Raw genomic sequence first — 57671 nt, forward strand, 5'->3', positions numbered from 1 at the left:
CCGCCAGGCCGGCCAGCCGGTACGGCTCACGGAGGAGGGCACCCCGGCGCAATCGGCCGGCAGCGCCGAGTTCGTCACCTATAGGGTCGTCCAGGAAGCCCTGACGAACGCCCTGAAACACGCCCACGGCAGCGCCACCGTCGTCCGGGTCCGCTACGGGGAGAAGGAGATCACCGTGGAGGTCGGCAACGACGGCTCCGGCTCCCGCGGCGCCGCCCCGGCCGGAAGCGGGCGAGGGCTGGCGGGCCTCCGCGAGCGCGTGGCCGCCCTGGGGGGCGAGTTCAGCGCGGACCCACAGGCGGGCGGCGGCTTCGTCGTCCGAGCCCGGATCCCGGCGGGCAACCCGTCGTGACCGCCCCTCGGGCCCGCGGAGAGCTTGCCGTGACCATCCTTGCAGGAGAGCCTGCCGTGACCACCTTTCAGGAGAACCTGCCGTGACCACCCAGACTCGCGTACTCCGTGTCCTGGTCTGCGACGACCAGGCGCTGATCCGCACGGGCTTCGCCACGATCATCGACGCGCAGCCCGACCTGGAGGTGGTCGGCGAGTGCGGCGACGGCCGCGCCGCGGTCGACCTTGCCCGCCGCCTGAACCCCGACATCGTCGTCATGGACGTCCGGATGCCGGTGCTCGACGGCATCGCGGCCACCCGCCTGCTGGCGGGCGCCGGGGTGGAGCACCCCGTCAAGGTGCTGGTGGTCACCACGTTCAACCTGGACGAGTACGTCTACGAGGCCCTGCGCGCCGGCGCGAGCGGCTTCCTGCTCAAGGACGCCCCACCGGCACAGCTCCTGCACGGCATCCGCACCGTCGCGACCGGCGCCGCGCTCCTGGCCCCCGAGGTGACGCGGCAGCTCGTCGGCCGGTACGCCTCCCGCATCCGCCCCACCCAGGCGACACCGGACGACGTCGCCCTGACCCCGCGCGAGCTGGAGGTCCTGCGGCTCATCGCCGACGGACGATCCAACAGCGAGATCGCCGCGACGCTGGTGATCAGCCAGGAGACCGTCAAGACGTACGTGTCGCGGATCCTGACCAAGCTCGACCTGCGTGATCGCGTGCAGGCGGTGGTCTACGCCTACCGCAGCGGCCTGGTCACCTGAGCCCCGGCCCTCCTTGCAGGTCAGGTGTGCAACGATCGCTGCACGGCAGCATCGATCAGCTCATGGATCTCCTGCTCGCCGAAGATGTCGGGCAGCGTCAGCCGTTCCACGATCAGCCAGTTCAGCGCGAGATAGAGCAGCACCACCGAGGTCGAGTCGCCGGGCAGCCCCGAGGCGGCGTGATAGCCGATGTTGGCGTCGATGTCCTCGCGGATGCGCCGGGTGAGCACGGCGCGCAGCTCAGGCCGCCGGGTGGACTCCAGCCGCAGCTCGAGCAGGGCCAGGTAGCCGGAGTTGAAGGCGGAGACCCGATCCACCAGCTCGTGCATCAGCTCGGCATAACGCGTCGCGTCCTGCACCCCCTCCCGGCCGCGGGCCATCGTGGCCTCGTCGGGCAGCAGCCGCTCGTAGATCCGCCCGCCGACCTGGGTGAACAGATCGTCGCGGCTGGCGAAGTAGTTGGAGGCCGTGCCGGGCGGCACAGCCGCCTCCGCGTCGACGGCCCGGAACGTCAGCCCCCGCGCTCCTTCCCTGGCCAGCACCTCGATGGCCGCGTCGATCAGCGCCTGCCGCCGTTCGGGATTTCTCCGCACTTGACACCACTCCACATGTAGTACTACGTTCAAACCACTTCACCCATAGTACTACATCAGGAGTTGGTCGTTGATGCGAAAGCTCGTCTACTACATCGGTGTCTCCCTCGACGGCTACATCGCCGGCCCCGACGCCGAGTTCGACTTCTACCCCTTGTCGGACCAGATGGCCGCCTGGATCAACGAGCGTTACCCGGAGACGCTCCCCACCCACATCCGCAAGCTTGTCGGCCTCGAAGGCGTGCCCAACAAGGTCTTCGACACCCTGGTGATGGGCCGCGGCACCTACGAGCCGGCTCTGGACGTCCCCACCACCAGCCCGTACGCCCACCTGCGCCAGTACGTCGTGTCCAGCACGCTGCAGATCGACGACCCCACGGTCCAGGTGGAGACCGGCGACCCGATCGACCTCGTCCGGCGCCTCAAGGCGGAGGACACCGGCAAGGACATCTACCTCTGCGGCGGCGGCAAGCTGGCCGCCTCCCTGCTCCCGGAGATCGACGAGATCATCCTCAAGAGCTACCCCGTGGTGGCGGGCGCGGGCATCCCCATGCTCGCCGGCCACTTCCGCCCCACCCTGTTCACCCCCACCCGGCGCGAGTCCTTCGACAACGGCGCCCAGGTCACCTGGCTCACCAGGGCCTAGAACCGCACAGGAGACAGCATGCACATCAAACTCCCACCCCTGACCACCCAGCCCGGCCCCAGCCGCCCCACCCCGTCCCCGCACCGGCACGAACCTCCGGCGCGCGACCTCAAACCCACGGGCCGCACCAACCTCTCCCGCCGCCCCACCGCGGCTCCCCGCCGCAGTGGATACTGATCCCCTTCCCGAAGATCCCGTCCGGTCATTCAAGATCGGACGGGATCCCCAGCGGAACCGCACGAGCGGTCGAGGCCTCAGCCGAACCACGCTCTGGTGCCGGGGCGCAGCGACAACCCGAACGTCAGCAGCGCGTAGGGCACCCCGCACACGAGCGCGAGCGCCCAGTAACCGACCCTGATCCTGGCACTCTTCGTCCGCGACCGGTGGAGGGCGATGGCTTGAGAACGGCGCGGTTGACCTCAATCGTGCTTGAGCTCCTAGCGTGGTCCGCAACCCCGATCCGGACACTTAGGACAATCATGACGCGGATCAGCACCACCTTGCCCATGACCCAAGCCGGCGTACCCGACCTCACGATGACGCAGCACCTTGAAAACCTCGGCTACGACGCCATCAGCATGCCCGATCTCATCGTCGGAGACGGGACACCGGGCTTCGACCCCACACTCGTCCTGGCAGCCGCCGCAACCGTGACCGACAGGATCGGACTGGAGTTCGGCGTGCTCAGCCTCCCCCTGCGCCCGGCCGCCTGGGTCGCCACACAGGTGCAGACCCTCCAGCACCTGTCAGGCAACCGCGTCACCCTCGGCGTCGGGATCGGAGGTTTCCCCGGCTCGCCGTTCTGGCGTGCGGTCGGGGCACCGCTCCAGGGAAGGGGACGCCGGACCGATGAAGCGTTGCAGGCCCTGCCCGGCCTCATCCGTGGTGAGGCGACGAAGCTGGGCGAGGCGGAGGTCACCCTGGGCCCTGCCGCTCCGGTCCCGCCCATCCTCATCGGCGGCAACTCCGAGGCGGCGATGCGCCGCGCCGTCCTCCATGGTGACGGCTGGGCGCCCTCCTTGCTCAGCCCCGCGGCTCTGGGCAGGAAGGCGGTACGGCTACGTGAGATCGCGCACGAGCTCGGACGCCCGGTCCCGTCGATCTCCGTGGGCGGTCACGCGATCCTCGTCGACAACCCGGCCGCCCTCGAACAATTCACCCGCACACTGGTGGACGTGCATCGCCTGCCGCAGGAAGAAGCCGACAACGTCCCGGTCACCGGCGGCCCGGAGCAGGTCGCGGAACGCCTGCACGCCTACGCGGAGGCCGGAGCCGACATGGTCGGGCTCAGCCTTGACGGCGGAGACTGGATCCGGCAGGCGGAAACCCTCGCGGAGGCCCGAGCACGGCTGAGCCGTAGCCGGACGACGCAGGCGGACCAAGGGTGATGGGTCGCTCAAGCGCCCCACGCACGCACCGGCACGGCGAGAGTGTGCCAACAATCGGCGTGTTCCGGTAGGTTCGTCACCTGCCGCCCAGAAGATCACGAAGGAGGCCCTCCAACAGGTGACCGATGAAACGCTGGTCCCGCCGACGGAGGGTTGCGCGATGGGACTGCGAGTCAAGATCTTGGGCCCGTTGGAGCTGACGGCGGACGGCGAGGTGCTGCCGCTGACCGGCACCCGGCGGATCGGCCTGCTGACCCGGCTGGCACTGAGCGCCGGCCGGGTGGTCACCGCTGAGCAGCTCCTCACCGATGTGTGGGGCGAGAGCCGGGCGGCGACGGCGCCGAAGCAGCTGCACATCGTGGTGTCGAAGCTGCGCGAGCTGCTCGCGCCCCGGGCGCTCGACGAGCTCATCGTGACCGCGCCGGGCGGATACTGCCTGGACGTGCCACCTGATCACGTCGATGCGCACCTGTTCATGAGACTGGTACGCGAAGCGCGTACCGTCCACGCCAGGGGAGAGATCACCACGGCCGACAGGTCGTTCCGGCAGGCTCTGGCCCTGTGGCGGGGAGAGGCCCTGGCAGGTATGTCGGCGGAGTGGGCCCAGATCGAGGCCACCCGGCTGACGGAGGAGCGGCTCACCGCGCTGGAGGATCACGTCGACCTGCGGATGGCGGCGGGCGATCACCATGCGGTGATAGCGGATCTGACCGTCCACATCGAGGCGCACCCGCTGCGGGAGCGGCCGCACGCACAGCTGATGCTGGCGCTGTATCGCGCTGGGCGGTCGTCGGAAGCGCTCGCGCTCTACCAGGAGACCCGCCACGTCATGATCCGGGAGCTCGGCATCGAGCCGAGTGCCGAGCTGCGCCGCCTCCAGCAGGCGGTGCTCGCTCGCGACCCCGTCCTCGATCTGACAGCCCCGGCGCAGGACGCCGCGCTCGGCGACACCGTCGCCCCGGCCGAGCTGCCCGCCGACACCCGCGCCTTCACGGCCCGCGAGGTCGAGCTCGCCTGGCTCGACAAGGCGCTCACCACCTCGGAACCAGGCACGCCGGCGATCGTCGCCATCGGCGGTGCCGGCGGGATCGGCAAATCCGCGCTGGCCGTACACCTGGCGCACGCCGTCGCCGACCGCTACGCCGACGGCGTTCTCTACCTCGACCTGCACGGCGCCACCGACGGCCTGCGGCCGCTGTCGCCGCTGGAGGCGCTCGGCCGGCTCTTACGCTCGCTCGGCCTGGACGGCTCCGCCGTACCGACCACGGTGGACGAGGCGGCGGCCCGCTACCGATCCCTCACCTCGGCGCGGCACGTGCTGCTCATCCTCGACAACGCCCTCGACACCCGCCAGGTCCGCCCGCTCATCCCCGCCGGATCGGGGTGCGCGGTCGTCATCACGAGCCGGCAGATGCTCACCTCGCTCGACGGCGCGAGCCACCTGAACCTGCCCGGCCTCGACCCGTCCGAGTCCACCGCGCTGCTGGCCCGGATCGCCGGCCCCGGCCGGGTCCACGCCGAGCCGGAGGCCGCCGGACGGATCGTCCGGCTCTGCGGGGGCCTGCCCCTCGCCCTCCGCATCGCGGCGGCGCGGCTGGCCGCCCGCCCCGACTGGACGCTGTCCTACCTCGCCGACAGGCTCGCCGACGCCACCCGCCGCCTGGACACGCTGGAGCACGCCGACCTGGCCGTCCGCGCCGGCATCGCCGTCAGCCTCCAACACCTCCAGGAGGAGCCCGCCGGTCAGGACGCCGCCCACCTGTTCGCCCTGCTCGGCCTCCTCGACACGCCCACCCACACCCCGGCCGCCACCGCCGCGCTCGCCGACCGGCCCGAGTACACGGTGGCGGACGCGCTGGACCGCCTGCTGGACGCCCGGCTGCTCGAATCGGCGGGGCCCGGCCGCTACCGGATGCACGACCTCGTCCGCCTCTACGCCCGCGAGCAAGCGGACGACATCGTCCAGGAGCACGATCGGACGGCCGCCACCCACCGCGCGCTGCACCACTACCTCGCCACAGCCAGAGCGGCCAGCCTTCTGCTCGACCCCACCTCCCCCATCGTCCGGGATCTGCGCGCCGACCAGCCGGGCCTTCGCCTGGACACACCGCAGGAGGCGATCGACTGGATCGAGCTGGAGCGCGACAACCTGATCGCCGTCGCCCGGCAGGCCACCGGCCGCCTCGACGATCCCGGCACGGTCGAAGGCCTCGCCGCCGCCCTCAACAGGCCCTTCAGCCACAGAGGCTGGCTCGCCGAGCTCACCGAGATCCATCACCACGCCCTGCACGTGGCCGCCCGGACCGGTGACTGGGCGGCCCAAGCCCGCGGACACAACCACCTGGGCCTCATCCACAAGAACCAGGGCCGCTTCGAGCCCGCGGTCGAGCACTTCGAACGTGCCCTCACGTGCTGGGATCGAGCGAACCTGCCCCTGCGTAAGGCAGGCACCCTCCACAATCTCGGCACGACCTACGGCAAGCTCGGACGCTTCGACGACGCCCTCGCCACCCAGGACGAGGCGACCGCCGCGGCGACCGCCAGTGGCCTGCGCGACTACCAGGCGATGATCCTCAACGGCCGGGCCGCGGTGCTGATCAGCATGGGCCGGCTGGACGAAGCGATCGACGCCAGCCGGCGAAGCCTGGAGATCTGGGCGGAGTTCGACAATCCCTACGGCGAGGGAACGGCGACCGACACGCTGGCCGACGCCTGCCGACGCGCCGGCAGGCTCGTCGAGGCCGAGGCCGGCTACAGGCGGGCGGTCCACCTCCACCACCAGGCCGGTGCCCGCGCGATGGAGGCCGCTACTCTGTGGGGGCTCGGCGACACCCTGCGCGATCTCGGACGGCGGGACGAGGCCCGGCAGTGCTGGCACCGGTCGGCCCAGATCCTGTGCGATGTCCATCTCCTCACCGAGGAGGAGCTGGAGGTCCTGCTCGCTCAGGACCTCCCGCAAGCTCCCGACCCCGTCAGGCACTTGAGCGCGGGAGCGCGTTGACGGCGCGAGTCAGGAGTTCGGGCCGAGGTGGCTGCGGCGTTCTTCCGCGGTCAGCTCGCGGGTGCGGCGTGATCTGGCCAGTTCGAGCACCGTTCCGGACGGGCCGCACACCTCGCAGGGGCGGCTCTGGACGAGGCTGCCGCCCAGACCGGTGATCAGGGAACGACCGAGCCAGATCTGCGGGCTCAGCCCCCGGACGATCCGCGTACCGTCGGGGCTGAACGCCACGAGACCGCCGCTCGCGCCCCAGCCGGTCAGCTCCAGCGGTTCGCCGCCGCCCGCCGCCCGCCAGAGCCGCAGGTGACCCGCGGGTTCGTTGGTGACCAGCCAGGTGCCGTCGGGGCTGAAATGCACTCTGCGTACGGTGTTCTCGGCGCCGTACAGCACGCCGGCGGGCTCGCCCCGGCCGTCGAGGTCCCAGAGCCGGATCGCGCCGTCCGCGGCGGCGGCGGCCAGGCGCAGTCCGTCCGGGCTGAAGGCGAGGCCCGTGATGTCCTCCGCATGGCCGCGCAGGATCTTCGGCTCGCTCTCGCCGGTCAGGTCCCAGACGACGACGGTGTGGTCGTCCCGGGCGTCGGCCAGTCTCGTACCGTCCGAGCTGAGTGCCACGTCGCCGTCGGCGCGGCCGGTGGGCGGGGTCTGCCAGCCGGTGAGCGCTGTCAACCCGCCGGACGGGGAGACCTGCCACGCCTGCGGCTCTGTGCCGTGGGCGCCCGCGACGATCCGCTTCCCGTCGGCGCTGAACACCAGGCTGATCGGGATGCCACGCAAGGGCGCGGGCGTGGTGACCGGCGGACCGGCGGTGGTGAGGTCCCACAGGCTGAGGGTGCCGGCCCGGCCGACGCCCGCCATCCGCCGGCCGTCAGGGCTCAGCGCGACGAGGTAGCCGGCGTCGCGCGGGCCGCTCACCTCGGCCTGGGTCGCGCCGCGCCAGGTCTTGATCCGGACGTCCCCTGGGGTGAGGAGTGAAGTCGCCCCCGCGCTGACCGCCACCGTGCTCGTGTCGGCGCTGAGCGCCAGGGGCCTGCCCCGGCTCGGCGCCGGGTCGCCCGCCGTGACGTCCCACGTCCGCAGGGAGCCGTCAACATCGACGCTGACCAGCGATTTCCCGTCCGGGGTGAACGCCGCCCCGCGCGGATTCCCCTTCGGGCTGCGCAACACCAGGGGGTCGGCGTCGCTGCCCGTCGTCCAGACGCGGATCACACCGTCGGCGCCGAACGTCGCCAGCCGGTCCCCGTCCGCGGCGAACACCACGCCGTTCAGCTCCGGGTCGTGGCCGGCCAGCTCGACCTGCGGGATCCAGTCGCCGGCCGGCTCCTCCGTCGCGTCCCAGACCTGGGGAACGTCGCCTTCGACGGTCGCGACCCACGGTCCACCAGGGCTGATGACCGTCTGCTCCGGCTGGCCTCGGGTGGCCGCGCGCTGCAGAACGGGCCGGTCGCGGGTCATGTCCCACAGTCGCAGCGGCGATCCGTTGCCCCCGGTGGCGAGCAGCCGGCCGCTGGGGCTGAACGCGACGCTCCTGACTGCGCCGCCGGGGACGCTGAGCTTGACGGGCTCGGCGCGTCCCGGCTTCCAGATGCGCACGCCGTCGCTGTGCGCGCTCGCCACCGTACCGTCGCGCCTGATGCTGACGCCTTGGACGCTGCCGTCAACGGTCCCCAGAACCACGGGCGGACCGCTGGACGCCAGGTCCCACAGCACCAGCTCGCCTCCGGCGTCTCCGGTGACGAGCTGCCGGCCGTCCGCGCTGAACGCGGCGCTCAGGATGCCGTCCGTCCGATCCGGCTGGAGCGGATGGCCGGCCCGGCGCGGTGCGGCACCGTCCAGGCTCCAGATCTCCAGGCTGGACGGGCCCGCGCCGGCGCCCCAGATCGCGATCTTCCGGCCGTCCGGGGTGGCCGTCGTCCCTGTGACCCTGCGCAGGCCGACGGGGGTGGAGCCGCGCAGCCGGGAGTCCGCGGTGGCCTGGCGGAGCACCAGGTCGGCCTCCGAGGTGGGCTCCACCTCGTACGCCTCGATCGCCAGCAGCAACGCCAGCTCCGGATCCTGCTGGAGCTGGCGGCGCGCTTCGGCGGCCAGCCGTACGGAGGTGGCGCGGTCGCGTTCCACGTCCCTGTCGTTGACCTGGACCAGGACGAGCGCGGCCAGCACGATGACCACGACGGCGGCGACCGGCAGCCCGCCGAAGGCGAGCCGGGTCCGGCGGCGGGCCCGGTCGCGCTCGGCGGCGCTCGAACGGCAGGCCGCCAGGAAGGTGCGCTCCAGCTCGTTCAGCGGCACGAAGCTCGCCTCGCCGTCCCACTGGGCGAGGCGGGTGCCGCGGTACAGGTAGTCCTCGCCGCGCCCGTTGCGGTCCCACTCGGCCGCGTCGGACGTGAGCCGCTGGTGCCGCAGCAGGGTCTCACGGTCGGCGGTGAGCCATTCCCGCAGCCGGGGCCAGCCGGTGAGCAGCGCTTCGTGCGCGATGTCCACCAGGTCCTGGTCCACGACGACGAGCCTGGCGGCGGCGAGCCGGTCGAGGACCGCGTCCAGCTCGCCGGCGGGCCCGATGCCGGCGAGCTCGTCCCGGTCGAGCCCGCGACGGGTGTCGGAGCTGCCCGAGCCCGAGGCGACGAGCCGCAGCAGCACGGCGCGGAGCAACTGCTGCTGGTCGGCCTCCAGATCGGCGTACAGGTGCTCGGCCGTCCGCGCGATCGCGCCGGACACGCCGCCCACGGCCCGGTAGTCCGCCAGCGTCAGCGTGTCTCCCCGCTGCCTGCTCCACGTTTCGCGCAGCGCGTGCGCGACCATCGGGAGCGCGCCCTTCTGCTCGGCGGCCTCGGCCACCACGGTGACCACCAGATCCGGGTCCACGCTCAGCCCTGCCCTGGCGGCGGGTTCGGTGATGATGGCGCGCAGGTCCTGCTCGGACATGGGGCCGACCGGTAGGTGCAGGCTGTCGAGGAGGGCTGCGGCCAGGCCGGGGTGTGAGGCGCAGCGGTCGTAGAAGTCGGTGCGGATTCCGATCACCAGGACTGGGCCGTCCTGACGGCTGACGAGGTCGCTCAGCGCGTCGAGGAAGGCTGCGCGTTCCCGCTCGTCGGTGCAGAGTGTGAACGTCTCCTCGAACTGGTCGATGATCACCACCTCGGCGCCGTTCGCGTCGGCGCGGTCCGCGGTGGAGGTCTTCGCGGTGGAGGTCTTCGCGGTGGAGGTCTTCGCGGTGGAGGTCTTCGCGGTGGAGGCGTCCGCGGTGGAGGCGTCCGCGTCAGAGGCGTTTGTGCCGTCCGCGGCGGTGCCGTCCGCGTCGGAGGCACCGGCGTCGGCGCTGTCCGTGCCTGAGGCGTATAACCGGGACAGCGGGTGCGCGCCCGGAGTGAGCAGCGTGACGGTGGTTCCTTCTGCGGTCAGCCGCGCGGCCAGCCCGGCCCGCAGCAACGAGGACTTGCCACTGCCGGTGGCCCCGCGAACCACCGTCAGCGGCCCCTGCTGCACGGCCTTCAGCAGCACCTCAAGCAGATCGTCCCGGCCGAAGAACAGGTCGGCGGCATCGACATCCAGCGGAAGCAGACCGGGATAGGGACAACGGCGCTGCGATCGTTCCAGCTCGGCCGCGGCCAGCTGCCACTTCCGCTCCCATTCGGCGGGATCGCCACCGCAGGCGACGGCGTACGCCAGTGTCGCCTCAAGCGTCGGCAGCCGCGTCCCGGTGGCCGCCTCGGCGAGGGTGCTCCGCGAGAAATGCGCGCGTTCCGCCAGTACGCGGTAGCTCGGCCGCCCGGCCTCATCCCTGAGCCGACGCAATTCCCAGGCAAGCCTTTCGACCGGACCGGCCAACGGATCCACCGGCTGCTCAGGCCGACCCAATGGTCACTCACCTCTTGTTGTCCGGAGTCCTTGCCGCGTTGTCCTGAACCCACGGAGGGCCATTTCGGACATCCCTGGGCCGCCTTAGACCTTAGATCTCCAGCACGACAAGAGGGGGCAAATCATGAGATTCGACGTACCGGGTCCCTTGGAGATCCACACGGGGGATGAAGCCGCCGAGGCCGCCCTGCCTACCGCGATCACAGCCACATCGAGACCGGCCGAGGCGGGAGCGTGCCGCGGTGAGACGGACGACCAGGACGGAGACCTGGACGCCCCGGTCCACCAGTTCTTCGACGTCCACGCGGACGTTGCCGCGGCCGCAGGCTCCCTCCGAGGAGGGCGGAGGCCCGCCGGGCGGCCTGATCGTAGTCGTTGCGCCCCGGTCAAGCGTCCGAGGCGCCGGTCGAGGACAGCACGTCCGAAGGAGACGCGCGACTCATCCGGGCCGACGGTGACGACCGGGGTGTAGCCGACGATGGCCTGTTCGCGGTCGCGGAACTGCGCCCGGACAGGGGCCTGACGCACAAGCACCCAGCGTCCACGGAGATGGCCAGAAAACACGAGATCCCGTCCGGTTCAGATGATCGGGCGGGATCCCGTCATCCTCGGTCCAGCCGTCCCAGGAACGGCCCCTTGTGAGGTGTTCACGAGAAGTCCTGGCCTGCGGCATATCGGGCGTGTTGGAAGTCGCTTCCCAGGTTGCAGACCTTGCTTCAGGTGTTCACCGAGAGCTGGGGTCGGCGGCTGTCTTGAAGCGCCAGTCGGAGCAGAAGCCGGAGCGGCAGGCACCTGCGTTCACGATCTCGGCCTTGAGCGTCGGAGGAGCGTGGGGGTGATGCGCGATGACCTCGCAGGTGACGGTGCACTTCGTGCCATACCGGTCGGTTTCGGCGTCCGCGAGGCGCCTGAGCGCGGATGCTGGAGTGTTCGGGTTCAGGGCGACGTTCCAGCGGATCGTGTCGTCTTCGTCCTGGGCGAGATGGTCGAAGGCGGGCGTGATCGGATCGGCCTGGACTGCTTGTTCATGCTCTAGCCATGCTCGACGCCTGTGGCCTGGTTCGTCCGGTTTCGCGACGAAAGTCGTCCAGGAGCAGGAAGAACTCCGCAATGGGGGTGGATCCGGCGGGTGTCTCGCGTTCCGTCTCGATCGCCCCACCGAGGGAGCTTGATCGTCCGATGCGCCGCCAGAGCCAGGCGGTGAACGAGCCATCGTTACCGAAGGCGAACGGTTCGTCGATGGAGTGCACTCCCAGCGCGATCTGGTAGCCGAGCAGGAGGGATTCGAGATGTCGCAGGGAGCCGTCTCGCAGCCACATGCGCGGCCGGAGGCGGACCTGGTCCAAGAACTCAGATACATCCGTGCAGGTCGCCCAGTGCTTCCGAGTGCTCGGGGCCTGCTCGTCGGGCCACATGGTGCGAGCATACGGTCCAGCCGGCTGGACTCTGACTCGATGCGCACGCAGAGTCCGTCGAGGCGCCGGCGAACAGACCTTCGGGATCCCTGCAGAGACGGCATCGGCCACCCTGCTGCATCCAGCCCGCCACGATCGGCGCGCCCGTCTGTCCCAGCACCAGGCCGACGTGCCGGCCACCGCGTGGGAGCATGACGACCCAGCACACGCGCGCAAGCGGAACTGCTGCAGGACATCGTCACCGCGCCGGCGCTCACCCCGGTGCGCTGGGCCAAGGCCGGGGCTACCTCCGTCACTTCCGCGGCGACGTCGGCATCGACACCACCGCCGCCCCGGCTTCGCCGCCCGGGGAACTGATCGCCTCCACCGAGATCACCGCGGGCTGGCACCACTCGGCCGGCAACGGCCCACCCGAGTACGGCTACCGCGCCCCCTCACCGTCACCGCCCCGCACCCGCACAGCACTCGGCTCCTGGCCGCAGCTGGCACTCGGCCCGGTCCTCGACACCCCGCACAACGCATCGGCGCCAACGCCATCGCCCCCTCAAACCCTGGCCACCTCGGTTTCCCAGCCTGCCCGCTGCTGCCGGACAGGCTTGCTCGGGCGGCCACCGGCCTTGACGCCGCCGCCATCGGTGCACCATCGCAAGAGCTCACCCCGTTGATCGCCGCGCGAGAGCCGTACTTGCCACGCCTTGGACAGAGCGCGAACTCAGACGACGCCGTCCGCTACCAGTGCCCGGCAGCAGGCCCCTCCCCATCGGCCACCTGTCCCGAACCGGTCCGGGTTTCTTGGAAGCCCTGGTCAGCTGGCAGGCGCGTCGAGAACGATCACAGGACATCCTGCGCCGTCCAACCGGTCGCTTGCGACGCCAACTCCCGTGACCGTCTCGATGAATGCGAACGCGGCACTGCGCCTGCCGTCGAAGTCCCGGCGGTCGAGGTCGTCGAGCATGACCTGGAAGTCCGTGAAGACGTCCGACACGGTCTCTTCGTCGATCCGGTCGCCGAGGACGTAGTTCCGGATCCGTGCCTGAACCCTGCCGCCTCCTGCGTAGGAGATCGTCGATGTGCCGTTGAACTGCCATGACGTGGTCCACACGCGGCCGCTCTCGCTGAGTGCAGACAGGAGTTCGTCGGAGAGGGGGTAGCCATACCTGCCTTCCAGGAATCCGTAGGCGCCGTCGCTCTCGAAGACGTAGAGCAGGAGGAGGTCCTCGTCCATGGCCACCTCCATGGGGTGGTCCAAGATGCGTTCTTCCGGATCATGCCCGCTGTTCAGCCGCCACAGCAGATCATCCCGTGTGATCCCCTCGTCGAGGGGCTGCACCACGGTCCAGCAGAGAGCGTCCTTGAGCCACTGATGCCGCTCGAAGAGAGCGCGGTAGTGATCCATCACATGATCATCATGTCGTGGCCGCGGATGGGGCAGCGCGTCCAGCCTGCATCCGATCATGGCGATCAACGGTGGCCTGCGACAGGCTGGCGGAAATCGGGATGTAAGAAAGCCTTCCTTCGGACCACTTGCTCTATGAACGTTCATCCCCAACCGAAGGAACCGGCTTGCCCAACCCCCATGAGCGCTTCACCGCGCTCTACAGCACCTACCAAGCGCGGGTGTACGGCTATGCGGCAAGTCGCGCCGGACATCAACTCGCGGAGGAAGTGGTCAGCGAGACTTTCCTGGTGGCCTGGCGTCGTCTGGACAGCATCCCCGACCACGCGCCGTTGCCATGGCTGCTCCGCGTCGCTCGCAACATCCTGCGCGACAACTTCCGGCAGGCCACACGGCGCGAATCTCTGGAAGCCGAACTGCGAACGTGGATCGAAGAAGCGGCCACCGACGTGGGCGAACACGCCACCGAGCGCGTCGCCGTGCTCCGCGCCCTGGCCGGCCTATCGGAGGCCGACAAAGAGATCCTGACTCTGACCACCTGGCATGGCCTCTCCACCACGGAAGCGGCCGAGGTGCTCGGCTGCACCAAGGCCGCCTTCTTCGTCCGCTTGCATCGAGCGCGCCGCCGACTGCAGTCGGCGCTCGAAGCCCCTTCTACCACCACATCCCGAACGCCCGTGACCGTTCCAGGAAGGAAACTCCGATGAGCCGCAAGCCCGACGCGGTGGACCTGCTGGCCATGGCCCGGCCGGCTTCACTGGATCGCGGATCACGCATCTCCGCTGACGCCATCCTGTCGATGGCCACCGCAGGATCACCAGGAGAACCCGCGCGCAGGCCGTTGCCCCCGGGACGGCCCCGCCTGTGGGCCTTGTGGGCGCCGCTGTCCACGGTCGCGATCGTGGCGCTGATCTTCGCGCTGGTGACGAACCTGGCATCGGCCCCTGCCGTGCTCAGTCCGCCGAAGACCAACCAGGAACTGTTCGACCTGGCCGACAGGATCGAGAACCTCCCCGCACAGAGCGGCGGCTACTGGCGCGATGTGAGGATCGACGGTAACCACCTGTCCACCGGTGGCTACAGGGTCGTGGTGGTTGGCCGCCGCGAGACCTGGCAGCCGCGCGATCCCGCCAACCTGGTGCTCACGCAGGTGTGGCGGCAGGACAGCGCCCGCCCGGCCACGGCCGACGACGAGCGCGCCTGGCGGGCGGCGGGAGCTCCCGCCCGGGTCAAGGGACACTGCGAGACCAGCGGGCCGTGCGATTCGATCCCGATCGCCGACGAGCCCAAGGACTGCAGGTACACCTTGAGGGTGGACTCCACAGGAGCCTATCCCGACACAACGGTCGGCGACTTCACCATGGCCGACCTGGCGGCGATCGCCACCGATCCGGCCACGCTGATGAAACAGCTTCACGCGTACCACGAGATCTGGAACCGCCGAGGCTTCACGCAGCCCTTCGAGAAGTTCCTACCGACCACCGCGAACCTCCTCGGCATGCCCCTCAGCCCGGCCCAGCGCGCCGCCATCATCCGCGTCCTGGCGGATCTGCCCACCACCAAAGTCGTGGGCACAGTGACGGATCCGCTGGGCAGAAAGGGCATTTCCGTTGACTTCGGCGGGGCGGGAGGCTCCCTGGTGTACTCCAGCAAGCCGCGCAAGGAGTTGCCGCTCTACTCCAGGCAGATCCTCGACCCGGGGACGGGGGAGACGCTTTCGCGCGTTTCCTATGCGGCCCGCACCGCTGCGGGGGTGACCAAGGGGGAGGTCATGAGCTACCAGGCCCGCGGCCTGGAGTCGGGCTGGACCACCCCGCCGGCTTCTCCCCCGGCGGGGTGCCAGAAGGGAGAATGAAAGGGTGCCGACCCGGCGGCGATGAGCGCGCGGCCGGGCTCTGGGACGTTCATGAGTGTGGTTGAGCAGCGACGATGTCGTCCTGGCGAAGATCGCTTCCCGAGGCGTGTGTGACGGTGATCGCTTCCCGCCCCCATACCAATCCGACCGCACAGCGATCGTCCGGAGCGTGGGATGGGTATTCCGTCCGGCCGCGGTCTCCAACCTTGGCGAGAGCCTCATGACGCGGCGCTGCCTGCCGCACGAGGAGCCCGGTCGGAGTGCGTCGGACGTCCACGCACCCCAACCGACTCATGGGTCAGTTTCCAGCCATCTCCTTCACCATGGCTTCGTCGGATTGCGCGTCCACGAGGGTGCAAGGTGCGACCGGGCTACCGGCCTTGGCCAGATGGGTGCCGAGCTGCCAGGCCATTCCCGGGTGTTTGCCTGGCCGGAACTCCAGCACCAGCGTCTCCCCCTGCCGGATGTAGCTCGGGGAGATCACGAAGGTGTTCCGGTTCATCGGACTGGCGGCGTCCCGGGAGCGCCAGTTCTCCGGCTGGTCGAACTCCTTGCGCGCCTGTTCGGTCATGTTCTTGGTGCTCGGCGGATCGTAGGCCAGGTCCGCGCCGGTGAAGCGGCCACGGGCACACTGTTTGTCCGCTTCGGTGAAGGTCACGTCCGCCTTGATTCCCTCGGCCTTGAGCTTGGCCTCCAGCCCGTCAGGGTCGCGGAACTCCCCGACCGTCACCTGGACGGTGCCCGTCATCCTTCTTCACCACGGCGTACGCCGCGCTCTGTGCCCCAAAGGTCAGCGGCACTCCGCCCCAGCCACCGCACGAGCCAGAAGCAGCCCATCCGGCAGCCTCGAAGACCTCGGAAAACGCGAAATCCCGTCCGATCGAGACGATCGGACGGGATCCCGTCAACCTCAGTCCAGCCGTTTCAAGAACGGCCCCTTGTGGAGATGAGGGGATTCGAACCCCTGACCCCTTCGATGCGAACGAAGTGCGCTACCGGACTGCGCTACATCCCCAAGGACTCGACCAGATTAGCAAACTTCAGAGAGTCCTCGCGCCACCCATTCAGTCCCCCACCGCCCGCCTGGGCGGCTCGGCGTACTGATCGAACAGAACGTCCGTGTGCATCGTCGTGAGATCGATGACCTCAGCCTCCGCCTCGGCGGCGGCCCGCCGCTGCTCACGCAGGCGCCGCAGGCGCTCAGCACGCGCCTGGAGGGCGCGTTCGCGGCGTTCCCTGTCCACCTGTACGGCGATGCGAAGAAACGTCATGTACGCCAGCATGACGACCACGGACGGCGCCACCCCCCACCACGGGATCACCTTCACCGCGGCCGTCACGACGGAGGCCAGCACCAGCAGGGCGGTGAAGAAGAGCAGGCGCCGGCGGCGGGCGACGATGATGGCGCGGCGCCGGAGGCGGAACTGGCGGACGTCGACCTTCTCGACCTCCACCGGAGGCGTCTCGTCGTCCTCGTCCGCATCGGGCGGGGCGAGGTTGTCGAGGTCGGGGAGCTGGTGCTCGCCGGTGTAATACTCTTCGAGCTCGGCCAGCTCGGCGAGGTTCTGCTTGTCCTTGCGCAGCCACATCGGGATGAGGACGCACAGCCACATCACCACGATGGCCAAGTAGAGGAGGACGCTGCTCACGACCACCTCCGGACAGCATGAAGACGCGGATGTGCTCGTCGCGCCTTCAATATGCTCACGTCACGCACCGTAAGACCGCGTGTCACTGATTGACGAGCATTCGGTGCGGTGTGTCGCGAGATCGTCAAACCTCTTCGACGGGAGACCCCCCGTGAGCGGCTGACTCACGCGCGCGACGCCACTGCACGAGCAGCCCGCCAGGAACATCCTCAACGGTCAGCGCATAGCAAATGTGATCGCGCCAGGCTCCGTCGATGTGAAGTTGGCGACGCCGAATGCCTTCTTCCCTGAATCCCAGCTTCTCAACCACTCTACGGCTGGCTTGGTTCTCCGGGCGGATGTTCGCTTCGAGCCGATGCAAACCGGTGGTGAAAAAGCAGTGGTCAACGGCCATGGCGAGCGCGGTGGGGATGATCCCCTTGCCGGCCAGCGCCCCATCGACCCAGTAACCGACCTGGGCAGAACGGGCAGAGCCCCACACAATCGCCCCCACGGTCAGCTGCCCCGCGAACCGGCCGTCGTACGTCACCACCCACGGCAACGCCAGCCCCTGCCTCGCCTCACGACGCAGGGTGCCGACCATCGAGATGTACGGCCCCAGCCCCGTCCTGAACAGCGGCGTCTCAGGGTTGCTCGGCTCCCACGGACGTAGCCAGTCGGCGTTGCGCAGCCGAGTCTCGCGCCACACGCGTACGTCGCTCAGCCGCAGCGGCCGGAGGCATACCGGGCCCTCGTTCAGCGTCACCGGCCAGCCACGAAGTCGATCCACATCTCTCATCATCCCCCTATCGGGCGCGATGTCGCCACGGATCAACGAGGGCGATCGGTTACACCGTCAGCGCGGGTGATCGCCGCCTCTGATCTGATCAACGGCGTGCCGCAGAATCGGCGCCAGTACGGCGACGCCGTCCCGTACGCCACCGGACGAGCCGGGCAAATTAACGATCAAGGTGTTGCCCGCCTGGCCGGCCAGTCCCCGAGATAGTACGGAGGTCGGCACTTTTTCCCGATTCGCCAACCGGATGGCTTCCGCAATACCAGGAATTTCCCGAGAAATTACTCGGGACGTCACCTCCGGCGTCAAATCCATGGGCGTCAGCCCGGTCCCCCCGGTGGTCACGATGACGTCGTAATCGCCCGCCACCCCGTCACGGAGCGCACTCTCCACCGGCTCCCCGTCGGGCACCACCACGGGACCGTCGACGACCTCACACCCAGCCTCCTGCCGGAGGAGATCGGCGAGCAGCGGCCCCGATTTATCCTCATAAATCCCCGCCGACGCCCGGTTCGACACCGTAATCACCAACGCCCGCATCCGCCCGCCTCCCGTCAACCGATCCCACCGACCCAACCGCCGCGACCACCGCGACCACCGCGACCGCCCAGCAGCCCCCTACGCGCCCCTCAGCCCTGCTCCCGCACCCACCGCCCAGTCTTCCCCCCGAGCTTCTCCTCCACCCGGACATCCGTGATCACGGCCCCCGGATCCACCGCCTTCACCATGTCGATCAAGGCCAACGCCGCCACGGACACCGCGGTCAGCGCCTCCATCTCCACCCCGGTACGATCGGCCGTCTTCGCCCGGCAACTGATCGCCACCCCCCAGTCCTCGACATCGAGGCTCACCTTCACCCCATGCAACGCGATGGGATGACAGAGCGGAATCAGATCAGGCGTCCGCTTCGCCCCCATGATCCCCGCGATCCGCGCCACCCCCAGCGCGTCCCCCTTGGGCACCTCACCCGACCGCAGCAACGCCACGGTCTCCGCCGACAGCAGCACCCGCCCGGTGGCCGTGGCGCTGCGGGCCGACACGTCCTTGGCCGACACGTCGACCATGCGCGCGGCCCCGGTCTCGTCGATATGCGTGAGCTCGCTCACAGCCGCACCACCTCCACAGCAGCCCCGGCCTCCATCTCGGTCACGTCCTCCGGCACCACGATGAGCGCGTTCGCCGAGGCCAGCGCGGCGAGCTGATGCGACCCCTGACCGTGCGCCGGCGACACCGTGCCGTCGGCCGCCAGCACCCCGCGCAGGTACGACCGCCGCCCGAACGGCGACCGCAGCGGCCCGGTGGTCCGCGCGGTGACCGTCTCCGGCATCCCGCCGGGCAGGCCGCGCATCTTGTCGAGCGCGGGCCGGACGAACAGCATGAACGACACGAACGACGACACCGGGTTCCCGGGCAGCGCGAAGATCGGCACCTGGTCGTCCCCCAGCACGCCGAACCCCTGCGGCATCCCCGGCTGCATCGCCACCTTCTCGAAGCGAACCGTGCCCAGGGGCGACAGAGCCTCCTTGACCGGCTCGTACGCCCCCATCGACACCCCGCCGCTGGTGATGATCGCGTCGGCGCGCACCAGGTGCGTGTCGAGGCGATCGAGCAGTACGCCCGGATCGTCGCCGACGGACCCGGCGCGGAACCCGTCGGCGCCCACCTCCCGCACGGCCGCCGTCAGGGTGTAGCTGTTGGAGTCCCAGATCTGGCCGGGCTGGAGCGGGCTGCCCGGCTCGACCAGCTCGGCGCCGGTGGAGATCACGACCACCCGGGGCCGCGGCCGCACCCAGATCCGCCGCCGCCCGACCCCGGCGATGATCCCGAGCTGCGCGGGCCCGATCACGGTGCCGGCCTTGAGCACGACCTCGCCGGCCTGCACGTCCTCCCCGGCCCGCCGGATGGCGTTGCCGGTCTCGGCCCGGCGATCGATGCGTACGGAGACGGTGCCGCCGTCGGTCCACTCCACCGGCACCACGGCATCGGCCCCGGCAGGCAGGGGAGCACCGGTCATGATGCGTACGGTGTGCCCCGGCCCCACGGCGCGCAGCTCCAGCGACCCGGCCGCCACGTCGTCGATCACCGGCAACGTGGCCGGGATCTCCGACAGGTCCTCGGCTCGAACCGCGTACCCGTCCATGGCCGAGTTGTCGAACGGCGGCAACGGCACCGGCGAGGACACGTCCTCGGCCAGCGTCGTCCCCAGAGCCTGCTCCAACTCCAGCTCAAGGGGGGCCAGCGGACGAACAGTGGCCAGGATCTCGGCCAGATGCGCGTCAACTGATTTCATCAAGGAACTCCCGCAGCCACGGCACGAACTCCGGCGCCAGATCCGGCCGATCCGCCGCGAACTTCACCACAGTCCGCAAATAGTCCAGCTTGTCGCCCGTGTCGTAGCGCCGCCCGCGGAACAGGACGCCGTGCACCGGCCCGCCCTCCTCGGAGCCGCGCGAGGCGAGCGTGCGCAGCGCGTCGGTGAGCTGGATCTCCCCGCCACGCCCCGGCGGAGTGTTCTCCAGCACCTCGAACACCGCCGGGTCGATCACATACCGCCCGATGATCGCCCAGTTGGACGGCGCCTCGTCGGCCGGCGGCTTCTCCACCAGGTCCGTCACCCGTACGACGTCCTCCTCGGCGGTCGCCTCGATGGTCGCCACGCCGTACAGCGAGACCTGCTCCTTGGGCACCTCCATCAGCGCGATCACGCTCCCCCCGAACGTGTCGCGCACCTCGATCATGCGACGCAGCAGGTGGTCGCGGTGGTCGATGAGGTCGTCGCCGAGCAGGCAGGCGAACGGGTGGTCGCCGACGTGGTGCTTGGCGCAGAGCACCGCGTGGCCGAGCCCCTTCGGCTCACCCTGACGTACATAATGCAGGGTCGCCAGTGAGGCGGGCTCGCGGACCTGGGACAGCCGGTGCTCGTCGCCCTTGGCCTCAAGGGCCTCCTCCAGCTCGAACGCGCGGTCGAAATGGTCCTCGATCGAGCGTTTGTTCTTGCCGGTGACCATCAGGACGTCGAGGAGCCCAGCGGAGGCGGCCTCCTCGACGACATACTGGATCGCGGGCTTGTCGACGATGGGCAACATCTCCTTGGGTGTCGCCTTGGTCGCCGGAAGGAACCGGGTGCCCAGACCCGCGGCGGGCACGACGGCTTTCGTCACAGGGTCGAAGTCAGCCATGAGTAGACCCTAGTGGAGGTATCTGTGGACAAGCTGAACCTGCGCCGCGAGCTGGTCTCGGCGCGTACCTCCCTCTCCCCCGAACAACTGCGCGCAAACGCCATCAAGGTTCGCGAAACCCTGCTCGAACAGCCTTGGGTCCAGATGGCCGGTCTGGTGGCGTGCTACTGGTCGACGGGGTCAGAGCCGGAGACCCACGGGCTGGTGTTCGCTCTCTGGAAACATGGGGCCACAGTTGTCCTCCCGGTGCTCCGGGAGGACCATGACCTGGATTGGGCGGTGTACGACGGGCCTGACACGCTGGCCCCGGGCCGCTTCGGGATCATGGAGCCGGTCGACACCCGCCGCGGTGTGGACGCCGTACGCACCGCGGCCCTCGTCATCGTGCCCGCGCTGGCGGTGGACCGGCGGACCGGGATCCGCCTGGGGCGCGGCGGCGGCTCGTACGACCGCGCCCTGGCCCGCGTCGGCCCGAACGTCCCCACCGTGGCGTTGCTGCACGACGGCGAGCTGATCGATGATGTCCCGACGGAGCCGCACGACCGGCAGGTCCGCTATGCGATGACGCCTTCCGGACTCACTAGGCTTATGTGAACGCAGGGACGGGAGGGGAGCCAGATGACGCTCGATCTCTGGCTCCTCGTGGGGGCCGCGATCGTCATCGCGGCCATCGCGTCCGTACGCCTGGCGCATCGCACCGGTCTGCCCAGCCTCCTGATATTTCTCGGCTTCGGGCTGGCCTTGGGGCCTTCGGGGTTCGGGATCCCGTTCGAGAGCCCGCAGCTCGCTCAGCAGATCGGCCTCTCCGCGCTCGCGGTGATCCTCGCCGAGGGCGGTCTGACCACGAACTGGTCGCATGTGCGGCGTTCTGTCCCCATGGCCCTGGTGATGGCCACTGTGGGGGTGACGGTCAGCATCGTCACGGTCGCGCTGCTCGTCCAGTGGTTTCTCGGCGTCGACGGCACCACGGCGCTGATCTTCGGCGCGGTGCTGGCCTCGACCGACGCCGCCGCCGTCTTCTCCGTGCTGCGCAGGCTGCCGCTGCCGCCCCGCCTGGCGGGCGTGCTGGAGGCGGAGTCCGGCTTCAACGACGCGCCCACGGTCATCGCCGTCGTGCTGCTCAGCGGCTCGTCCCACTCCCAGGCGACGCTGGGAACGTTCCTTGTCGAGACGTCCGTCGAGCTGATCATCGGCGCGGCCGTCGGCCTCGCCGTCGGCCCCACCGGCGCGTACGCCCTGCGCCGCGTCGCCCTGCCCGCCTCCGGCCTGTACCCGATCGCCGTGCTGGCGCTCACCTTCGTCTCGTACGGCGGCGCGGTGCTGCTGCATGGCTCCGGATTCCTGGCCGTCTACCTGACGGCGCTCATCCTGGGCAACTCCCGCCTGCCGCACCGGGCCGCGACCAGGGGTTTCGCGGAAGGCTCCGCGTGGCTGGCGCAGATCGGCCTGTTCGTCATGCTCGGCATGCTGGCCGACGTGGACGAGATGCCGTCGGCCATCGTCCCCGGCCTGATCACCGGCACGATCCTGGTCCTCGTGGCGCGCCCGCTCTCGGTCATGGTCAGCTCGGCGCTGTCCTGGGCCCTGCGGCTGGGCTGGGTGAACTGGCGCGACCAGGCGTTCCTGTCCTGGGCGGGCCTGCGCGGCGCGATCCCCATCGTCCTGGCGACCATCCCCTGGGCGGCCGGCGTCGAGGGCTCCAAGGACCTCTTCAACCAGGTCTTCGTCATCGTCATCGTGTTCACCCTGCTGCAGGGGCCGACCCTGCCTTTCGCGGCGCGCGTACTCGGGGTCGCCGCGCCAGGCGAGGCCCACGACCTGGCCGTGGAATCAGCGCCGCTGGAGGAGCTCAAGGCCGACCTCCTGCAGGTCAAGGTGCCGGTGGGCTCCCGGCTGCACGGCGTGGAGATCTTCGAGCTCCGCCTGCCCGCCGGCGCCCAGGTCACTCTGGTCGTCCGCGACGGCAAGTCCTTCGTGCCCGCCTCCACCACCCGCGTCCGGGCGGACGACCAGCTCCTCGTGGTCACCACCGCCGCCTGCCGTGAACAGGTCGAACGCCGCCTGCGCGCCGTCAGCCGCAGCGGCAAGCTGGCCGGATGGTACGGGGAGCGGGGGTTGGAATAGGTGTTTGACCCTATCGGTTACCATTAGCAGTCGCATCGCTCGAGTGCTAGAGCTTGTTTAAGGAGGAGCGCGTGCCGACGTACCAGTACGCCTGCAACGACTGCGGTGAGCAGCTCGAAGTCGTCCAGAAGTTCACCGACGATGCGTTGACGGTCTGCCCCAACTGCCAGGGCAACCTGCGGAAGGTCTTCTCCGCGGTCGGCATCGTGTTCAAGGGCTCTGGCTTCTACAAGACCGACAACCGCTCGTCCTCGTCATCGAGTTCGTCGTCGTCGACCTCTACTTCTTCGTCCTCGTCGAAGGAGAGCAAGTCGTCGGACTCCGGCTCGTCCACCTCGACTTCGACGCCCGCCCCCGCCGCCGCGTCCAGCTGAAGCCGCACGGCTCCCGCGAGAAGCGGAGCCGTGCCCCTGATGGCGCGCCGCTGCCCCCTGGCATGCGGCGCCCACTTCATGCCCGCACGGGGTTATCCACAGCCACAGGGCACCCGAGCGCGTCCATCCACAGAACGCCGTTCGGCTCCGCCTGACCCACCGCGGCTCGGGCTACTCTCTGCGCCATGGTCACTCGCGCAGATATCGGCGTCATCGGCGGTTCAGGCTTTTACTCCCTGCTCGACGACGCAGAGGAGATCGAGCTCGCCACTCCCTACGGCCCTCCGAGCGATGTCGTCACGGTCGGGCGCATCGGCTCGCGTTCCGTCGCCTTCATCCCCAGACACGGGCGCGACCACCGATTCCCGCCACACCGCATCCCCTACCGTGCCAATCTCTGGGCCCTGCGTTCGCTCGGCGTCCGTCAGGTGCTCGCGCCCAGCGCCGTAGGCTCCCTGAGAGCCGAGTACGGCCCCGGCGCCATCGTCATCCCCGACCAACTCGTGGATCGCACTTCTGGACGCCCCCAGACCTACTACGACATCGACGGCGCGGTCCACGTCTCGTTCGCCGACCCGTACTGCCCGACGGGCCGCTCCACGGCCGTGGCGACGGCCCGCGCCGACGGCTGGGAGACAGTCGACGGCGGCACCCTGGTGGTCATCGAGGGCCCGCGCTTCTCCACCAGGGCGGAGTCGCAGTGGTTCGCGGGCAACGGCTGGTCGATCGTGGGCATGACGGGCTTCCCCGAGGCGATCCTCGCCCGCGAGCTGGCGCTCTGCTACACGTCCGTCTCCCTCGTGACCGACCATGACGCCGGCGTGGAGGCCGGCCAGGGCGTCACCCACGACGAGGTCCTCGAGTTCTTCGCCCAGAACGTCACCCGCATGCGCACCCTGATCGCCGAGACCGTCCAGTCCCTCCCCGAGGAACGCACCTGCCCCTGCGGCTCGGCCCTGGACGGCATCAAGCTCCCCTTCGAGCTACCGTGATCGGGTCCTGGCTCGCACGCCACGGCCGTCGCCGCCGCCTCACAGCGGCGGCACTCGCCGCCGTCGCGGTCATCGCGGCCTTCGTCGCCACCCGCCCCGCCGGCTCCGCCCCCACGGTGCTGGTGGCCTCCCGCGACCTCTCCCCCGGCCCTCTCAACGCGGCCGACTTCCACCTCGCCGCGTTGACCCCTCCCCCCGCAGGAGCAGTCCGGACGATCCCAGCCGGCCAGACGCTGGCCACCCCCATCCGCAGGGGCGAGCCGCTCACCGACGCCCGGCTCCTGGCCGCCTACCGCCTCCCACCCGGCCTGGTGGCCACCCCTGTCCGCATCAGCGACGCCGCGGCCGCGGCCCTGATCTCCCCCGGCTCGACGATCACCCTCCTCGCCGCCTACGACCAGAGCACCCCGGCCCGCCAGCTCGCCCAGGACACCACGGTCCTGTCGATCCCGAAGCCCCCCGCCTCTTCCCCCGACAGAGCCGACGGCACTCTGATCGTCCTGGCCACCACCCCCACCCAGGCCGCCGACCTGGCCACCGCCCAAGCCCACGCCCGCGTCTCGCTGACCATCAAACCTAACCAAGGGTAATCACTCGGCTACGATTCACATCCATGAACGGATTCAAGAAGTTCCTCATGCAGGGGAACGTCATCGACCTGGCCATCGCGGTGGTCATCGGAGCGGCCTTCAACGCGATCGTGCAGTCGTTCGTGGCCGACCTGCTCACTCCGCTGATCTCCGCGTTCGGCGGCCTGCCCGACTTCTCCTCGCTCAAGGTGACGGTCGGTCAGTCCAACTTCATGTACGGCAACTTCGTCAACGCGGTCATCTCGTTCCTGCTGGTCGCCGCAGTGGTCTACTTCCTCATCGTGAAGCCGTACACGCACCTCACGGCCCGCGCCGCCGCCAAGATCGAGTCGAAGACCCGTGACTGCCCGGAATGCCTGTCGGAGATCCCCAAGGCAGCCTCCCGCTGCGCCTTCTGCAGCTCGGAGGTGGTCCCGGTCTGATCAGCACGAAGGAGGAGACCTCAGAGCAACGAATCGATCTTGGGGTCGTACTCCCAATGCCACGGCTCGAACGGGCTGCTGTAGGCCCACGACGGGTGGAACCACCCGTACCGCTTGGAGTTCTTCTCCATCCAGACGAACTCCGCGGACCCGGACCTCTCCACCCCGCCACACAGGTCCACAGCCAGCCCGAGCCCGTGGTTGCTCCGCCCAGGCACCGCCGCGAACCCCGGCCGCCGATAGTAGACCGACTGCTGCTCAGCCAGACTCCGATACGCGTCGGTCACACACATGGGCTTCCCGAACCGCTGCCGATAAGCCTCGTTCAAGCTCACGAAGGCGATCGTGGCATCGGCCCGCAGACTGAACCCCTTCTGCTGCAACGGACACAGCATGGCCTTCGGGATCAGCCCGTTCGGATACTGATCGGCGGTAGCCGCCCGAAGCGGATTGCACCCGAGCGCCGCCCGCCCCACCTTGTCAATCTTGATCCCGAGCTTCACCAGCGCCGCCGTCAGAGACTTCACGATCTTGTCCGACCGCGCCCTCAGCGTGTCGACCTCCGCGGCCAGCTGCGCCTCAGCCAGCAGATTCCCGGCCCGCAGCTCCTGTGCCTCACCGGCCAGCCGCTCGGTCTCCTTGTACAGGGCACTCGTCTGCTCGACGGCCTGCTGCCGTACGGCCACGATCTGGTTGGCGTCCATCAACGCGCGCAGCGTCTTCTCATCCGCGCTCCCCGACAGGAACGGCACGATCCCCCCGGCCATGAGCGGCTGCTGATAGAGCAGCTCAGCCATCTGCGACACGGGCTGCCGCATGACGGCCAGCCGCCGCTCGAGCTCCTGCAAGGAGGTCAGCTTGCTCTTGAGCTCCTTCTCGGACGCCGCGATCTCGGCCCGCCGCTTCTCCAGCGCCTTGGTGGCGTCCTCAAGCTCCTTGGCCGACCGCTCCGCCTCTTTCCGCAACTCGGTCAGATTCGACGGGTCCCGCCGGACGACCTCCTGCCGCCCCTGCTGAGCCCGCACCTCCGCCTGCGCCGGCACACCCGCCAACGGCACGAGAAGAGAAGCCACCGCCATAACGACCGCGATCAGACCCGCTGATCGAGGGGCTGGCACGTTCGACTCCTCCGTTTGCACTCTCGTTACCCTGGTCAGGCACGCACGTTACTACAGCCCCCCGAGTGCCCGGACCGAACTCCGAAGAGCTGTTATGAGACAAATAACCCACTTTGCCCGCCGAGCCACACCCCGCACCCACCCCACCACCCAAACCAGCGCATCCCTACTCACATAGACCAGTACGCTTCACCCTTCACCACCGGTTCAAATCCCCGACAACCACCCCTCTTCCTCACCAACAGCCGCCTCCTGCTCCCGATCCCTGCACAACTCCCACAACCAGGTATCCACCCACTCCCCAGGACACCCACCCTCCCTCTGCACAGGCGCCGGCGTAACAGGCTCCCTCTCCACAACCTCCGGCACCACCTCCTCACCCTCCGCAGGCTCCACCCTCCGCACCCGCCCCGGCACCTCCCGCACCGGCGAAGGCATCGCAGCCGCATACCGCCGCTCAGGCCGAGCAGGCGCCGGCACCAGCACCGGCTCGAACGCCACCCGCACCACCCCACCCCCACCATCGCCGCCCCCGGCGACCCCCTCCTCAAACCCCCGCATCTCCCCCGCCAGCAACCCTCCGGCAAGAATCGCCGGCGCCAGCAACGCCCCAAACAGCACCACGGGCCGCCGACGGGCCTGCACGCATCGCCTCCTGGTCACAGGGTGAGACGGTAGCCGCGCGCGATACGCAAGAATCTGATCACTTGTCATGCCTTTACCGCAGCTCAGAGCAGCCATAACCAACCTGGGAAACTGGGGGCGGGGGCACGTCGCACGCAGTGCCTAACTTTCGCTAGGCTTACGGGAGTCCGCCTCCGTAGCTCAGGGGATAGAGCACCGCTCTCCTAAAGCGGGTGCCGCAGGTTCGAATCCTGCCGGGGGCACTCACGTAGATCGGCATTTCAGGCCCCTGACCTGCGGTTTCACAGCCGCAGGTCTTTTGTTTTGTGTCCTTGGTAGGCAGCAGGCGGTGCCCGCATGCAACCGTACGACCATGATCAGGGGACATGCGCGGGATGATCTTGAGCGCGTTTCCCCAGATAGAACCGCGATTTTGGGCTATCCCCGCATCCGACCACCCGCTCCGACCACCTGGGCTCCGGACATATACAGCCGTTGATCGCGCCAAATACGTGCGTAAACTCCGGCTTGTGGCCACGCTCGCCCGTCCAAGACGCGGCCGCGCATGGTGGTGGAGAGCGGTACCCAGGCTGTTGACGACGACGTCGTCTGCGGGCTCGGTGATGGCCTGAAGGATCTCCCAATGTCCGGCATGTCATCCGGGGGCCAGGCACGCGGCTTCGGGGTCAAGGTGCCCGCCGTGGCGCCGGGCAGCGAAGCCGGCCCGGCGCCTGCGGCAGCGCAGCCCGAACAGCACCCACGATCGAAGGCCCAGCGGGCCTCATCTGCTCCGGGATGTTCGACGCTCGGCCCGCCCCTGAGGGTCGGCCCGAACACGAGGCCCCCTCCCGAACAGAGAGGAACGCAGCGGCCAGTTTGTCAGCCGACCCGGCGTGCCGGCCCTACCTTGAGACTTTCTGTTTGCCGAGGTAACGCTTCAGCCGCGCCGGGTGATGCTCCACCACCAGATGGCGATTTTGTGCCTGAGTAGGTACATGTAAGACCAGCGGTGGAGCCAGGCGGGCAGGTCTCTGTGAGGGACATAAGTCCAGAGGTCCGCCGCGTAGTTCTCGGCCACCTCGCGCATCTCGGGATCCCGGAGTAGCGGTCTGAGCAAAGCGACAGAGGCGCTGTCTGCTTGGTTCGTCAGCCTGACCATGTGGGACAGATGAAGATGTTCTTCGACTTCTGGTCCAAAAGCTGCCACGTGACCACGTAGCCGTGCCAGGTGGCGCCGCCCGTCTGAGCGAAGACGACTATTTCACCGGTCGCGGCATCGTACGCGATTCTTCTTCTCTCATTGACGTTCAGTGACCGGTGAAGCATGGCCTCGGCATTCGTCGGCTCGGGGCCGACCTTGCTCCCCAATCTGCCGTTCGCGTGCTTCGGGTTGGCTTCGTAGTTGAGCTTGGGCCCGAAGGGGACATCGTCGCACTCGCCTGCGTTGTGAACGAGGACGTCTGCACGGCCAACGCGCTGGGCTTCGACCCCGCCCGTTTCTAGACGAAGCCGCCAGCCTGCTACCGGGCCTCCTGGCAGCTACCCGGACCGGACTCCCACCGGCAAGCGACGACGAGCTTACAAACAGACGATCAGCCGCTACGTCACGGCTTCACCTCCGTTCTGCTGGGCGCACGAAAGATCGAGGCTAGCTTGGGACTTTGAAGGAGTGATGGCCAGCCGTGACGATCGCACTCTATTTGATAGCGCGCTGCGCTTGGTCCCGGGCCTCTGGCTGCAACACCTCGGAGGCCGCCATTTCAAGGAGAAGCCCTCGAACGACGTTTTGATCAAAATTCTCTCGGCGATACATTCCAATAGCCCACGGGACAGCTAGTTGCATCCAGTACGAGCGGCCGGACTTCCACGCGGACTCGACCGTCAGTTCAATTAGCCTCTCGGGAGTTGACACGCCACCCCGACTAAGATGCTCCCATGAGCGCGACAATTCAGCCAGGGATACGGAAAGATCACGCTCCAAGTAGGGCCACATGGGTATGAATCCAGAGTCTGCAAGAGCGGCTCGCCCTTCTGATTCTACACCGACCCCAATTCGGCCATCAGGCATGATTCCAATCCACGCCCCGTCTCCTCGGTACACCACTGGAATCCAATTGCTCATCTCAACCCCCACTGCCGTTCTAAGGCTGACTGATCGGTGAGTTTCCCGTACTTGTAAGGTAGAACGAGATCCGGTCATCATCGGCGTGTCGCGCTACACATGAGACGAAGCCCCAGCTAACAACAAATTTTCCTACAGACCAAGTTAGGCGCGGAGCTTTCGTCGTGACCAAGTTTGCCATGTTCGCCATTTCGATGGCCGAGCCGGTAGTGACAGAGCCGATCACCTCTCCGAGACCAGCTACGACCTGCTGAAACAGCGATATCGGTCGGCCGCTCCAACCAGGGACGAGACCCTGTGGCGGCCATGCTGACACTGGCGCTCCACACCGCCCGGGCCTACCTGATCGAGCACCAGGTCACCGACCTGTGCGGAAACCATTCTTCACATCGACGGACTCGGTGTCGCCAGCCTTGATCCGCCCCTAGCCACCCCTAGCCGATCTGGTCGGATACGTGCAAGTCAGCGGGTCATCGAAGTTCTGCACTGGATCCGCGACACCTTGTTCCGCGGGAACCACTTCCGCGTCCTCACCCATCCCGGCCCTGGCGTCACAGCCTCTCTGCGCAACCTCGCCATCGGTGCGTTACGCCTGGCCGGACGCGCCGACATCACCGAAGCCACCCGATGGGCCTGCCGCATCATGAGCAGGCCCATCGCGATCCTCGCCTCACTTCATGATCTTGATACGGCCGCGTCTCAACCCCATGGCCTGTAGTCGAAATCTATGCCTTGATCGCTCATGAATTTCTGAAACTGCCGGCGTGTGGAGTCCGTCCATCTGTGGCCATAGTGGCCACTATTTTCCGTGAACACCAAGCGCCCGTTATCCCGGAACAGTGTACCCCCCAGAACTGCCTCTCTGTTCATGCCCGCCGCTTCCGCCAGTTGTTCATGCGGACTGAGACCTCCGGGAATGACTTCGCGGTCTCCCGCCCGGAATGCTACTGCATTCGGATCGAAAACAAATTCCGTCTCCGGCTTCGTCGAGTTGAAAGACCTCAGGGCCTCAGCAGATCCCCCGCCCGCCCCCAGCACGACGTCCCCACATCCACTGTTATGAACGAGGACCGGCGTCTCCCCTGCCAGCACATAGTATGTGTGGATGTCTGCGACCGTCAGGTTATGAACGCGTTGCTGTGCGGTCCACCGTTTGATCGCCTTGACCTGAACCAGGGAGCCAGCGGACGTGCGCAGCCACATGCCGGGCGCGAGCTTCTCGGCGTCGACCCACTTGTGAAGCTCAGGCACCCAGAAGGGATGCTTATCGGTCGCTATGATGACGCCGGCGGCTTGACCCTGCTTTCCATCCGTATCGATGGTGACTTGAACCAGGCTCTTTTCGCCGTCGCCCACGATGAGGTCGATGACCTGCTTGGCTTCCGTTTTGCCGGTTTCCGGATCGGTGGCGAGAACTTCATCTCCGATCTCAATATCTTCGATCGGCTTGCGGGTGCCGTCGGCCATGAGCACTTCGGTATCAGGCGTGAAGCTGTTCTTGCAGCGTATCAGTTTACCGATGAACTTTCCGGAATCGCCACCTATGGGCACCATGCCGGCCAGGGCCCATGCTGCTTCCTCGGTATTGCCCTCGTTCATGGCCTTGAGCGCGAGCAGGATGTCGGCCGGGGTGCCGACGACAGGCAGATAGCTGAGGGCTTCGAGCTCCTTCGCACCAGGAGGCCGCCCATTTCTCGTGTCCCCGTCCAGAGCTATTCCGGCGCGAGATGCCTCCCACTCGTCGATTTGGCCGTCTTTATTGTCATCCTTCATCGCCGGGTTGTATTCCGGGTGGGCGTTACTGACGGGAATCGTCTTGCCCGCAGAGCCTGGGTTGCATTCGACGCTGGCGTTGTCCCAGCAATCAGAGGGCTCGTACTCAGGGTTGTGCCACGGACGCGGCTCGTGACCGTCGTGTTCGATGTTGGTGATGGGGTTGCCGCCGGTAAAGGCGTAGCGGTTGCTGGTCCAGGGGTCGAGGGAGAGGGCCAGGTCCTCAAGGGCGCCGTTATAGGAATCGAGGTTGAGGAAACGGTTGAGGCCGGGATTGTAGTCGCGGAACCCCATGTCGTACATGCCGGTGGAGTTATCCCAGCGCTTGCTGTTGAAGCGGTAGGGGTTGTACTCCTCCTTGGTCGTGGGATCGACGGGATCGGGTTTGTCAATGCCCGTGAAGAGTTTGTCGTCGTTACGGCCGTAGGCGGTGTAGCCGTAGGTGGCGCGGGTGTCGCCGTTCTCCTTGGTGATCTGCTCGACGTCGGAGTGCGGGTTGTAGCCGTAATAGGACGACTCTTCCGAACTGTCGGCGTTGACCTTCACCTGGGACAGCCGCTCGCCCCAGGGGCTGTACTGGAAGGACTTGGTGAGCTTGCCGGCCACTTCCTCGTCCAGCACCTCGGCGGACAGTCCGAGGTAGGAGAAGGTGGTGGTCTTGGCGCTCGCGGTGCCTTCCTTCTCGGTCTTGGACGTCGTGCGGTCCAGCGGGTCGTAGGTGTAGCTGGTCACCGTGGACGTGATGCCGTCGCCGCCGAGTTTCTCGTGCTTGATGACGTGGTCGAAGCCGTCGTAGGTGTACTTCTCCAGCGTCTTGCCGGTGGACTGGATGGTGCGCAACCGGCCGTAGGGGTCGTAGGTGAGGGTGGAAGCCTGCCCGTTGGAGACCGACGCCATCAGGGGGTCTGTCCAGTGAACGGTGTGATTCGATCTTGAGTGGTTCTATCGGGTGGTCGGGGTCAGGCGGCCTTCGAAGGTGATGGCGAAGGCGTTCAGGGCGGCCTTCCAGCGGGTGATCCAGCGTTTGCGGCCCTTGCCGGTCGGGTCCAGGCTCATGATCGCCATGTAGACGCACTTGAGCGCGGCCTGCTCGTTGGGGAAGTGGCAGCGGGCCTTGACCGCCCGGCGGATGCGGGCGTTGACCGACTCGATGGCGTTGGTCGAGCAGATCACCCGGCGGATCTCGGTGTCGAAGTTGAGGAAGGGCACGAACTCGGCCCAGGCGTCCTCCCACAACTTCACGATCGCCGGGTACTTGCCGCCCCATGCCTCGGCGAACTCCAGGAAGCGTTCGAGCGCGGCCGCCTCGGTCGGGGCGGTGTAGACCGGCTTGAGCGCACGAGCGATGGCGTCCCAGTGCTGCCGGGCGGCATACCGGAACGAGGCGCGCAGCAAGTGTGGTTGTAAGGAAACAACACGGTGCTTCTCGGTTTCCGGTTCGATGACGTGGTATGCCCATCCCTGGCGAAGTCCGCGGTCAGCTCGCAGCGCGGTTCGCGGTGTTGCTGCCGCATCTGAACGAGCGTCAACGGCGTCTGGCGTTAGCGACCGAGGCCCGACTGCTGGGTCATGGGGGTGTTCGATTAGTCGCGCGGGTGGCTGGGGTGAGCGAGACCACGGTCCGCAAGGGCGTGCTCGAGCTCGAGTCCGGAGCTGAACCGCTGCCTGATGGGCGGGTCAGGCGCGCAGGGGGCGGCAGATGGCGGGCCGAGGCTGTTGATTCACTGCTGCTTCCAGCGTTGATGGGGCTGGTCGAGCCGGACGAGCGCGGAGATCCCGAATCACCGCTGCGGTGGACGACGAAGTCGCTTCGGCATCTGGCTGCGGAGTTGTCCCGGCAGGGGCATCGGGTGACCGCGCCAACGGTGGGCCGGCTGTTGAAGGCCAACTTATTCAGCCTGCAAGGCACCGCCAAGACGTTGGAAGGCGATCAGCATCCTGATCGGGACGCACAGTTCCGCTACATAAACGAGCAGGTCAAGGAGCATCAGGCGTCGGGCGAGCCGGTGATCAGCGTGGATGCGAAGAAGAAGGAGCAGTTGGGCTGCTGCCGATGGGCGGGCGGGAATGGCGGCCCCGCGGCGAGCCAGTGCAGGTCGAGGACCATAGCTTCTGGGCCGGCCCGAACGTCGAGACGGTGGTGCCCTACGGGATCTACGACATGACCGCCAACACGGGCTGGGTGAATGTCGGAGTCGACCACGACACCGCGGCGTTCGCGGTCGCTTCGATCCGCCGCTGGTGGCAGGCGCGTGGCCATGCCGACTATCCGAGCGCATCTCGGTTGCTGATCACCGCGGATGCGGGCGGTTCCAACAGCTATCGTTACCGGCTCTGGAAAGCCGAACTGGCCGCATTCGCCGCCGAGGCCGGACTGACGGTCACGGTCTGCCACTTTCCTCCTGGCACCTCGAAGTGGAACAAGATCGAGCACCGGTTGTTCTCACACATCACAATGAATTGGCGCGGACGGCCGTTGACCAGCCATCAAGTCGTTCTCAACACGATCGCGGCGACCACGACCTCGGCCGGGCTGAGGGTCGAGGCCGCCCTCGATCCCGACTCCTATCCGACCGGAGTCTCGGTCAGCCGCGACCAGCTCCAGGCCCTGCCCATCACCGCCCATCCCAACCACGGAGCCTGGAACTACAGCATCGCCCCGAAGGGCGGGCAGGCCGTCCCGCTGCGTGCCGATCAGCGAGCCACGGCCCGAGCCCAGACCCTGCAGCTGCTCGCCGGCCCCCGCCTGACCGGCATGAGCAGCGACGAACTCGACGCGCTGCGCGCCCGGCTCGCCCCGGCCCAGGAGGCCCGGGCCGAGCAACGCCGGTTCGTGCTGCGCGGCGGCCGGCGGGTGGCCACCACCGGCCGCAGCCGAGCACTGCTGTCCAGCTCGGACGAGGTCCTGATCACTGTCATCTACCTGCGGCAGGTCTGCCCGCAGAAAGTGCTGTGTGACCTGCTCGAGATCAACCCCGTCACGGTCAGCCAGACAATCAAAGCCACCCGGCAACTCCTGGACGAGCAGAAAATCAACATCACCCCGGCCGTCGTCCGCTACTTCACCCGAGCAGACGACCTACGTGCCTGGGCCATCGGCACCGACCCGGCCTCGCAGGTTCCGGCAAGCCCGACTCGTCATGCGTTGACCGACCCGCACCTGACCGGCATGAGCCGCAAGACGCTGGACACCATGCTCGAGAAATTGATCGTGCCCTACGCCGCCGCGATCGAACAGCGCCGCCACCGCCAACGCGGAGGCAACCGCCGCCCCGGTTCCCGAGGCGGAGTGTTCCGGCAAAAGATCACTGACGGCGATCGGATCCTCGCCACGATCCTCTACCAGCGCCGCGTCTGCACCCTCGACACCCTCGCCGAACTGTTCGACATCAGCCGCAGCACCCTGTGGAACGCGATCAACGACGTCCTGCCCATCCTCTGCACCCACGGCCCCGCGATCACCCCCGCCGACCACCGCTACGCCTCGGCCGCCGCCCTCCTCGCCTCGACCGACCCACCACACGAGCATGCCGACCCAGGAAAACCAGCATGTTGATTTTTGGCAGCCACAGTGAACGACGCACGTTTGCACGACGGCCTGCGGCCAGACCGTCTCGATGGCCTGCGGCAGCCCCTTGAGGCCGTCGCAGACCACCATCAGCGCATCGGCCACCCCGCGGTTCTTGATCTCGGTCAGCACGTGCAGCCAGAACTTGGCGCCCTCGCCGCCGTCGCCGGCCCACAAGCCCAGGATGTCGCGCTCGCCGTCCACCGTGACGGCCAGCGCCACGTAGATGGGCCGGTTGGCCACCTGGCCCTCGCGCAACTTCACCTGGATGGCGTCGATGAAGATCACCGGATAGACCGGATCCAGCGGCCGGTTCTGCCACTCGGCCATCCCGTCCAGCACCTTGTCGGTGATGGTGGAGATGGTCTGCTTGGACACCTCCGCCCCGTAGACCTCGGCCAGGTGCGCGGAGATCTCCCCGGTGGTCAGCCCCTTGGCGGCCAGCGAGATGACCATCTCATCCACGCCGGACAGCCGCCGCTGCCGCTTGCGCACGATCTTCGGCTCGAAGCTGCCGTCCCGATCACGCGGCACAGTGATCTCCACCGGGCCGACATCGGTGATGACGGTCTTGGACCGGCTGCCGTTGCGCATGTTGCCGCTCTCGTTGCCCGAGCGTTCGTGCTTGTCGTAGCCGAGGTGGTCGGTGATCTCACCCTCCAGCGCGGACTCCAGCACCAGCTTGGTCAGCCGGCCCAGCAGCCCGTTCTCCCCGACCAGCTCCATGCCCTCGGCCCGGGCCTGATCGACCAGCCGGGCCACCAGCTCCCGATCCGTCGCCTCCTCCGGCTTCTTGCGCGCCACCGTGGCGTCCTCCAGGTCGATCTCCGTCGATGCCTGGATCACAGTACTCATCAGGTGCGTCCTCCATGATCAGGAGTCACACCGTTCCTTGTACAGTCCCCGCTTCCACTGGTGCAAACACCCGCCCAGCGATGGACAGTGAGGATGTCCTTGCTGAGGAGCCAATGCAGGCCGAGCATAAGTCACATATGGCCCGTTGGTAGTTAAACCGGACGCCGTTCGACTCGAGCTCTCCTAAAGCGGGTGCCGCAGGTTCGAATCCTGCCGGGGGCACTCACCTAGATCGGCATTTCAGGCCCCTGACCTGCGGTTTCACAGCCGCAGGTCTTTTGTTTTGCGCTCTTGATAGGCAGCGGACGGTGCTCGCATGCAGCCGTAAGACCATGATCAGGGGATATACACGGGATGATCTTGACAGCGTTTCCCCAGCTCAGGCCCTAGATTTCCGCCATCCCGTCCTCACGCCACCACTGCGGCCGCACCAAATATTGGACGACCGCCACGAGGAATCGTGCCAAATACGTGCGCAAACCCCCACCGGAGATGCCCGTTCATGGCCGCGCTACCGCCACCATGTCGGCCAGCCGGCCAGTTCCCCACCCTCGACACGCCGCCCGTCCACGGAAGTTCGCACAGCCTCCCCATCCTCCCGGCCGTGCCCGTCCGCGTACAACCCGCCCTTCCGCGCGAGGCGGGTTTGCGCCACCATGATCGCATCGCCCCGACAAGGGAGACTGCTTGGTGTTTTCGCCTGTACAGCATGCGGCGCCGTGATGACCGCGAAGGTGGCACGGGTGGCACTCCCCGACCACTCCAGCCAGAAGTACGGCCATGACCCGCTCCCCCATCTGCTGGAGCCAGGAACGTACGCCGTGGACCCCGAAAACGGCCGGCCCTGGCAACCGTGGGAACCCGAGCCGGAGAACATCGCGCCCGCTTGCAGATGTACCGCATCACCGGGCCCCATCTACACCGAGGTGTCCAGGTTCGAGCCGCTCCAGCCTGGTTCCAGGCGGGGAAGCTGTAGAAGCCGCGGTCGGCGGTGAGCAGCATCTCCTCGGTCAACCGCCGATAGAGGGAGAAGGCGAGGGTCTGCTCGCCGGCCCAGCAGCCCGTCACGTCGGCGGCCACGATGGCGTGGCTGACGCACTCGCTGATGGCGACCACCCGGGCCGGAGGGAAGACGTCTCGCACCCGCCCGCGCCGTCGCGGCCGAACTCGGTGACGTTGGCCTCGGCCGGGATGAGATCACGTTGGCCTCATACGCTCCAGCATATCGAGTACTCAGCCTCACCCTGTCGCGCCGCCCATTCCTGCAGCGAGGAAAGCGCTCGATGATAGCCATGCATTATTTCGGATATCTCCACCGGAGTGCGAGCCAGGACAACACCATTCTCTTCGTCTCGGTCACACGCAGCCACAAGGTCGACAACCTTTGCCGATCCAGATCCATTAAGGGGGATCAGCTTCAGAAAATAGGGTTCCTGCAAAGAAATATGCATCACTCTCCTCGCCCAGGCGAGCTGAAGAGATGGCGCGCTTCAGAGTTCCGAGCACGGACAGCGGCAAATCAGCCCAAAAGTCCCCGGAAAACTGACCTCGTCCATCTTGATATAGACTTGTCCGGTGACGTAAGAGTCCCGACGCGAGCCCACACGAAGTTCCTCGGTCGGACAACTATCTCGAACAACCCGATCCCTGTCTCTGTCCGGCGAATTCCAAACTGCCGCACGCATAGATCTGGCAGCGAATACGCAGATGCGCATGAATTCTGCTGAATTCATGCGCATCTACCGGCAAAGCAACCGACTTCCGATGTTCCCTTACCCAGGGAGCCAACGGGTACATGGATCTAATCAGTCCGCCTCTCTCGGGCACCTGGAGCTAAATGGTAACCCCCTGCAGCACGGTCTGCGCTTGGATCATCCGCGTCTCTTTGCCCTACCTGACAACCCTCGGGTTATTCGTGAGCAATTGCTTGCCGATTGCCTCGAGTTCGTCGTCGGTCATATCGTCCGGCCATAGGTCCTTGTCCCCCGTAACGACGCCGCCACGGCCAGAAAGCGGCCGAACTCGTCTGAGGTGCAGTTCGAGCCGCGGTCGGCGCGGAACACGGCACCGGGGTGGAGCAGGCCGGTGCCGACATCCATCCGGATCGCGTTCTTGACCAGGTCGGCTGCGCGCTCACGACCCGATGCCGGTTCACCCAACTGCCCAAAGTACTGGCGTTGATGTCGAACTCGCGCGCCACCGACGCGATCGTCCGCTCGCCCTCCAGCACCATGCGGACGGCTTCTTCCTTGAACTCCGGCGAGGACTGCCTGCGACGCCTCGTCACGTACCTACCTCTTCCAGACTGCTGTCAGCTTATGTAGCTGGGTGTCCGGAATCTTCTAGGCACCTCACAGACGCCTACCTGCGGCAGCGCTCCGAACGATGCGGCCACCCGCGGCAGTCGTTCGCCGTGCCACTGACACTTCTACCGCGACCGGCCTGCCAGGAACTGCGGTCCCTGGCAGGCCGGTTCACGCCGTTGAGGCGGGCCAACCCGGCGTGCACGCCATGGATCCATGTCGGGGCGGCAGGCGCTACTCGGCAACAGCGTCGAAGGCTAGGATCCTTCCTCGTGAAAGAGCAAAAGCAGCCGGCGGACCGATGTCAGTACCCTTTATCGAGGTTATCCCGCGAGAAGTCGACGTCGCGACGTTCCGGCAGAACGCTACTGCCAGAATTTCGCCGTACCGGCTATTCGGGCCCGCTCCGGGTATGGCAGCGAGAGTGGTGAACGCGTGCGCCTCACGGCCGGCGAGCCAGTCATCGGCCATGACGAGGAACCAGCCGTCCTTCGATTCGATACGCACGGATCCCACGCCGATGTTCAGCGCCTCTCCCGCGATCCACGTCGCGATCCCTATGGGGTCGTATACGCCGCCACGGAAGTACATCTCTGGCCTCGCCCGGACGGACTCTATCGCGTTGATGACTTGTAAGTCATCAACAGAATACTCCTGGCCCTCCACCGTCATGAACCTCCCCTTGATGGGGTTACTTTGATTTGATTCCCTGCCCGTAAGCGGTTGAACAGGTCGAAGGCGGACGGTGGAATGAAGAACTCGAGACCCTTGTATGCCGGAGAATTGGGACCCCGGGGGATCTGGGCGCACGAAAAGGGCTCACTGCGTCCAGTTGGATGTCGTCGCCGTAGTAAACGGTGCCCGGAACGGAGCGTCACGTCGGCGATCGCCTATCGCTCCGAGATCACCTCTGTCCAGAACGATTCCTCCGATGCCACGGCCGCCGGGTCGATGAGTTCAAAGGCCACCACCACCTGTCGGCACAATCGCCGGTACGGCGCGTGAAAGTCGGCGAATTCCGCATCAGGTGCACCACCGGCGGCATCGCGCCATGCCGCCAGTTGGGCTTCCTCGGCCTGTTTCCACTGCTCGGTGATCAGGGGAACCAGCCAGTGCCAGCGCCAAGCGCATTCGACCCAGGCCGTCACGGACGAGTTCACCGGCTTGAAGGTCCGCCGATCGGGAAACCGGGCGGCCAGTTGCGGATGCACCTCCGCCGAGGTCGGCACCGGGAGGACCACTCTCCCCGTCCCTTCCTCGGCCAGGTGGCGCACGCCCGCGTAGCCGCCCAGGCGATAGAAACGGGCTCCGTCCTGGGTCAGCTCCGGCTCACCGCTTGGCTGGAAGTCTCCGGTGACACCGTAGAGCCCGTCCGTGCGGGGGCCCGGTAGCCCGTACGCCGAGAGCGCCGCCTTGTCAGGCTCCGGCAAGCTCCAGGCATGGAGGCTGCTGGGTGGCATGGCGGAAAAGCGACCATTGCCGGTCAGTGAGCCCAGATCCGCCGCCAGGATGCGGCCTATTTCGGGATACACCTCTTCTGCGTTCACTGATCTCCTCGGCAATGGCCACATCGCTCTCAGCGGCCACCGACGACCCGCAGGTCAGACACCGAATCCTATTATTGAGCCCCACAGGAGCGGCGGCAGGCTCTGATCGACGCGGCCATCGAGGTGCTGGCCAGGGAAGGAGCCCGCGGGCTGACCTTCCGGGCCGTCGACACGGAGGCGGCCGTCCCCCTGGGCACGGCCTCCAACTACTTCGCCAACCGCGATGATCTGTTCACCCAGGTCGGCGGGCGCATCTATGAACGGTTGCTGCCGGACGAGGCCACCGTGACCCGCAGCCGCGAGGGCGTGCAGGACGAAGCCCGCTATGCCGAGCTCATGCACGAGCTGGTGGATCGCATCTCCGCGTTCAACTCCGGCTATCTGGCTCTGCTGGAGCTACGGCTGGAGTCCACTCGGCGTCCTGAGCTGCGCGCCGTGCTGACCAAGCGCATCCGCGAGGACATCGACGCCAACATCGGCTACCACGCCGCTTCCGGCCTGCCCGGCGACTCCACGTCGGTGGTGCTGCTCTACCTCACCCTCAACTGGCTGATCGTGGAACGGCTGACACTGCCGGACATCTTCACCGAGCAGGAGGTCCACGATCTGGTGGACGCCGCCGTGCGTAGATCGCTCCGTGACGGGGTCACGGGAGGATGAGCACCTGGCCGAACGGCCCGTCGACCGGTTACCGGTTCCGCAGCGGACCGGAACCAGCGGCCACAGATTCGGACGACCAGACGACCGGCCCCGAGGTCGCGACCGGGGCCCCGGGACCAGCGACTGCACCGCCCATTGTCGGCACATCCTTCCAGCAGAACGAATAGATCCCGAAGTTCGCAGGCCGGCTTCCCAGCGAGCACTCCACTGGCGTTACCCAGGCCGAAACGGCCGAGACGGTCGCCGGGGACCGCACTTCCTCGCTGCATCGCCGGCAAGGCGATTCCGCCCATTATCGGGTATGGGTTCCTTGTGCTTTAACCTCCCTGAGCAGCCGGGACACCTGCTCGGCGTGCTGCTCCGACACAGCCCGCTTCGGCAAGTGGAGCGTCCGGGACACATCGAAGGTGATGCTCCAATGCGTCGCTGTCTCCGCGATCGTGCACACCTTTGACCACGTCATGATCGACGATGCTCCCGGCACCCGCAGCTGGATGCCCGCTGTCGACAACGTGATCTCCCGCGCGTCCTCAGGCGCTTCGTTCAGTTCATGCCGGACAGCTTCCTCAACACGCCGGTACGGGTACACCATGATCAGAATTCCGGCCCAGGCTCCGAGGGCCGCACACCCCGTGATCAATGAGGTCTGCGGGGATGCCGCCATCGTGGCCAAAAGGCCCACACCGCCTGCGGCTAACGGCGCCCCGATCAACCACCAATGACGCAGCGTGTTCACGACTGATGATCGGACCTCCAGCTTACGATCCGCACGTGTCGGTACATAGGAAATAACGATCTCCACGAATCCTCCACATGATTACCGGCCAGGGGCGAGATTGTCGAATCTGCGAACCGCGAACCTCCATGGGAGCCCTTGAAGGACGTTGCTAGATCTCGCCTGTCCGATGTTTTGCCGCATCTTCCCAGACCAATCTGCGCACTTTCGTATCGAAAGGATTCCGCTTGGGAAGTCCGCCGGGTAGCACGTTGGCCAATGCCTTGAACACCTGGAGGACAGCGCGCTCATCGTAATCGGCGAAGTTTTTCGTGGCCTGCAGCCACAGCCCGCCCCGGGAGAGCTCGGCCACCTCATGGAAAGCGCCCGTCCGAGACAGCCCGGAGACCCCGCCCAGACGTTCGCCGAGCTCTGCAGGGCAAATCGTGATCCATGAGTAGCCACGGAGGATCTGTCGCGCCTGCTTGACAGATTTCACTCTTCCGCCGCGAGCCACACTGACGTCCAAGGCCGTGGTGCCGTTTGGGTTCGAATCGTCAGCGAGATGACCGAAGGCCGGGTTCAGCTTGTCCGCGAAATCCCTGAGTACGCTGCCCCATCGTTCGGCGACTTCGGGCCGAGCAAGATCGTACGCTACATCCGGCAAGTACGACCACGCACGGAGTTGGATGCGATCCCCGTCGCCATCGAATCGCTCGATCTCGACCCTGAAGCCGTCCATTCCATCTTCGCTGGGCCTTCCGCCGTCATCAAGTTGCTTTATCTCGATCCAGGCCTTCGGAAACCACTTGCCGACTCCAGCGATCAGCCATTCATGGTTTTCGAGCGAGAACTTCCGAACTTCCAGACCCCGGCCCGTCGTCTCCGCACACACGACCGCCCAAACACCCCGAGACTCCCCATGAGGTTCATTCCAGTCACTCGGCGTGCGTAGCGGCAGTGCTTCATTCAGTCGTTCCCACAAGCTGGGAACCAGCCTGCCAGGAACTTCGGAGACCCACCTGCGCAATTGGGTCTCGAATTCCGGAAGTGTCGCATCTTCGACATCGATAATCATGTCATAGGACCTGTTCCGAGCCATGTGACGATGATACAGGAAGGACACAGAACCGGAAGTATGCTCTCGGCACCCGGGGAGTGCCGAGAGCATACTTCACATGCCTACGTCAAAGGCAGATCGGAATGGGAATCGGGAGGCAGATCGCACCTCTACTGAAGGGAAGAGGAATCGGATTGCCGCCACCTGGATATGGATACAGGAACGGCAACTGATCGCACGGCCCGAGCGCTACCAGGTTGTCACACGGGCCGGCATATCGGGTCGCGGGCTGCTCCTGCTCTTGCTCCTGCACTTGCGGCTGCGGCTGCGGCTGCTGAGGGCGCTTCTTCTTGGAGGTGGCGTAGTACCTTATGCCAGCGTTCGGTCCATCGTCATTACCGGACCAGGTGTCGAGAATCCTGGTCGGAGACGCGACGGTCTCGCTGCTGTCGAGTTTGAAGCCATGAACGACCTGTACGCCGTCACCCACCTGCTCCTGAAGCTTGTCGATGTAGCGTTGCAGTTGCCCCGGTCCGCCCTCGGAGTTGGGAACGAATATCCCCTTTCCGTCGTCGTCGAACTGATCGTACTTGCCTTGGCCGCCCTTGCTCTTGACCTCCCATATGTAGATCGTGTCGTCTGTCCACAGAATGATGTCGGCAATGCCATAGCCGCCTTGCCCGTCTCGGTTCGCCCCAGGTATCTTATTCGAGCTGTCGTCCACGGTTATCCGACCACTGATTCCCTTTTCATCCATCTTGTCCTGGATAAGCTTCACGGTGTCGTTGACCACTTTGTCGTGATCGCCGCTACCACGCGTTTGCGAAGCTGGATTTCTCTTGGCAATGTCAGCGAGCCAGCCGTTGTACCCACCGTTCTTTCCGTTTGCGAAGTCGTCGGGGATGTGTCCATCGAGCTCGATGCCATTGATGGGATTGCCGCCGGCGAAGGCGTAGCGGTTGGCGGTCCAGGGGTCGAGGCCGAGGGACAAATCGGCGAGGGCACCGTTGTAGGTGTCGAGGTTGAGGAAGCGGTTGAGGCCCGGGTTGTAGTTGCGGAACCCCATGTCGTACATGCCGGTGGAGTTGTCCCAGCGCTTGGCGTTGAAGCGGTAGGGGTTGTACTCCTCCTTGGCGGTGGGGTCGACCGGATCGGGCTTGTCGACGCCGGTGAAGAGCTTGTCGTCGTTCTTGCCGTAGGCGGTGTAGCCGTAGGTCGCCCGAGTGTCTCCCGTGTCGGACGTGATCTGCTCGACGTCGGTGTGGGGGTTGTAGCCGTAGTAGGACGACTCTTCGGTGTTGTCGGCGTTGACCTTGACCTGGGACAGGCGTTCGCCCCACGGGCTGTACTGGAAGGACTTGGTGAGCTTGCCGGCCACCTCCTCGTCCAGCACTTCGGCGGACAGGCCGAGGTAGGAGTAGGTGGTGGTCTTGGCGCTGGCAGTGCCTTCCTTCTCCGTCTTCGATGTCGTCCGGTCGAGCGGGTCGTAGGTGTAGCTGGTGACGGTGCTGGTCGCGCCGTCGGTGCCGAGCTTCTCGTGTTTGACGACGTGGTCGAAGCCGTCGTAGGTGTACTTCTCCCAGGTCTTGCCGGCGGCCTGGATGGTGCGCAGCCGGCCGTAGGGGTCGTAGGTGTAGGTGCTGGTGGCTCCATCGGTGATGGAGGTCATCAGGCGGTTGCGGTCGTAGGTGAAGGTGGTCTTCTTGCCGAGGACCTCCTGCTCCCAGACGTTGCTGTTGGCGTCGTGGGAGTACGTCTCCGTCTCCGCTGTCCCGCCGGCGGCCGGGGTCTTGACCGACTTGGCGATGCGGTCGCGGGGGTCGTAGGTGTAGGCGTAGATGTGGTCGAGGTAGGCGCCGGGGTTGTCGGCGTTCTGAACCTTGGCGTGGTCGCTCGCGCGCTGCAGGTTGCCCTGGTAGCCGATGGTGTGCTCGGCAACGACCGTGCCGTTCGGCTTCTTCTCCAGGCTGTGGCGCAGGACGCCGGACAGGAAGTAGTCGTAGGCGACGGTGTTGCCGTTGGCCTTCGTCTCGGTGAAGCGTTCGCCGCGTGAGGTGTAGCTGTAGCGGGTCGTCTTGGGTGAGGGATCGGCCGCCGACTTCTTGTTGACGACCTCATCGACAAGGTCGCGGACGTCGTAGCCGTAGGTGGCGATGGTCTTGTCGTGGGTGCGCTCCACCACGGCGCTGTTCTCGTTGTAGCGGTACCCGGTGGTGTTCTTCAGCGCGCCGTCGAGGTACTCCTTGATCTGCTCGATCTGGTTGAGGTTGGTGTAGGCGACGTCCCAGACGTCGATCTTGGCGGTCGGCGACCGGTCCTCGATCTTGGTGAGGTTGGCGTTGACGTCGTAGGTGTAGGTGAAGTCCTTCTTCTCGGCGTCCGACTCGCCGCTGTTGTCGCGGACCAGCTTGACGGCGTCGGCCGCGACCGTGCCGTTGGCCTCGTCGGTCAGGGTGATGGTGTGGCCGGTGCCGGCGGTGAAGGCGTAGGTGCCGAGGTCGACCCAGGTGCCGGGGTTCTGGGTCTGGTCGAGGGTGACGGTCGCTTCGCCGCCCTGGTGCTTGACCTTGTATTTGGCGTTGGTGGCCGTGGCGCCGGTCGGGTAGCGCACTTGTGCCTTGTAGGTGCCGTCCGAGGGGGTGGTGAGGTTCCAGGTGAAGCTGCTCGTTCCGGTGCCGGCGGGGGCGGTGGCGTAGTCGTAGCCGACGAAGCCTTCCACCGCGGTCTGCGGGCCGACGATGTTCGAGGAGCTGCCGCTGCCGGCGAGGGTCCAGGTGCCGGTGGTGACGGTCTGGCCGGTGTCGGAGTTGTCGGACAGGACGACGTCCAGGCCGAGGGGGATGCCGTCGTCGGAGTGGGTCTTGAGCTTGCCGTCGAGGTAGTACGACCAGTCCAGCGCCCGCTGCGAGGAGCCGCCCGCGCTGGTGACGGTGCGGTTGGTCTGCAGGCCGAGCGGGTTGTAGTCGTAGGTGGTCTTGATGTCCCACGGGTCGGTGGTGGTCTTGGACCAGCCGTTGTCCCAGTAGGTCATCTTCGACACGTTGCGGATGCTCTGCCCGTGCGAGGGCGGGTGGGAGATCTCCTTCAGCCGGGAGACCGCGTCGTAGGCGTAGAAGACGCTGTCGGGCTTGTTGTAGACCGGGTCATCAGGGTCGAACGGGTAGATCTGCTCGACCGGCCGGTTCAGCTCGTCGTAGCGGGTCTCGGCGACGAAGTCGGCCGGGTCGTCCGGGGTTTCCACGCCGCGCGGGGTGATGACCTTGGTGCGGTTGCCGGCCGGGTCGTAGGCGTACTCGGTGACGACGTGCTTGATGCCGTCGGGGGTGTCGGCGTGCGGGACGCTGGTGCGGATGACCTCGTCGCGCTCGTTGTAGTCGGTGCGGGTGACGTTGCGGTCCTGGTCCTGCTGCTCGACCACGCGGCCGTCGAGGTCGTAGCGGACCTCGGTGACGAAGCCGGCGGCGTCGGTGACCGTGCGGACGCGGTGGTTGAGGTCGTAGGTGTAGAGCGCGGTGCGGTCGGCGGGGTCGGGGGTGGCGTTCTTGCGCGGGTCGATGACCTTGACGGTGTTGCCGACGTTGTCGTACTCGTAGGTGATCTTGTTCTGGCGGTTGTTGTTGGCGACGTCGGTGGCGAAGACGTCGGTCAGCTGGTTGATCGGGTCGTACTCGTAGGTGGTGGTGTATTCGGCCGGGTTCGCGCCGGGCAGGTGGCCCTTGGGCTCGATCTGGGTCTTCAGGTTGCCGGCCGGGTCCCAGGTGAAGGTGGCCTTGCGCTCGGGGCCGTCGGTGGTGTCCTTGGGCAGCACCGACGTGGTGAGCTGGTCGGCGCGGTCGTAGGCGGCGGTGGAGACGGCCCCGTTGGGGGCGGTCATCTCGACCACGTTGTCGTTGCGGTCGTAGACCGGCGCCGGGGTGACGATCAGCACCGGCGGGGAGGCGTCCTGGTCCTTGGGGACCTTCGACTCCAGCGGGCGTTTGAACAGGTCGTAGGTCTGGGTGGTGGTCTTGCCGAGGGCGTCGGTGACCGACAGCACGTTGCCGCGCGTGTCGTAGGCGGTGGTGGTGACGTTGTTCTTGGCGTCGGTGATCTTCTTGGGGTAGCCGGTGGGGTGGTAGTCGCCGAAGGTGGTGGTGTTGCCTCTGGCGTCGACGGCCGTCTGCAGCTGGCCGAGGTTGTCGTAGGTGTAGCGGGTGGTGTAGTCGGCCGGGTCGGCGGTCAGCACGCCGAGCGGGTCGGTGACCGACGTCAGGTTGCCGCGCTCGTCGTAGCCGAACTGCCAGGTGTGGTGCTTGGGGTTGGTGCCGGCTTCCGGCCGGTTGCCCATCGGGCTGGTCTTGGACACCAGATCGGCGACGAAACCGTTGAGGAAGCCCTGGTAGGTCAGCGTGGTGGGCGCGGTGCCCTTGTCGTTGGCCTCGGCGTCGGTGATCTTCAGCGGGTAGCCGGTCTTCTGGTCGTACTCCCAGGTGGTGAGCGCGCCGTTGGCCTCCGTCAGCGCGCGGACGTTGTGGTCGTCGTCCCACTCCAGATCGGTGCGCTCGTCCTTGGCGTTGGTGATGTCATCGGGACGGCCGAAGCGGTCCAGCACGTACCGCGTCGGATGGCCGCGCGGATCGGTCACCGTGGCGTGCATCACCCCGCCCTGCGGACCGTCCGGATCGACGTAGACGAAACCGGTCGGCCCGTTCAGCCGGTCGGTCAGGGTCTGGACCTTCCACGTATTCTTGGGGTCTTCGACCGCGTCGTAGTAGTCCAGCTTCGTGGCGTACGGCTGCGAGCCCGCCTCGGCGTGCGCGCGCGGGTCAATGACCTGGACGAGCTTGACGTTCCTGTTGCCCTGGGTGGCGTCGTAGCGGAAGCCGAACGTCTTGGCCTCATCATCTCCGGCCCCGTCGATCATGCGGGCCATCAGGCCCTTGTCGGTGTAGGCGAAGGTGACCGTGCGGCCGGCGATGTCGGTGATCGACTCGACGGTGTCGATGATGTGCGGGTTGGTCAGCTTGGTGGCCTCGACGGGCTGCCAGGTGGTGTCGTCGATGTAGGTGTAGTCCTGGCCCTTGACGTGATAGTCGAAGGTCAACGTCCTGCGGCCGGCCGCGTCGGTGATGTACTGCAGGAACTTGGTCGGCTTGTTGTTGGACTTACGCCGTTCGTAGGTGAACGACATGGTGTTGCCGTTCTTGTCCACGATCGCCGACTGGAAGCCCTCGTCGTCGAAGAAGAACTGGGTGCGGTCGGGCTTGGTGAACACCCACTGGCGCTGCGGGTCCGGCGAGCCGGTCGGCTGCAGGAGCAGGTGCACCCCGCGGGGATGGACGTAGGAGCACAGGTCGAGGGTGCAGTCCTTGGACTGCGTGCCGTCGGGCTTGCGCAGCACCCACACGTGCTCGGTGCCGTCACCGTCGGTGAGCCGAACCTGGTCGGGCCATGGCTGGCCGCGCGGATGGAAGTCCAGCGGGGAGCCGAGCCTGGTCAGCGTGGAGGTCTGCAGCGACCAGCCGTAGCCGAGCGAGGCCGAGCTGGTGTCGAGGCTGTTGTAGGTCATCCGGGCGAAGGTCTGCACGCCCCGGGAGGGGTTGGAGAAGGCGTTGTAGCCCCACACCACGTTGCCCGCGTACAGGTTCGTCAGCGCGGCGCCGCCCGCCCCGGTGTTCTTGCCGCTGTAGGCGTAGAACTTCTCCAGGCCGAGCAGGCTGCTGGTGGGTGTGGTGAGGCGGATCTGCTGCGGCAGTTGCGGCAGGTGGTGGCTGGCCGACTTCCACTCGCGGGTCTGGGTGTCCTGGGTGTCCCACACCAGCGACACCGCTTCGGCGAGGTTCGCCGAGGTCAGGGTGGGCGCCTTGACATCGGCTTCGACGGTGGCGGTGGCGCCCGGCGGCAGGTCCGCGGGAAGCTGGGTGAGCAGTTGGCTGCCGCCGGTGACGTCGGTCCCGTCGGGCAGTTTCCAGAAGTAGCCGACCGCGGTCCTGGCGGCCGGCCAGGTCTCGGTGGTGGGGTTGGTGACGGTCACCCGCACCTTGGTGGCCTGACCCTGTGGTAGTTGCGGCGGCGTGGCGGGCGCGTGGTAGGCGACGGCCGGATCGAGGTAGGTGATCAGCAGCCGGGGACGTACTGTGGGCTCCGCGGCCTCGCTGGACAGGAACAGCGCGCCGTCGCCGCTGGCCGGACAGGACTTGCTCGGCTCCTGGGTGAGCCGCAGCATCATCCCGTGGTTGGCGGCGGGGTCGTCGACCCAGCGCTGCGCGACAGTGACCGGGACTTCCAGGGGGAGGAAGGCGGAGGTGGCGGTCGGCCCGATGGAGAAGACCTCCATGGGGGTGGGGTCGTAGTCGCTGCCGGGTGTGGTCCAGGCGGTGCCGGGGGCGGCCGCCACCCAGGAGGCGCTCGCCTCGTCCCAGGCGCGGGTCAGCGGGTGGGTGGCGTAGCCGACGGCCTTGCCGCGGTAGCCGACCCGGTACAGGAACGCCTCGGCGGAGGAGACCTTCGCCCCGGCCGGGATGAAGCCGGTGTCGAACCGCAGCAGGGTGCGGCCGTTGCCGTAGGGGCCGGTCAGGAACCCGGAGGCGAGCTGCGGCAGCCCGCCCAGCGTGTCGTGGCCGGCCGTGTAGTCGCAGGTGGTCAGGGTGGTGTCGGCGGCCGCCTCGATCATCGCGGTGGTCCAGCCGACCTCGGGCAGCTCCACCGTGATCGGCGCCGACGGCACCGTCGTGCCGTCCGCGAGCAGGGCTGTCACCTTGTACGTCACGCTGGTGCCGGGCGCGGCGGTCGTGTCCTGGTAGCCGGTGGCGTCCTCGCCGAGCGGCGCGACCAGGGTGGTGGTGGTCGGGGTGAAGCCCGGCTCGCCGCTCCGGTGGACCTGGTAGCCGGTCAGCTCGCCCGGCCCGTCATAGGGTTGCCAGGTCAGCTCGGCGCCGGTGGAGTGCCGGATGCGAGGTTGCTCCACCCGCATGCCCGGCTCGCCATAGGTGAGGGTCAGCTTGGGCATCGGGATCGTCATCTCGGCGGAGCCCAGGAACTCGCCGGCCCAGTAGATCGGCCCGCCGATCGGCCGGCTCTCGTCGGCGGCCTTGATCATCACGCCGTGGTTGTTCTGCGGGTCAGCCACCCATCGCCGGGCCAGCGCGGTGACGTCCCAGCTGTTCCAGACCGACGGGGTGGCCGGGTTGAACGTGGTCGTCGACAGCGGCGTGGCGCCCATCGCGGAGCTGATCGAGTTCCAGGTGACGGAGTTCCAGTTCCAGTACTGGGTGACTTCGCGGGCTTCCAGCGTCATGGGGGTGACCGACCCGCCCACGACCTGGTCGTAGTAGAGCCCGACCTCGGCGTGATCGATCACCTCATCCGGTGGCACGACCGCCCTCAGGTCGAACTGGACAAGGCTGCGCGCGGGCCCGGAGCCGTCCACGCTGACGCCGAGCCGGGCGTCCGCACCGAAGTTGGTGGCGGGCGCGTACGAGACGATCATCGCGTCGTCGGAGGTGTAGTAGTCCGGCTGCACCACCACGGTGGGATCGATCACCACCGGCCAGGACCGCTCGGCCGCCTTCAGCCAGCCCTCGTCCGGGGTCAGGGTGAGCGTGACGAGGTTGCCCTGCTGGGTCACCGACTGCGTGATCGCGGTGGAGAACCCGCCCGCGGCGGAGGCCGCCTGCTTGCCCGAGCGGGAGGCGTCGGTCATGAACGGCGGCGGGATCACGAACACCGGGCCGCCCTCGCCGCCGGCGGCGGCGTCGGTGAACGCGACCGAGCCGTCCAGCCGCGCCTCAGCCCGCAACCCGTCCGCCACCTGCACAGTGAAGGCGTACGAGGGCCGGACGGCCTCCGGGCCGGACAGCACGATCTGCTCCTTCACGCCGGCCGCGCCGACCTGATACACCAGGTCCGCGCCGGTGCCGAGCGCGCCGGGGTAGCGCACCGCCGACTTGCTCACCTCGGCCTGCACCTCGCGCGCCTCGCCGGCCAGGCCGAGCGTCAGCTGCGCGTCCCCGAGCCCGACGCGGACCAGCCGGTCGGAGCGGCTGCCGAATCGTGCGGTGAAACCGGCTCCGTCGCTGACCGCGACGTCGTCGGCGCCCTTGCCGCTCTTGGTGATCCTGGTGTCGGCTTCGCGCCAGCGGCCGTCCGCGTCCAGCACGTGCACCCGCTGCGAGGAGATCTCCACCTGGCGGCGGCCGTCCTCGAGCTCGAACGTCTTGCTGACCGCGGTCCGCTGCGAGGTCAGCTCCTTGACCCGCTTGCCGGGCGGCTCGGGTGCCGCCACCCGCAACGCCGGCGCCGGATCGGCCCGGCCCGGCAGCGTGGTCTTCTGGCCGGACGGGCGCACCCCGCCCTTCGGCTCCTCGGCGAACCAGCCGGTCACCTGGGCGGCCAGCCAGCTCGACACGCGGGAGATCAGGCTTGGCTCCGCGGCGTTCGGGAGGACGGACTGCGCGGTGGCGGCCGGCGTGGGAGCCATCGTGAACAGCAGGGTGGCCGCCACCACCACGCTGATCAGCTTGCGTAACCGTGTGTGACGGCGAGGCCGCTGCCTGACGGGCGGTTGCGGTCGGTCGGAGGGTAATTGCGCCACGGGCACACTCCACAAGGCCAGGCGACCACGAAGGGTCGCAGATAAGGCGGATCTAAAGATCCCCGAGGCAAAACACCCGCATCACGCCATAAATAGGCACATACAGTCAAGAATCACGGAAGGTGACTTACCACAGAATGCGAACATACTGTTGAATGTCTGGCGATATGCATTCTCGGCTGCGAAGATCCATCAATTGAAGATCATCAGCGCCCCCCTCAGCCGGAGTTACGCAGCGTGAGATCACCTGGTCGCCGTCGACGCGCTCGCGGTCGTGGCGACCTGATTCCCAGCGAACTCACAGCAACCGGCAGGCTGGACGCCGGAGGCCCTCTACGCCTCAGCCACCTGCGAGAACATCCCTCACCGAGCTATTTCGTGTCAACGGCTCTTGACCACCGTCAGCATCCATGTCTAGATCAAAAAGGCCGCACCGCCGCACCCCTCTGGAGGATCCCTCACATGGCCGCAGCAGCGACTCCCAGGCCACGATGACCCGGCCGGACCAGCCGACCGCGTGGCGACCGACCCGCCGGGGGCAGGCGTTACGGATCTCCACCGTCCTGGCCGGGCTCCTCAACCTCGCCCTCGCCACCCTGCTGGCCGCCATCCCGTCCAGCTCCCCCACCCTCGACGAACTGCCCACCCCCGAGAACCACGCCGCAGCCCCACCCCTGACCATCGCCACCCGTGTGCGGCTCGCCGCCTCCCCCACCAGGAGCACACCGCCACCGCATCGCCCCACCACCGCCTCGACGATCACGCCGCCCCGCAAGCACGGCAACCACCGCCTAACGGCCATCCCAAGCCCTCAACGCTCCACACAGCCGGCCGTCATTCGCACAGCACCGGTCAGGCCGACGCCGCTGGCCGCCACACCAACCACATCTCACCGCCCGGCACCGGCAACGGCCCGCCCCGCCAAGACCGAAAAGACGCAAGAGTCGCCGCCGTCCAGCACACCGGAACCAGGAGCGGCATCCCAGCACACCCCACCGGGACAGACCCGGGAACCACCGGGACAGGCGGTGAAGGAGCAGAGGGCGGAGAGGAGCGAGGACACCCACACCCCATCCGGCCAATCCAAGCGAACCGATGGGTAGCCGGCGGCGCGGCTTCCGCACTGCCACATCGGGCCTCGACCCGTGGTGCATCAAGACATCGGCCTCGTCGAGACGGCAATGGCCTTGCCTTCTCCGCATTGCATGCCGCGCTGTCGGATTCCGTGAGCTGCCGACCGATGTGGCACACGAGAAGCAGCAGCCCGACGCCTGCACCTGAAGAGCGGGAACACCTTGCACGACTCCTAATACTCCAGTGACACTTGGCGATCTTGAGGACTTGGGGTCACATGGCGACGGCCACCGCGTGATCATTCGGAGTTTGTGAGAACAACCAAAGATCGTGCGGTGGCCGCGAGCCACAGCGTAGACCCTGACAGCTGGATGGTCATCTTCAACGAGCTGATGGCTCGGATCGCCGGCCGGTTCGGCCGCGTCGAACCGCGGCGTGCGGCAACCGCCTATGTGCGTGGGCTACTGGCCGACATCGACCGCAAGAACTGCTGGAACCTGGCCGAACACGCCGGGCTGGCCGGGCCGCAGGCGCTGCAGCGGCTGCTGCGCACCGCCCGCTGGGACGCCGACGCGGTGCGCGACGACGTCCGCGATTTCACCGTCGACCGGCTCGGACCCGACGGCGTGCTGATCGTGGACGAGACCGGGTTCGTCAAGAAGGGTGTCGGTTCGGCTGGGGTGCAGCGGCAATACAGCGGCACCGCGGGCCGGATCGAAAACTGCCAGATCGGCGTGTTCCTCGCCTACGCCACCCCGGCGGGACGCGCGCTGCTGGACCGGCGGCTCTACCTGCCCGAGCACACCTGGCTGGCCGACCCCGGCCGCTGCCTCGCGGCAGGTGTCCCGGACGAGATCGCCTTCGCCACCAAGCCCGCCCTGGCCACGGCCATGGTGCTGGCCGCCCTCGAGGCCGGCGTGCCCGCCCACTGGGTAACCGGCGATGAGGTCTACGGCCAAGACCCGCGCCTGCGCGCCGCCCTGGAGGAGCGCCGGCTGGGGTACGTGCTGGCGATCGCGGGCAACCGGCGGGTCGAACTCGAGGGCGCCCAGGTGAGCGCGGCCGAGGTCGCCACGCGAGTGTCCGATCAGCACTGGCACCGCTACCGCGCCGGTCAAGGCGTCAAGGGCCCCCGCTGGTACGCCTGGGCCTGGGCACGGATCGACGAAAGCGACGCCCACGGATATCGGTGGCTGCTGATCCGACGCAACCTGGCCACCGGCGAGCTGGCGTTCTACCGCTGCTACGCACCCACCCGGCAACCCCTGATGGCCCTGGTAAAGATCGCCGGGAGCCGATGGGCGGTCGAGGAATCCTTCCAAGCCGCCAAGGGCCAGATCGGGCTGGACCATTACCAGGTACGCGGCTGGACGGCCTGGCACCGGCACATCACCTTGGCCATGCTCGCGCTGGCCCTGCTGGTGGCCGTCGCCGCCGCCCAGCCACCCAGTGACCAGGACCGCATCCCGCTGACACTGCCCGAGATCCGCCGGCTGCTCGCCGTACTCGTGCTGACCTGGCACCGCTCGATCACCCATGTCCTGCGCTGGTCAGACTGGCGCCGCCGACACCAAGCCACCGCCCGACGCTGCCACTACCAGCGCAGATCCGAGCCATGATCGCGAAATGTCACTGGAGTACTAACGCAGGCATTGCTCTGAGCAGGCCACACAGTGGTCAGGTGACGAACAGGAGGAAGTCGATGGTTAAGTGTCGGCGTACGTCAACCAGACGACCGCATATCGCCCATCAATAGACAAAAATCCACTCCATCCGAGTCGAGCTCTCCTAAAGCGGGTGCCGCAGGTTCGAATCCTGCCGGGGGCACACTTCTCGACCAGGCAATTCGCCTTCTGACCTGCGGTTTCTCTGCCGCAGGTCTTCTGCTTTCCAGACCTCGAGTAGGTAGCCGAAGGCACCCGTATGCAGCCGTAGGACCTTGATCACGGGATATATGCGGGATGATCTTGAGTGTGTTTCCCCAGCTCATGAACCAGTCCAGCTTCATTGTGGCGGCAGGGAGCTACAGCAAGGACGGGGGCGAGGGCACACATGGTCGCACAGCGAGCGGGGCTTCAGGAGGGCTGAGCTCGGTAGCTCAGCATGGACCTATGGAGTACAAGATCCATCTGCGGCAGGATGAGGACCATGGTCGCGTACTGGTGGTCACAGCGGTCCGATGAGAACCTGTTCATGGAAATCACGCGACGGGACGACATCGGCAGCGACGTGAAAGCGCCCATCGCCGCTCGAGGCGGCGTGAGCACCCCAGGCTACGCATTGGTCAGTGCCGTCCAGGCCAACAACCTCGTCATCCACTACGACAGCGCCGCAGAGCAGATCGTGGGCGTCAGCCGCGCGACAGGCGAGCGGTACAACGAGCCGATCTGGTGGGTCGCACGTGGCTCCTATGCGAAGAAGGCCGGCGCCAAGCCCAAATGGCTCCCCGGCCTCGTCGTTGCACTCGCGGACTATCGCCCTCTGGCCGAACCGTTGCCCTTAGCGGTACTCCGGCAACGCCGATTAGCCCTGTTTGCAGTCCGAGATGCACTGCAGGCAGAGTTTCCAGGACAGCGGCTCTACTTTCCGTGGATTCAGTACCAGAACTCCCTACGGACCTGGCAGACCTACCTCGCCAAGTGCCCGAACGCAGTGCTCGATGCGCTTCCAGAGGTAAAGGAAGCCGTGGATGCACTCATCGGAGAGCGGCCACCTGCGGGCCTCACCCGGAGCGACGTCGAGGAGGCCGAACGGCAGATCACCGCTGCCGCCGGTCGCCCTCGGGCTTCCCGCAAGGGCCAAGGCTTCGCCACCGACCAGCAGGTGAAGGTTGCAGTCGAGACGCACGCAATGAACGAAGCCCTCCTCTACTACAGCAAGCTGGGCAAGGTCACGGACACCTCTCGTACCGCGAGCTTCGACTATGTGGTTGAGATCAGCGGCGTCTCTTGGCATGTCGAGGTGAAGGGGACAAGCGGCGATCCGCGGGAAATTCTCCTTACACCGAACGAAGTTCAGCACGCCCTGGAGTATCCGCACGTGGCACTGTTCGTTCTGAGCAACATCGAGGTGACCCGCGACGAGCAGGGCGATGTCATCGCATGCGGGGGCAAAAGGGCGATTTTCCATCCCTGGCTGTTGGACCAAGCCCAGCTCTCGCCGATCGGCTACCGGTACAGGCTGTACGGAAGCTCCGCGGGACTTGGAACGCCATATACAGAGCCCGAGGTCGAGCCTAAGCAGACATGGCCTTGACCTGTGGGGATGCCGCGACAAACTGACCGCGACCCCGTGCGGCGCTCATGCCATGATCGCTCGCTTCTATATGGTTACGGATCCGCAGCGGTGGACGCCGCATAGAACTTCGGCGGAGCATCACGGCTTCCGCCATGGCATGGGTCGCGCCTTGCGGACTCGCTTTATCGCAGTTCGCTATGACCGGGACGAATCGGATGTACGAGTGGAGTCCCCTCAGATATGGTCCCATGCGTGCGCCCTGGTGCCTCTTGGAGAGTAGTGGCCGCGTTACTTTTCTGCATCGCGGCCCTGACCGCATGCTCGGGAGAACCGGAGCGGCCAACGCTGACGGAAGCGGCCCGACAACTCGTGAGCGATGGGGACGCACTGGTTTCGGGCATCGCATCAGGCCTGACAGGGCTGGCGCAGGAGCGAGCAGGCCAGGACCTGAACACGAACTGCCTGAAAGGCGAGGCACAACGTTACTTTCGAGCAAAGGGGAACTTCGCGAACCCCTCCGCAGAGAACCCGCCCAGCCTGGTCGGGCTGCTTAAAGGTGATCTTGAAGGTAAGGGCTATACCGAGATCGTGGACAGTCTCGATCTCTGGGAAGACAACGTGAGCGTCGCCGTCATGACCCATCCCCAGGCCCGCTTGACCTTCGTCCTCATGGCGCAGAAGGACACGACGCCCAACGTCATGATCATCGGGAAGACGGAATGCTATCCCAGCAGCGGATGAACGAGGTCACATCGGATCAGGTGCCTGCGCGGCCTCCTTGCGAAGCTCCTCGGCACGATGACGGAGGTTCTCGGCAGTAGCCAGGCAGGAGTTTTCCAGTTCGCTCATCTCTCGCCTGAGCTGAACCCCCTGTGCGAGGTATCGCTCCGCCGCCGGCCCCTTCCAGGACCCTTCGGCCTCGGCTTGGCTGGACGGGATGCCAGCAAACGTGTCAGCAAGATGCTTCGCATACCTTGTGAAGGTCGTCGCGAGCGCATCCTTCTCGCCCGCCTCACGCAGCAACTGGTGCTTGACCGGCATAGTCAGCCACCCCTTCTTTTCAGCGCATCCAGCAGGGCACCTTGTACGCGGCCCTCCATCGCATCTCTCATGAGAGCCTGCTGGGACGTCGTCATCGCAGGCAATCCGTGTTCTCTCAGCGAACGATCCAGCCACGCGATCTGCTCGTCAATGAGCTTGCCGGCCACCGTCTCCGCCGTATCCGGTGTCTTCTTGTCGAGGTAATCCGTGATCATATCCTTCAGCAGGTCTTTGACCTCGTCGAGCCCTTTGGCCTTTCCCGTGGATACGATCTTGCTGGCGACCGGGAAGTACTGGTCGAGGTAATCCACCGGCATGAGCATGTATCCAGCGATGCGTTCGGCGTATTCGTCGTCGCTCCACTCTGCATATGTAGAGCCGGCCAGCAATAGGTTCGCCAACGCGCCCGTTCGCTCAGCAAGGTTGACGTGCGCTTCCTGCTTGTAGTTGTCGGGGTCGAAAGGATGGAACCGGCCCATGTCCAGTTCCTTGGTGTACTCCTTCGCCGCCTTCATGAGGGTGTCGGCCGCAGCCGAATCCTGCATCAATGCACCCATGAAGCGCGCGCTTACGGCAGGGTCGAGCTTGTCCCACGGAGGTCTCGCTGCCAGGTGGGGCATCTTCGGCGAGTTCCGCGTAGCTTGCCCTCGCGCGAGGTGATCGAGGATGGGCTTGATGTTCTGGGCGAGCATTCGGCTGACCGGCGAGTTGGCGAAAGTGCCGAGGCTGCCACCGACCCATAGCGTGTTGTCAGCGCCAATGCTGTTGATGACACTCAGCCAGGCCCGTTCCCGCACCTCGGCCGTACCCGAATCAGGCTTCAAAGCGCCGTGCAGCGCCTCTGCCAGCGCTTGTTCGTAGGCAGGGACGCCGGTCGAGCGGATGGTGTAGGCGTCGAGCATGGTCGCCGCTTCCTTCGGGTGCTCGGCCAGGAATCGCTGGAACGCTTCAGGGTTGGCCGCGAAGGCCCTGGCCAGGTTGTACAGGTTCCAGTTGGGATCCGTCGGGAACGCGTCGGAGTTCGGCGGCCGGTTCAGGAGGTTGGTCGCCACCTTGGTGAGGAAAGCGCTGGACTGCGGAGCCAAGGTGACGAGGGCGGTCAGAATGTCCGAGGGCGCCGTCTCGACCATCTTCTGCCATTCGGTCCTGAGCCGCCCGGAGCTTTCCGCGCTGGCGAAGGCTTTGGCGAGCAGGCCCGGCAGACCGTCGCCGGCTCGTTGGGCGGCCTGCGGGATCAGGCCTCGGCGATCTGCGGCAGCTCGGTTGTTCATCCAGTCGCGGAACAGCTTCTGAAAGGCCGTGGGGCCGAGTGCTGCCAGCAGTGCCGCAGCATAGGCGGGATCATCGACGCGTCCCTTGAGCGCCGCCGCGGCCTTCTCTACCTCGGCCCAGCTCTGCCCGGAAAGGTGCTCGTCGTGGTGCTTGAGAGCCTTGGTGATCGCCGCCGCGTCCTTCTTGGCCGCCTGTGCTGCCTCGGTCTGGTTGCTGAAGGGCATGGTGGCGGTCAGCATGCCCTTCTGCTGCGTCGGCACCATCCGCTTGAGGGTGTCGACGCGCCATTTCAGGTCCTGCTGCGACTCGTGGAAGAACCACCAGGTCCGGTGCATCGCGGTGACACCCGCCCGGCCGGCCCAGTCCGCACCGGCTTCGGCGATCGCTGATTCGAGTCCCGGCCGTGTTCTGCCGAGGACGTCCTTCCCCGTCTCCATCTGGCGGATCAGCTTGTCTGCCCCGAGGGGATCAATCCCGACGAACTCCCCCATGAACCCTCCCAGAGGGTGTGGCTTACAAGGCGGAAGTCAAGCACGTCCCGATACGCGAGGTAAACGCGTTATGCATTCTCATTAACCATTTGAACCGCGGATATATGGTCAGGCGCAAATGCCTTGACGAGAGCGACCCGGCGTGACTCTCCATGGCTCCTGCGCTTCTCGGTTGAGAAGGTGGAGGGATATGTTGCCTCGGTGTAGAACCAAGTACGGCTGTAAGCACCCTCTTGCCATCTCAATTCGCGTCTTCGCTGGAGGATCACATGCGATATGCGTCTGTGC

The 57671-nt window shown here is 67.0% G+C and carries 39 protein-coding genes, 2 tRNA genes and 3 pseudogenes (1 of these 44 only partly in view); 20 read left to right on the top strand and 24 right to left on the bottom strand.

Features of this window, described 5'->3' with window-relative positions:
- Window positions 1-352: the 3' portion of a sensor histidine kinase gene (locus LCN96_RS50880; protein ID WP_225269582.1), read on the top strand. 803 nt of this gene lie to the left of the window's left edge; the window shows 352 of its 1155 coding nt (coding positions 804-1155); the start codon falls outside the window, past its left edge; the stop codon is at window positions 350-352.
- An 82-nt stretch (window positions 353-434) separates the two neighbouring features.
- Window positions 435-1103, top strand: coding sequence for a response regulator (locus tag LCN96_RS50885; protein WP_225269583.1), 669 nt, complete (start codon window positions 435-437; stop codon window positions 1101-1103).
- 20 nt (window positions 1104-1123) lie between these two features.
- On the opposite strand, the gene LCN96_RS50890 is transcribed toward LCN96_RS50885, so the two are convergent.
- Window positions 1124-1696, bottom strand: a complete 573-nt coding sequence (locus LCN96_RS50890; protein WP_225269584.1) for a TetR/AcrR family transcriptional regulator — start codon at window positions 1694-1696, stop codon at window positions 1124-1126.
- A 73-nt stretch (window positions 1697-1769) separates the two neighbouring features.
- Between LCN96_RS50890 and LCN96_RS50895 the strand changes: the two genes are divergently transcribed.
- From LCN96_RS50895 to LCN96_RS50910, 4 genes are all read left to right on the top strand, one after another.
- Window positions 1770-2342 (top strand): dihydrofolate reductase family protein, encoded by a 573-nt coding sequence (locus LCN96_RS50895; RefSeq protein ID WP_225269585.1) that lies wholly within the window; start codon window positions 1770-1772, stop codon window positions 2340-2342.
- 18 nt (window positions 2343-2360) lie between these two features.
- Window positions 2361-2519, top strand: coding sequence for a hypothetical protein (locus tag LCN96_RS50900; protein WP_225269586.1), 159 nt, complete (start codon window positions 2361-2363; stop codon window positions 2517-2519).
- Window positions 2520-2821: 302 nt separating this feature from the next.
- Entirely contained in the window at window positions 2822-3730 is a 909-nt protein-coding gene (locus tag LCN96_RS50905; RefSeq protein WP_225269587.1) for an LLM class flavin-dependent oxidoreductase, read from the top strand.
- A gap of 160 nt (window positions 3731-3890) precedes the next feature.
- Window positions 3891-6731: an AfsR/SARP family transcriptional regulator gene (locus LCN96_RS50910; protein WP_225269588.1), complete on the top strand. Its 2841-nt coding sequence runs from the start codon at window positions 3891-3893 to the stop codon at window positions 6729-6731.
- Between the two features lie 9 nt (window positions 6732-6740).
- Here LCN96_RS50910 and LCN96_RS50915 read toward each other — a convergent pair whose 3' ends face one another.
- From LCN96_RS50915 to LCN96_RS50930, 3 genes are all read right to left on the bottom strand, one after another.
- A complete protein-coding gene (locus LCN96_RS50915; RefSeq protein WP_397351833.1) occupies window positions 6741-10559 on the bottom strand; it encodes an nSTAND1 domain-containing NTPase in 3819 nt (1272 codons plus the stop codon).
- Window positions 10560-11605: 1046 nt separating this feature from the next.
- Window positions 11606-11995, bottom strand: coding sequence for a hypothetical protein (locus LCN96_RS50925; RefSeq protein ID WP_225269591.1), 390 nt, complete (start codon window positions 11993-11995; stop codon window positions 11606-11608).
- A gap of 805 nt (window positions 11996-12800) precedes the next feature.
- The gene (locus LCN96_RS50930; RefSeq protein WP_225269592.1) at window positions 12801-13391 is read right to left on the bottom strand and encodes a hypothetical protein; all 591 of its coding nucleotides are present in this window, start codon (window positions 13389-13391) and stop codon (window positions 12801-12803) included.
- A 167-nt stretch (window positions 13392-13558) separates the two neighbouring features.
- Here LCN96_RS50930 and LCN96_RS50935 point away from each other — a divergent pair, with 167 nt between their 5' ends.
- On the top strand, window positions 13559-14098 hold the full coding sequence (locus tag LCN96_RS50935) for an RNA polymerase sigma factor (protein ID WP_225269593.1): 540 nt from the start codon (window positions 13559-13561) through the stop codon (window positions 14096-14098).
- Window positions 14095-15246: a hypothetical protein gene (locus LCN96_RS50940; protein ID WP_225269594.1), complete on the top strand. Its 1152-nt coding sequence runs from the start codon at window positions 14095-14097 to the stop codon at window positions 15244-15246. The genes LCN96_RS50935 and LCN96_RS50940 overlap by 4 nt, the downstream gene beginning before the upstream one ends.
- Before the next feature lie 298 nt (window positions 15247-15544).
- On the opposite strand, the gene LCN96_RS50945 is transcribed toward LCN96_RS50940, so the two are convergent.
- From LCN96_RS50945 to galU, 8 genes are all read right to left on the bottom strand, one after another.
- Window positions 15545-15994 carry a hypothetical protein gene (locus tag LCN96_RS50945; protein WP_225269595.1) on the bottom strand — a complete coding sequence of 150 codons (450 nt, stop codon included), beginning with the start codon at window positions 15992-15994 and terminating at the stop codon, window positions 15545-15547.
- Window positions 15995-16187: 193 nt separating this feature from the next.
- A tRNA-Ala gene (locus tag LCN96_RS50950) sits at window positions 16188-16261 on the bottom strand.
- Between the two features lie 49 nt (window positions 16262-16310).
- Window positions 16311-16895, bottom strand: a complete 585-nt coding sequence (gene sepX, locus LCN96_RS50955; RefSeq protein WP_225269596.1) for a divisome protein SepX/GlpR — start codon at window positions 16893-16895, stop codon at window positions 16311-16313.
- Window positions 16896-17019: 124 nt separating this feature from the next.
- The gene (locus tag LCN96_RS50960; protein ID WP_225276245.1) at window positions 17020-17673 is read right to left on the bottom strand and encodes a GNAT family N-acetyltransferase; all 654 of its coding nucleotides are present in this window, start codon (window positions 17671-17673) and stop codon (window positions 17020-17022) included.
- 57 nt (window positions 17674-17730) lie between these two features.
- On the bottom strand, window positions 17731-18210 hold the full coding sequence (locus LCN96_RS50965; RefSeq protein ID WP_225269597.1) for a MogA/MoaB family molybdenum cofactor biosynthesis protein: 480 nt from the start codon (window positions 18208-18210) through the stop codon (window positions 17731-17733).
- Between the two features lie 89 nt (window positions 18211-18299).
- Window positions 18300-18776, bottom strand: coding sequence for a cyclic pyranopterin monophosphate synthase MoaC (gene moaC / locus LCN96_RS50970; protein WP_225269598.1), 477 nt, complete (start codon window positions 18774-18776; stop codon window positions 18300-18302).
- Window positions 18773-19960: a molybdotransferase-like divisome protein Glp gene (gene glp, locus LCN96_RS50975; protein ID WP_225269599.1), complete on the bottom strand. Its 1188-nt coding sequence runs from the start codon at window positions 19958-19960 to the stop codon at window positions 18773-18775. Before glp ends, moaC begins: the two co-directional genes overlap by 4 nt.
- A complete protein-coding gene (gene galU, locus LCN96_RS50980) occupies window positions 19947-20849 on the bottom strand; it encodes a UTP--glucose-1-phosphate uridylyltransferase GalU (protein WP_225269600.1) in 903 nt (300 codons plus the stop codon). Before galU ends, glp begins: the two co-directional genes overlap by 14 nt.
- A gap of 24 nt (window positions 20850-20873) precedes the next feature.
- Here galU and LCN96_RS50985 point away from each other — a divergent pair, with 24 nt between their 5' ends.
- From LCN96_RS50985 to mscL, 6 genes are all read left to right on the top strand, one after another.
- Window positions 20874-21443, top strand: coding sequence for a 5-formyltetrahydrofolate cyclo-ligase (locus tag LCN96_RS50985; protein ID WP_225269601.1), 570 nt, complete (start codon window positions 20874-20876; stop codon window positions 21441-21443).
- 24 nt (window positions 21444-21467) lie between these two features.
- Window positions 21468-22973, top strand: a complete 1506-nt coding sequence (locus tag LCN96_RS50990) for a potassium/proton antiporter (RefSeq protein ID WP_225269602.1) — start codon at window positions 21468-21470, stop codon at window positions 22971-22973.
- Window positions 22974-23044: 71 nt separating this feature from the next.
- Window positions 23045-23347: an FmdB family zinc ribbon protein gene (locus LCN96_RS50995; protein ID WP_225269603.1), complete on the top strand. Its 303-nt coding sequence runs from the start codon at window positions 23045-23047 to the stop codon at window positions 23345-23347.
- A 185-nt stretch (window positions 23348-23532) separates the two neighbouring features.
- Window positions 23533-24339 (top strand): S-methyl-5'-thioadenosine phosphorylase, encoded by an 807-nt coding sequence (locus tag LCN96_RS51000; RefSeq protein WP_225269604.1) that lies wholly within the window; start codon window positions 23533-23535, stop codon window positions 24337-24339.
- Window positions 24336-24929: an RcpC/CpaB family pilus assembly protein gene (locus tag LCN96_RS51005; protein ID WP_225269605.1), complete on the top strand. Its 594-nt coding sequence runs from the start codon at window positions 24336-24338 to the stop codon at window positions 24927-24929. The genes LCN96_RS51000 and LCN96_RS51005 overlap by 4 nt, the downstream gene beginning before the upstream one ends.
- 23 nt (window positions 24930-24952) lie before the next feature.
- Entirely contained in the window at window positions 24953-25351 is a 399-nt protein-coding gene (gene mscL, locus LCN96_RS51010; protein WP_225269606.1) for a large conductance mechanosensitive channel protein MscL, read from the top strand.
- A gap of 20 nt (window positions 25352-25371) precedes the next feature.
- Here mscL and LCN96_RS51015 read toward each other — a convergent pair whose 3' ends face one another.
- Window positions 25372-26469 (bottom strand): D-alanyl-D-alanine carboxypeptidase family protein, encoded by a 1098-nt coding sequence (locus LCN96_RS51015; protein WP_225269607.1) that lies wholly within the window; start codon window positions 26467-26469, stop codon window positions 25372-25374.
- Window positions 26470-27283: 814 nt separating this feature from the next.
- Between LCN96_RS51015 and LCN96_RS51020 the strand changes: the two genes are divergently transcribed.
- A tRNA-Arg gene (locus LCN96_RS51020) sits at window positions 27284-27356 on the top strand.
- Between the two features lie 2558 nt (window positions 27357-29914).
- Here the strand turns inward: LCN96_RS51020 and LCN96_RS51025 are convergent.
- Both LCN96_RS51025 and LCN96_RS51030 read right to left on the bottom strand, forming a co-directional pair.
- The gene (locus tag LCN96_RS51025; RefSeq protein WP_225269608.1) at window positions 29915-31885 is read right to left on the bottom strand and encodes a polymorphic toxin-type HINT domain-containing protein; all 1971 of its coding nucleotides are present in this window, start codon (window positions 31883-31885) and stop codon (window positions 29915-29917) included.
- 45 nt (window positions 31886-31930) lie between these two features.
- Window positions 31931-32386: pseudogene (locus LCN96_RS51030) on the bottom strand (transposase); the annotation flags it as partial.
- 53 nt (window positions 32387-32439) lie between these two features.
- Between LCN96_RS51030 and LCN96_RS51035 the strand changes: the two are divergent.
- Window positions 32440-34544, top strand: a pseudogene (locus tag LCN96_RS51035) (ISAzo13 family transposase).
- A 15-nt stretch (window positions 34545-34559) separates the two neighbouring features.
- Here the strand turns inward: LCN96_RS51035 and LCN96_RS51040 are convergent.
- From LCN96_RS51040 to LCN96_RS51060, 4 genes and pseudogenes are all read right to left on the bottom strand, one after another.
- A pseudogene (locus tag LCN96_RS51040) lies at window positions 34560-35411 on the bottom strand (IS256 family transposase); the annotation flags it as partial.
- A gap of 1955 nt (window positions 35412-37366) precedes the next feature.
- The gene (locus LCN96_RS51045; protein WP_225276294.1) at window positions 37367-37570 is read right to left on the bottom strand and encodes a hypothetical protein; all 204 of its coding nucleotides are present in this window, start codon (window positions 37568-37570) and stop codon (window positions 37367-37369) included.
- Window positions 37571-37948: 378 nt separating this feature from the next.
- Window positions 37949-38386, bottom strand: a complete 438-nt coding sequence (locus tag LCN96_RS51055) for a hypothetical protein (RefSeq protein ID WP_225269609.1) — start codon at window positions 38384-38386, stop codon at window positions 37949-37951.
- A 218-nt stretch (window positions 38387-38604) separates the two neighbouring features.
- Window positions 38605-39261: an SUKH-4 family immunity protein gene (locus tag LCN96_RS51060; RefSeq protein ID WP_225269610.1), complete on the bottom strand. Its 657-nt coding sequence runs from the start codon at window positions 39259-39261 to the stop codon at window positions 38605-38607.
- A 102-nt stretch (window positions 39262-39363) separates the two neighbouring features.
- Here LCN96_RS51060 and LCN96_RS51065 point away from each other — a divergent pair, with 102 nt between their 5' ends.
- Window positions 39364-39921 carry a TetR/AcrR family transcriptional regulator gene (locus LCN96_RS51065; RefSeq protein WP_225276246.1) on the top strand — a complete coding sequence of 186 codons (558 nt, stop codon included), beginning with the start codon at window positions 39364-39366 and terminating at the stop codon, window positions 39919-39921.
- Window positions 39922-40213: 292 nt separating this feature from the next.
- On the opposite strand, the gene LCN96_RS51070 is transcribed toward LCN96_RS51065, so the two are convergent.
- The 3 genes from LCN96_RS51070 to LCN96_RS51080 form a co-directional block, all read right to left on the bottom strand.
- A complete protein-coding gene (locus tag LCN96_RS51070) occupies window positions 40214-40723 on the bottom strand; it encodes a YcxB family protein (protein WP_225269611.1) in 510 nt (169 codons plus the stop codon).
- Window positions 40724-40808: 85 nt separating this feature from the next.
- Complete coding sequence (locus tag LCN96_RS51075; RefSeq protein WP_225269612.1) at window positions 40809-41738, bottom strand: hypothetical protein; 930 nt, start codon at window positions 41736-41738, stop codon at window positions 40809-40811.
- An 85-nt stretch (window positions 41739-41823) separates the two neighbouring features.
- Window positions 41824-50184 carry a DNRLRE domain-containing protein gene (locus LCN96_RS51080; RefSeq protein ID WP_225269613.1) on the bottom strand — a complete coding sequence of 2787 codons (8361 nt, stop codon included), beginning with the start codon at window positions 50182-50184 and terminating at the stop codon, window positions 41824-41826.
- Between the two features lie 1550 nt (window positions 50185-51734).
- Here LCN96_RS51080 and LCN96_RS51085 point away from each other — a divergent pair.
- From LCN96_RS51085 to LCN96_RS51095, 3 genes are all read left to right on the top strand, one after another.
- The gene (locus tag LCN96_RS51085; RefSeq protein WP_225275962.1) at window positions 51735-52961 is read left to right on the top strand and encodes an IS701 family transposase; all 1227 of its coding nucleotides are present in this window, start codon (window positions 51735-51737) and stop codon (window positions 52959-52961) included.
- Window positions 52962-53490: 529 nt separating this feature from the next.
- Window positions 53491-54597: a DUF3883 domain-containing protein gene (locus LCN96_RS51090; protein WP_225269614.1), complete on the top strand. Its 1107-nt coding sequence runs from the start codon at window positions 53491-53493 to the stop codon at window positions 54595-54597.
- Between the two features lie 261 nt (window positions 54598-54858).
- A complete protein-coding gene (locus LCN96_RS51095) occupies window positions 54859-55320 on the top strand; it encodes a hypothetical protein (protein ID WP_225269615.1) in 462 nt (153 codons plus the stop codon).
- 6 nt (window positions 55321-55326) lie between these two features.
- On the opposite strand, the gene LCN96_RS51100 is transcribed toward LCN96_RS51095, so the two are convergent.
- Together LCN96_RS51100 and LCN96_RS51105 are read right to left on the bottom strand one after the other, a co-directional pair.
- Entirely contained in the window at window positions 55327-55620 is a 294-nt protein-coding gene (locus LCN96_RS51100; protein ID WP_225269616.1) for a WXG100 family type VII secretion target, read from the bottom strand.
- 2 nt (window positions 55621-55622) lie between these two features.
- Complete coding sequence (locus LCN96_RS51105; RefSeq protein ID WP_225269617.1) at window positions 55623-57383, bottom strand: hypothetical protein; 1761 nt, start codon at window positions 57381-57383, stop codon at window positions 55623-55625.
- Between the last annotated feature and the right edge of the window lie 288 nt (window positions 57384-57671).

Source organism: Nonomuraea gerenzanensis (assembly GCF_020215645.1).
In the GTDB taxonomy this organism is placed as follows: Bacteria; Actinomycetota; Actinomycetes; order Streptosporangiales; family Streptosporangiaceae; genus Nonomuraea; species Nonomuraea gerenzanensis.

Coding starts and splice junctions, on each gene's coding strand:
- LCN96_RS51090 (WP_225269614.1), top strand. CDS start 53,491: ATGGTCGCGTACTGGTGGTCACAGCGGTCCGATGAGAACCTGTTCATG.
- LCN96_RS51075 (WP_225269612.1), bottom strand. CDS start 41,738: ATGGCTCGGAACAGGTCCTATGACATGATTATCGATGTCGAAGATGCG.
- LCN96_RS51085 (WP_225275962.1), top strand. CDS start 51,735: ATGGCTCGGATCGCCGGCCGGTTCGGCCGCGTCGAACCGCGGCGTGCG.
- mscL (WP_225269606.1), top strand. CDS start 24,953: ATGAACGGATTCAAGAAGTTCCTCATGCAGGGGAACGTCATCGACCTG.
- LCN96_RS51000 (WP_225269604.1), top strand. CDS start 23,533: ATGGTCACTCGCGCAGATATCGGCGTCATCGGCGGTTCAGGCTTTTAC.
- LCN96_RS50965 (WP_225269597.1), bottom strand. CDS start 18,210: ATGCGGGCGTTGGTGATTACGGTGTCGAACCGGGCGTCGGCGGGGATT.
- LCN96_RS51100 (WP_225269616.1), bottom strand. CDS start 55,620: ATGCCGGTCAAGCACCAGTTGCTGCGTGAGGCGGGCGAGAAGGATGCG.
- LCN96_RS50960 (WP_225276245.1), bottom strand. CDS start 17,673: ATGAGAGATGTGGATCGACTTCGTGGCTGGCCGGTGACGCTGAACGAG.
- LCN96_RS50895 (WP_225269585.1), top strand. CDS start 1,770: ATGCGAAAGCTCGTCTACTACATCGGTGTCTCCCTCGACGGCTACATC.
- LCN96_RS50900 (WP_225269586.1), top strand. CDS start 2,361: ATGCACATCAAACTCCCACCCCTGACCACCCAGCCCGGCCCCAGCCGC.
- LCN96_RS50945 (WP_225269595.1), bottom strand. CDS start 15,994: ATGACGGGCACCGTCCAGGTGACGGTCGGGGAGTTCCGCGACCCTGAC.
- glp (WP_225269599.1), bottom strand. CDS start 19,960: ATGAAATCAGTTGACGCGCATCTGGCCGAGATCCTGGCCACTGTTCGT.
- LCN96_RS50990 (WP_225269602.1), top strand. CDS start 21,468: ATGACGCTCGATCTCTGGCTCCTCGTGGGGGCCGCGATCGTCATCGCG.
- galU (WP_225269600.1), bottom strand. CDS start 20,849: ATGGCTGACTTCGACCCTGTGACGAAAGCCGTCGTGCCCGCCGCGGGT.
- LCN96_RS50925 (WP_225269591.1), bottom strand. CDS start 11,995: ATGTGGCCCGACGAGCAGGCCCCGAGCACTCGGAAGCACTGGGCGACC.
- LCN96_RS51055 (WP_225269609.1), bottom strand. CDS start 38,386: ATGACGGTGGAGGGCCAGGAGTATTCTGTTGATGACTTACAAGTCATC.
- LCN96_RS51105 (WP_225269617.1), bottom strand. CDS start 57,383: ATGGGGGAGTTCGTCGGGATTGATCCCCTCGGGGCAGACAAGCTGATC.
- LCN96_RS50940 (WP_225269594.1), top strand. CDS start 14,095: ATGAGCCGCAAGCCCGACGCGGTGGACCTGCTGGCCATGGCCCGGCCG.
- LCN96_RS50905 (WP_225269587.1), top strand. CDS start 2,822: ATGACGCGGATCAGCACCACCTTGCCCATGACCCAAGCCGGCGTACCC.
- LCN96_RS50910 (WP_225269588.1), top strand. CDS start 3,891: ATGGGACTGCGAGTCAAGATCTTGGGCCCGTTGGAGCTGACGGCGGAC.
- LCN96_RS50930 (WP_225269592.1), bottom strand. CDS start 13,391: ATGGATCACTACCGCGCTCTCTTCGAGCGGCATCAGTGGCTCAAGGAC.
- LCN96_RS51025 (WP_225269608.1), bottom strand. CDS start 31,885: ATGGCGTCGGTCTCCAACGGGCAGGCTTCCACCCTCACCTACGACCCC.